The organism is Streptomyces sp. NPDC057010 (assembly GCF_042673805.1).
Lineage (GTDB): Bacteria > Actinomycetota > Actinomycetes > Streptomycetales > Streptomycetaceae > Streptomyces.
The window spans coordinates 1-57,491 of sequence record NZ_JBHUSC010000045.1; the positions used below are offsets into that span (position 1 = coordinate 1).

Consider the following 57,491-nt stretch of genomic DNA (forward strand, 5'->3'; position numbering starts at 1 on the left):
GGCCCGCACCCCGGAGAGGGTGCGGGCCGAGCCCGTATGCGCCGCGGGCGCGTACTCGTACTGCCTACTGCTGCTGCCCTACTGCGCGGCGTTCAGGATCGCGCGCGCCAGCTGCGCGGTCTCGGTCGGCGTCTTGCCGACCTTCACGCCCGCGGCCTCCAGGGCTTCCTTCTTGGCCTGTGCGGTGCCAGAAGAACCGGAGACGATGGCGCCCGCGTGGCCCATGGTCTTGCCCTCGGGGGCGGTGAAGCCCGCGACGTAGCCGACGACCGGCTTGGTGACGTTCTTCGCGATGAAGTCCGCCGCACGCTCCTCGGCGTCGCCGCCGATCTCGCCGATCATGACGATGAGCTCGGTCTCCGGGTCGGCCTCGAAGGCCTCCAGGGCGTCGATGTGCGTGGTGCCGATGACCGGGTCGCCACCGATGCCGACGGCGGAGGTGAAGCCGATGTCGCGCAGCTCGTACATCATCTGGTAGGTCAGCGTGCCGGACTTGGACACGAGACCGATCTTGCCGGGCTTGGTGATGTCGCCCGGGATGATGCCGGCGTTGGACTGGCCGGGGGTGATCAGACCCGGGCAGTTCGGGCCGATGATGCGGGTCTTCTTGCCCTTGGCGGTCGCGTACGCCCAGAAGGCGGCGGAGTCGTGCACCGCGATGCCCTCGGTGATGACGACGGCCAGCGGGATCTCGGCGTCGATGGCCTCGACGACGGCGGCCTTGGCGAAGGCCGGCGGGACGAAGAGGACGGAGACGTTGGCGCCCGTCTTCTCCATCGCCTCGGCGACCGAGCCGAAGACCGGGACCTCGGTGCCGTCGAAGTCGACGGTGGTGCCGGCCTTGCGCGGGTTCACGCCGCCGACGATGTTGGTGCCGTCAGCCAGCATCAGCTTGGTGTGCTTCATGCCCGTGGCACCGGTCATGCCCTGGACGATGACCTTGCTGTCCTTGTTGAGGAAGATAGCCATGTGAGTCTGTGACCTCTGCCCTTACTTCGCAGCCGCGAGCTCGGCGGCCTTGTCGGCCGCGCCGTCCATGGTGTCCACGCGCTGAACCAGCGGGTGGTTGGCGTCCGAGAGGATCTTGCGACCCAGCTCGGCGTTGTTGCCGTCGAGACGGACGACGAGCGGCTTGGTGACCGCCTCGCCCTTCTCCTCCAGCAGGGCCAGCGCCTGGACGATGCCGTTGGCGACCTCGTCGCACGCGGTGATGCCACCGAAGACGTTGACGAAGACGGACTTGACGTCCGGGTCGCCGAGGATGATCTCGAGACCGTTGGCCATGACGGCGGCGGAGGCGCCACCGCCGATGTCCAGGAAGTTGGCGGGCTTGACGCCGCCGTGGTTCTCGCCGGCGTAGGCGACGACGTCGAGGGTGCTCATGACGAGACCCGCGCCGTTGCCGATGATGCCGACCTCACCGTCGAGCTTCACGTAGTTGAGGTTCTTCGCCTTGGCGGCGGCCTCGAGCGGGTTCGCGGCCGCGTGGTCCACGAACTCCTCGTGACCCGGCTGGCGGAACTCGGCGTTCTCGTCGAGCGAGACCTTGCCGTCGAGGGCGATGACGTCGCCGGAGGCGACCTTCGCGAGCGGGTTGACCTCGACGAGGAGCGCGTCCTCGGCGATGAAGGTCTTCCACAGGGTCACGAGGACCTCGGCGACCTTCTCGGCGACCTCGGCCGGGAACGCCGCCTGGGCGACGATCTCGCGGGCCTTCTCGATGGTCACGCCCTCGTTGGCGTTCACCGGGACCTTGGCGAGCTTCTCGGGGGTCTCCTCCGCGACCTGCTCGATGTCCATGCCGCCCGCGACCGAGGCCATGGCCAGGAAGGTGCGGTTGGTGCGGTCGAGGAGGTAGGAGACGTAGTACTCCTCGAGGATCTCCGGAGCGGTCTCGGCGATCATCACCTTGTGGACCGTGTGGCCCTTGATGTCCATGCCGAGGATGTCCGTCGCCCGGGCGACTGCCTCGTCCGGGGTGGCGGCCAGCTTCACGCCGCCGGCCTTGCCGCGGCCGCCGACCTTCACCTGCGCCTTGACGACCGACTTGCCGCCCAGCCGCTCGGTGGCCTCGCGAGCCGCCTCAGGCGTGTCGATGACTTCACCGGCCAGCACCGGTACACCGTGCTTGGCGAAGAGGTCCCTCGCCTGGTACTCGAACAGGTCCACGCGCGTCCGTCCCTTGTCTTTTTAAAGATTCGCAGTGATTCGCGGTTGTCTGCAATCTGCGTGGGCGTGCCGCGAGGGCAACGTGACGGCGCTGTCACAAGGAAGGCGCACACGGTGACCGTGGACGCGGCATGTCCGTCCCGCAGGTTATCCCCGTGGGCCGTAGGTCCCTAAATCGCAGATCACACCTGAGCGGTGATACCTGTCACAGATCGCCTCACGGTTGAACTGGAACTTCGTGCGATCCACCCATTCCCCCCGGCCGGCCGGGGGCCCGGTCAGGGCACCGGCAGGGGGCGCTTCTCCAGGGCCGCGGCCATCACCTCCGGGAACAGGTCGGGGGTGCAGGCGAAGGCCGGGGCCCCAAGGGCCGCAAGGGCGGCGGCGTGCTCGCGGTCGTAGGCCGGGGCGCCCTCGTCGGACAGGGCGAGCAGCGTGACGAACTCGACGCCCGCGGCCTTCATGGCGGCCACCCGCTTGAGCATCTCGTTGCGTATGCCGCCCTCGTAGAGATCACTGATCAGGACGACGACGGTGTCGGCGGGGCGGGTGATCTTCGACTGGCAGTAGGCGAGGGCCCGGTTGATGTCGGTGCCGCCGCCCAGCTGGGTGCCGAAGAGGACGTCGACGGGGTCGTCGAGCTGGTCGGTGAGGTCGACGACGGCGGTGTCGAAGACGACGAGGCGGGTCGCGATCGAACGCATCGAGGCCAGCACCGCCCCGAACACGGAGGCGTAGACGACGGAGGCCGCCATCGACCCCGACTGGTCGATGCAGAGGATCACCTCCTTCTTCACCGATTGCGCCGCACGGCCGTACCCGATCAGCCGCTCGGGAACGACGGTGCGGTACTCGGGCAGGTAGTTCTTGAGATTGGCCCGTATGGTCCGGTTCCAGTCGATGTCGTGGTGGCGGGGGCGGCTGACCCGGGCGGACCGGTCGAGGGCGCCGGTGAGGGTCGCCCGCGTGCGCGCCGCGAGCTTCTTCTCCAGCTGCTCGACCACCTTGCGCACCACGGCCCGCGCCGTTTCCTTCGTGGTGTCGGGCATGGCCTTGTTCAGCGACAACAAGGTCCCGACGAGGTGCACATCCGGTTCGACGGCCTCCAGCATCTCCGGCTCCAGCAGCAGGGTGGACAGGCCGAGCCGCTCGATCGCGTCGCGCTGCATGACCTGGACCACCGAGCTGGGGAAGTACGTACGGATGTCCCCGAGCCAGCGGGCCACGTGCGGGGCGGAGCCGCCGAGCCCGGCCGACCGCGCGCCCTTGCGGGAGCCGCCGCCGGTCTCGCCGCCCCCTCCGTACAGCGCGGCGAGCGCCCCGTCCATGGCCGCGTCCCGCCCGCTCAGCACACACCCGGTCCCCTCGGCCTCACCCCCGCCGAGCACCATCCGCCACCGCCGCAACCGCTCGCCTCCGGCGGTGTCGGCGGCGGCGGCCCCGGCTCCGCCCCCCGCCCCGCCCGCCCGGCTCCCGGCCCCGCCGCGCCCCGCCTGGTTCTCCGTACCGCTCATCGCCCGTCCCCTGTCCCCTGCATTCGTCGTCTCCGTCGGCCACCACCGACCACTTCCATGCCCAGCCACACCCGGCTGCCGGCCCAATCCCGCCCCGCCGGCGTTTGAGGCCCGCGGTTCCGGGGCGGAGCCCCGGCCTTGAGCCGCACCTGCCGACTCAGGCCGGCCAAATCCAGCCCCGCCGGCGTTTGAGGCGCGGGGTCCGGGGCGGAGCCCCGGCAGCGGGGCCGCGCGGTTCAGGCCGCCGCGCCCCCACCGGCAGGCGAGAGCAGCATGCGGACCAGGTCCACCACCGCATCCGCCCGCGCAGCGTCCAGCTCCGGGGCGAACCCCGCGGGAGCCGAACCCGCGGCGGCCGCCGCAGCCGGTCCGCCGGGGCCCCGCCGGACGAGCTCCCCCAGCGTCCGCTTCACCCCCGGCTCGTACGCCCCGAACGTCCGCCGCAGCAACGGCAGTACGTCGGTGAAGGCCCGCTCCGGCACCCCCACCAGCCAGGCGTCGATCAGCCCGAGCAGCCGGTCGTCGTGGACCAGCAAGGTCCCGCCGCCCGAACCGCCGCCCGCGAAGCCCTCGATCCAGCCCGCCGCGTCGGCCGGCGAGGCCGCCGGGGACAGGGCGAGCCCCATCAGCCGCGCCGTCTCCTCGGCCGGGAGCCGCCCCTCGTCGAGCAGGAGCCGGGCCGCGCGGCCGCGTATCAGCCCCGGCACGGTGTCCCGGCCCGCCAGCGTCCGCAGCACCGCCGACCAGCGGTCCCGCAGCCCCTCGTCGGTGTCGGCCAGCAGCCCGACCGCCCCGTGCACCCCGTCCACGTGGCCCCGCAGCTCCGCCGCCGCATCGGCGTCGAGCCCGGCGGCGCACGCGGGCGGCAGCGCCACGCATATCCGCTCGGCGAGCCCGGCCGCCACCGTGCCGAGCGCCGCCGCGTCGGTGCCCCGGACGTCCCCGTACCGCAGTGAACGGGCCAGCGCCGGCAGGGCCTTGGCGAGCCGCGCCACATCGGTGTCCAGCGCGGCCCGGTCCGCGAGCGCCCGCAGCACGGCGGGCAGCGCCTCGGACAGCCCGGCCAGCAGGCACCGCTCGGCCAGCGCCGTGACCTCGCCCAGCTCCTCGGCGCCCGCGGCATCCGCCTCGGCCCTGGCGGTGGCCGCCGCCAGGACGGTGGTGCCCCAGATCCCGGCCTCGGCCACCCGCACCGACAGCTCCGGCTCCCAGCAGAGCCGCCACGTCTCCCGGAAGGTGCCCGTACTGCTCCGGGAGGCCGTGGGCGTGCCCCAGCCGATGCCGAGCAGCCGCAGCCGGTGCAGCAGCAGGGACTTGGCGGCGTCCGTCTCCTTGCGCAGGTCGAGTTCCAGCTCGCGCTCCCGCGCCTCCGGCTTGAGCCGCAGCGAGCGCTGCTGCCGGGTCAGGTCGCGCTGGAGCGGTACGACGGGGGCGGTGTCCGGGACCTCCCCGAGCACGTCCCCGACGACGAGGCGGTCCTCTATCAGCGCGAGCGGTATGTCGGAGCCGTCGCACATCACCGCCCGGACCGCTTCCAGGGTCTCCGTGAGCCCTGCCAGCGGCCGACCGCGCATCGCCGCCAGGGTCTCGGCCAGCCGGACCGCCTCGATGACGTGCGCCGAGGAGACCTGCCGGTCCTCTTCCCGCAGCAGCCCGGCGACCTTGGTCAGCCACCGCTCCACGGGCCGGTCCCGGGCCGAGAAGAGGTGGGCGTACCAGCCGGGCGAGGTGATGCCCGCGCCGTATCCGCCGGCCCGGGCGAGCCTGCGGTGGGTCCAGGGCACCCAGGTGGTCTCCACCTTGACCTTGGGCAGGCCGGTGAGCAGCGCCTTGTCGGCGGCCGCGGTGGTCTTCGCCCGCAGCGCCGGGACGTGCCAGGCCCCGCAGACCACGGCGTACGCGTCCCCGAACTCCCGGCGGGCGGCCCGCATCCGCTGCCGCATGTACGCCTCGCGGACCAGGTCACGGGCGTGGCCGCCGTCCCCGTAGGTCTCGCGCAGGGCGCCCATGGCCTCGCCGAGCGCCTCGAACGCGCCGAGCGGATCCCGTCGCGGGCCGTCGGCGCCCCGGTGTTCGACCACGTCCTCCCACCAGCGCTCGGGGTCGTCGTACCCGGCGGTCTCGGCCAGCACCGCGAGCGGGTCCAGCCGGACCGCTTCGGGCTCGCCCTCCTCCGGCCGGCCCGCTTCGGCCGCCAGCGAGTGCGCCGCCGGCAGGTCGATGAAGCGGACGGGGACGTCCCGCGCCTGGGCCCAGCGGATCGCGACCCATTCGGGGGAGAACCCGGCCAGCGGCCAGAACGCGGCCCTGCCCGGATCGTCCGCGGCGTGCGCGAGGAGTGCGACGGGCGGCCGCATCCCCGGTTCGGCGGCGAGCGGCAGCAGGGCGTCCCCCTCGGGCGGGCCCTCGATCAGCACCGCCTCCGGCCGGGCCGCGTCGAGGGCCGCCCGGACGGCGCGGGCGGAGCCGGGCCCGTGGTGCCGTACGCCCAGCAGCAGCGGCCCCTGCACGGCCGTGCTCATACGGTCACCTCCCGGCAGGCGCGGTAGAAGTCCTTCCAGCCGTCCCGCTCGCGGACCACGGCCTCCAGGTACTCCTGCCAGACGACCTTGTCGGCGGCCGGGTCGCGGACGACGGCGCCGAGGATTCCGGCGGCCACGTCGGAGGGGCGCAGCACGCCGTCCCCGAAGTGGGCGGCGAGGGCCAGGCCGCCGGTGACGACGGAGATGGCCTCGGCGGTGGAGAGGGTGCCGCTGGGCGACTTCACCTTCGTACGGCCGTCGTCGGTGACTCCGTCGCGCAGCTCGCGGAAGACGGTGACGACGCGGCGGATCTCTTCGAGGCCTTCGGGCGCGGCCGGCAGGTCGAGGGAGCGGCCCATCTGGTCGACGCGGCGGGCGACGATGTCGACCTCGGCGTCGGCCGTGGCGGGCAGCGGCAGGACCACGGTGTTGAAGCGGCGGCGCAGGGCGCTGGAGAGCTCGTTGACGCCGCGGTCGCGGTCGTTGGCGGTGGCGATGAGGTTGAAGCCGCGCACGGCCTGCACCTCTTCGCCGAGTTCGGGTATCGGGAGCGTCTTCTCGGACAGGACGGTGATGAGGGTGTCCTGGACGTCGGCGGGGATGCGGGTGAGTTCCTCGACGCGGGCGGTCATGCCGTCGGCCATGGCCCGCATGACGGGGCTGGGGACGAGGGCTTCGCGGCTGGGGCCGTGGGCGAGGAGCCGGGCGTAGTTCCAGCCGTAGCGGATGGCTTCCTCGGGGGTGCCGGCGGTGCCCTGGACGAGGAGGGTGGAGTCTCCGCTGACGGCGGCGGCGAGGTGTTCGGACACCCAGGTCTTGGCGGTGCCGGGGACGCCGAGCAGGAGCAGGGCGCGGTCGGTGGCCAGGGTGGTGACGGCGACTTCGACGATGCGGCGCGGCCCCACGTACTTGGGTGTGATGACGGTGCCGTCGGGCAGTTCGCCGCCGAGCAGGTAGGTGGCGACGGCCCACGGGGAGAGCTTCCAGCGGGTCGGGCGGGGCCGGTCGTCGGCGGCTTCCAGGGCTTTCAGTTCGTGCGCGAAGGCGTCTTCGGCGTGCGGCCGCAGCGCCTGGGCGCCCGTGGTGTTCTCGGTCGTGGTCATGGTCCCCCTCCAATGCTCGGCAGCCGCTCCCGACTGCTGGAATCCACGGTGCACCACGCCACTGACAACGACCCTTGCCCGCAGCGTTGTTGCAGGTCAGAGCGATTGTCAGTGGGGGTCCGTACGGTGGTTCACATGACTGAGCAGGGGGTCCGCTGGACGGCGGAACAGGTACTGGCTCTGGCTCCTGACGATGCCTCACGCAAGGCGGGAGGCAGACTTGGCGGGGCGGGGCCGTGGTCGCAGATCGGAGGTTCCGCTTCCGGTTCGCTGTGGGGGTTGTGCAAGGGCAGCGGCAGGACGCCGTACCGGACGGTCGTGGATCTGGCCGGGCCGGCGTACAAGTGCTCCTGTCCGAGCCGGAAGTTCCCGTGCAAGCACGCGCTGGGGCTGCTGCTGCTCTGGTCCGCGGAGGGGGTGGGCGAGCCCGGGGAGGCGCCGGAGTGGGCCGCGCAGTGGCTGGCGGACCGGGCGGCGAAGGCCGCGCGACCGGCGGCCGGCGCGGGCAGGCCGGCGGATGAGGAGGGGGCGCGGCGCCGGGCCGAGCGGCGGGCGGCCCGGATCGGCGCGGGCGTCACCGAGCTGGAGCAGCGGCTGTCCGATCTGCTGCGCGGCGGCCTCGCCGGCCAGGAACAGGCGGGATACGCCGCCTGGGAGGAGACGGCCGCCCGGATGGTCGACGCCCAGGCGCCCGGACTGGCCGGGCGGGTAAGGGAGTTGGGGACGATACCCAGTTGCGGCCCCGGCTGGCCCGCCCGGATGCTGGAGGAGGCGGCGCTGCTCCACCTGCTGGACCGGGCCTGGCTGGGGGTGGCCGCGCTGCCGGACCAACTGGCTGCGACGGTGCGCAGCCGCGTGGGACTGCCGGCCTCCGGGGAGGGGGAGGCCGTACGGGACCGCTGGCTGGTGCTGGCGCAGAACGACTCGGTGTCGCCGGACGGGCGGCTCACCACCCGCCGGATATGGCTGCGCGGGCTGGCGGGGGGCCGGCCGGCGCTGGTGCTGGACTTCGGACCGCCCGGGCGGCCGCCGGGGCTGGCGCTGCCGGTGGGACTGGTGCTGGAGGCGGAAGTCCGCTTCCGGCCCGGGTCGGCGGGGCTGCGGGCGGATCTCGGGGAGAGGTATGCGGCGGCCGCGCCGTGTGCGGAGGTTCCGGCCGGGGTGAGTACGGGGGCGGCCCTGGAGGCCTATGGGGCGGCCCTGCGGGAGGACCCGTGGCTGGAGTCCTGGCCGGTGGTGCTGGGTCCGGTGATCCCGATACCGGGAGAGCTCGGCTGGCAGCTGGCGGATGCGGAGGGCACCTCCGCCCTGCCGGTGCCCCTCACCGGGGCCGGGAGCCGTTCCCGGCCGGGGCTGTGGCAGCTGGCCGCGTTGTCGGGCGGGGGCCCGGTGACGGTGTTCGGTGAGTGCGGCCATCGCGGCTTCACCCCTCTGACGGCCTGGCAGCCGGGCTCTCCCGAGCCGGTGGCGCTGGCCTGACGGGGCGCCGGAAACAAGGAACCGCCGAGGGAATCACGAAGGAATCGCAGGGGGCCTGGGGGCCCGTATGCCGTCCACGAGGACGGCGGGGAGGGAGCCACGCGGCGCGGGGCGCCGTATGGGGAGTCGGGGAGCACACGAGGAGCCGGGGGGCTTTTGTGAACGACAACCACGCCAGCTGAACGCAGCAGAGCGGCACATCGACAGCTCCGGTCCCGCGGAGGGGGCGGGACCGGAGCGCGGTAACCAGGGAGGGGAGAGGGGCCTGATGGGCATGGGTGACGAGGTGTACGGGGAGTGGGAGGAGCTGGTCGGTGCCGCGCTGCTGGGCACCGGGCGGCGGCAGGGCAGCCCGGAGGCCCTGCTGGACGCGGCCGCCGTGCAGACCGTACGGCGGCGGGCCGGGTTGCGGCCGGCCGAGGCGGGGCCGCGCCCGGAGCCCGCACCGGTGGATCCGCGTCCGGCGCCGCCGGTGGCGGCCCGGCGGCGGCTCGCGCAGCTGCTGGCCGGCCGCACCGGTGCGGGCAGCGGCAGCGGGCGGCGCGGGTCGGCCCCGGATGTGACGGAGCTGTTGCCGCAGTGGCTGGCCGCGGCCGGGCGGTACGGCTACCGCGCGCCGTCCGCGCTCGTGCCGGCGCTGCTGGACGCGGCCCGGGCCCGTACGGATCTGCGGCCGCAGGCGCTGGCCCTGGCCGGGGCGCGGGGGATGTGGCTGGCGCGGCTGAATCCGGACTGGCGGTTCGCCCTGCGCGGCGGGGCGGGCGGGGCCGGGCAGCTGCCTGAGGTCACCGACCGGGCCGGGGTGGAACGGCTGTGGCAGGAGGGGCTGTTCGCGGAGCGGGTGGCACTGCTGGGTGCCGTACGGGCCCACGAGCCGGCGGCCGCGACGCGGCTGCTGGCGACGACCTGGGCGACCGAGCGGGCCGAGGACCGCTTGATGTTCCTCGATTCGCTGCGGGTGGGGCTGTCGGAGGGGGACGAGCCGTTCCTGGAGGCGGCGCTGGGCGACCGCAGTCGCAATGTCCGCGCGACGGCGGCCGAGCTGCTGTCCGCGCTGCCCCGATCGGCGCTGGCCGGGCGGATGGCGCAGCGGGCCCTGGCCTGCGTGGGTCCCGAGGGGGTGACCCCGCCGGCCGAGTGCGACGCGGGGATGCTGCGGGACGGGGTGGTCAAGCGGCCGCCCGCCGGCCGCGGGGAACGGGCCTGGTGGCTCGGCCAGTTGGTGGAGGCGGCGCCGCTGTCCTGCTGGCGGGAGCGGTTCGGGGGGATGGGGCCCGCGGAGCTGGTGGCGCTGCCGGTCGCCGAGGGCGAGGTCTGGCGCGAGGAGCTCCACGCGGCGTGGTGCCGGGCGGCGGTGCGGCAGCGGGACGCGGAGTGGTCCCGGGCCCTGCTCGGCCCGGCCTCCGCACCCCCCGCGGCCGGCCCGGGGACGGCCTCGCTCGCGGAGCGGGCGAAGCTGCTGGAGACTCTGCCCGATGCGGAACGGGCGGAGTGGGTCGCGGAGTTCATACGGGCCCACGGGCTGTCGGAGGCGTTCCAGCTGCTCGGGGTGTGCGTGGTGCCGTGGGCGGGTGCGCTGGGGAGGGCCGTCGTGGACGCGCTGGAGGCGGCGCGGGAGGCGGGCAGCTACCCGTGGAGCTTCAGCGGGGTGATGGGGCTGGCGGAGCGCTGCCTGGATCCTGCGGAGGCGGGGCGGCTGTCGGCGCTGACCGCGGGGGCGGAGGATCCGGCGGCGGACGTGTCGCCGGGGGCCGCGGCGTACTGGGCGGAGGCGTTCGAGCGGCTGGTGGCCACGCTTCGCTTGCGCGAGGCCATGCTTTCGGAACTGGCGCCGGCGTAACCGCTGCGGGGCGCCGGGTCGCGTGGGGGCCTACCGCTGCGCGGAGCGGTCCCCTACCCGCCCTTCCACCGTTCCCCGGGCTCCGCCCGGACCCGGTCCTCAAACGCCGGACGGGCTGGAACACCCTGGGGCTCCGCCCCAGACCCCGCTCCTCAAACGCCGGAGGGGCTGGATGTATCCAGCCCCGGCGGCGGGGCTACTGGCGGACGTGGGTGCGGACCCAGTCCACGATCGACGTCGTCGTCGCGCCCGGGGTGAAGATCTCGGCCACGCCCTTCTCCTTCAGGGGGGCGATGTCGTCCTCCGGGATGATGCCGCCGCCGAAGACCTTGATGTCCTCCGCGTCGCGCTCCTTGAGGAGTTCGATGACGCGCACGAACAGCGTGTTGTGGGCGCCGGACAGGATCGACAGGCCGATCGCGTCGGCGTCCTCCTGGATGGCGGTGTCCACGATCTGCTCGGGCGTCTGGTGGAGGCCGGTGTAGATGACCTCCATGCCCGCGTCCCGCAGGGCGCGCGCGATCACCTTGGCGCCGCGGTCGTGGCCGTCGAGACCCGGCTTGGCCACCACCACACGGATCGGACCGGTCACACCCATCGCACTGCCTCCCGAGTGAACGAACGTTAAGTACAGCATCGCGCACGCCACCGTTTCACGGTCAACCAGGAGGGGGAAATCACACGTGGGACGGCATTGCGCCACCGTGCCGCCAGCCGCACGGCACGGTGGCGCGACCGGCCGCAGTCCCAAGAGGCTCAGGGGAGGCCGTCGATGGGGCTGTCCATACCCTTGTCCGGCGCCGCGCTGAGGGCGGGGGCGCTCGAGGTGGTCGTGCTCGGGGGGCACCTCCTCCTCTATCCCACCGGGGTGTGCCAGGAGAGGGCCGGCGCCAAGCCGCCCTCGGCCCGGCCGCCCGTGCTGCTGCTCCACGGCTTCTCCGACAACCGTTCCGTCTTCGTCCTGCTGCGCCGCGCCCTCGGCGCGGACGGCCGCCGGCACGTGGAGGCGTACAACTACTCGCCCTTCACCCGCGACCTGCGCGTCACCGCCCGCCACCTCGCCCGGCGCGTCGAGGAACTCTGCGCACGCACCGGGCAGGAGCGGGTGGATCTGGTGGGGCACAGCCTCGGCGGGCTGGTCGGCCGGTACTACGTCCAGCGCCTGGGCGGCGACGCCCGCGTCCGCACGCTCGTCACGCTCGGCACCCCGCATTCCGGCACGCTGGTCGCCCCCTTCATGGACGCGCACCCGCTGGTGCGGCAGATGCGGCCCGACTCCGAGGTGCTGGCCGAGCTGGCCGCGCCCGCGCCCGGCTGCACGACGCGATGCGTGGCGTTCTGGAGCGAGTTCGACATCGTGATGGCCCCCGTCGGGACGGCCCGGATCGAGCATCCGGATCTACGCGTGGAGAACGTGCAGGTCACAGGCATCGGGCATCTCGCCCTCCCCGCGCACCCCACCGTGATCGCGGCGGTCCGGCGCGCGCTCGACGGCCCGGGCCCGACCGCGGCGGAGCGCCCGGGAGCCGCGTTCGTCGCATAGACACCGGACCACTGAAAGTCGAACGAATTTCGAACTCAAGGCCAAGGCTGCGTCTTTCGGCGACCGAAAGGCGGCCGAATGCCCGGTTCCCGCGATGCGGAAACCCGCCGAAGATTGTCGTTGCGAGTAACCGCCGGGTACAGTCACGCCACTGCTCTCCTCCGGTGAACCTCTGATTCCGCTGGTTCCCCGGCCACCCAGGCCCCCACTGCCGAGGCGAAAGAGAAGTTGGTGAACGACCGCCCCTCGCCGGGCCAGTATCCGGATCCCGGGTATGACGGCCTTGCCACCACCACTTTCGCTGGTGACTCGACCTACGTTTCCTATGAAACGCAGGGCCAGGGGGTCAACTACGCCGCATACGGCTCGTATGAGACCGGCGCGTACGACACCACCGCGTGGACCTCGCAGGACACGTACCTCTCCACGATCCCGGCCCAGGCCAATGTCTGGAACACGCCGGACACGGACTACTCCGGCTACGCGCAGTACCAGCAGCCCCAGCAGCCCTCCTTCGGCTACGACACCTCCGCCGAACAGACCGGGCACTGGGCGATGCCGGGCTACCAGACCCTCACGGGCAGCGAGACCGGCGCCTACGACGCCACCGCCTGGAACACCGTCGCCCCCGAGGTCGTCGAAACCCCGGCCCAGCAGCCCGAGACCGGCTACGCGAACGAGTACGGGTACGGGTACGAGCAGGGCTACGAGTACGCGTACCAGCAGCCGCAGCAGGACTACGCGTACGGGACCTACGCCTACGAAGCCCCGGCCGCGGACGCCGACGCCGACGCGTACGCCGAGACCGCCGTCTTCGAAGACACCCCCGCCTTCGAAGACATGGCCGTGTCCGAGAACGAGGCCGGGAGCGAAGCCGGGTACGAGGCCGAGGACACGGACGCGGACGACGTCGACGTGCCCGAGGTGCACGACCTCCCCACCCAGGCGATGCCCGTGACCCCGGCTCCGCGCGCCGCGCGCCGCACCGCCCCCAAGGGGAACGCGAAGAGCGGCGCCAAGGCCGGCAACAGCCGTCGCCGCACCCCGGCGAAGCGTTCCGCCCTGCTGACCGTGGCCGTGCCCTCCGCCTGCGTGATGGGTGTCGCGGGTGTCGCCGCCGCCTCCGTCGGCGGACTCACCGGCACGGACAAGCCCGCCGAGGGCACCACCACGATGGCCGCGCCCGACCCGGCCTCGGTGAAGCCGGTCGCGGCGAACAACAAGCTCGACACCCAACTGGCCGCGCTCAGCGCCGACGCGGGCGACTTCGCGGACCGCGCGAGCCGTACGCAGGAGCGCATCGACCTGCGCCAGCGCCAGGAAGACGAGAAGAAGAAGAAGGAGGCGGAGGCCGCGGCCAAGGAGGCGGCCCGCCCCAAGTTCGCGATCCCCGTCGAACAGCACGGCCTCAGCGCCAGCTTCGGTCAGGCCGGCGGCATGTGGATGTCCGTGCATACCGGCATCGACTTCCCGGTCTCCTACGGAACCCCGGTCATGGCCGCCACCGACGGCACCGTGCGCACGCAGTACAACAGCGCCTACGGGAACATGGCCATAGTGACCTCGCCCGACGGCACCGAGACCTGGTACTGCCACCTCAGCAGCACCAAGATCCGGTCCGGCAAGGTCAAGGCCGGCGACGTCATCGCCTACTCCGGCAACTCCGGCAACTCCACCGGCCCGCACCTCCACTTCGAGGTACGGCCCGGCGGCGGGTCCGCGATCGACCCCCTGCCGTGGCTCCGCAGCCACGGGCTGGACCCGACCTGATCCAGCCCGGCGAGGGCGCTGCCCCCGGCGCCTACAGCTTCTGGACCGGCGCGTAGCGCAGGAGCAGCCGCTTCGGCTTGTCGTCCCCGAAGTCGATGGTGGCCTGCGCGTCGGCGCCCGCGCCCTTGACCTCCATGACGGTGCCGAGCCCGAACTGGTCGTGCGTGACCCGGTCCCCGACCGCCAGGGCGATCACCGGCTTGTCGGTGGCCCGGCGCGTCGCGAAGCCGGACGGGCCCGACTTCGTGCGCGACGAGGACAGGAACGACTCGGGCGAGGTGCCGAACGTGGCCTTGCCGCCGCCCGAACCCGAAGACCCGTAGCCGGAGCTCCGCATCGGACCGGCCGGCTTCTGGGCCGCGCCCGTGCGCTTCCACTTCAGGTACTGGTCCGGGATCTCCTCCAGGAACCGCGACGGCGGGTTGTAGGAGGGCGTGCCCCATGCGCTGCGCATCGAGGAGCGGGTCAGGTAGAGCCGCTCGCGCGCCCGCGTGATGCCGACGTAGGCGAGGCGGCGCTCCTCCTCCAGCTCCTTGGTCTGGCCCAGCGCCCGCATGTGCGGGAAGACCCCGTCCTCCATGCCGGTCAGGAAGACCACCGGGAACTCCAGGCCCTTGGCGGTGTGCAGGGTCATCAGGGTGATGACGCCGGAGCCGTCCTCGTCCTCGTCGGGGATCTGGTCGGAGTCGGCGACGAGCGCGACCTGCTCCAGGAACTCGGCCAGGGTGCCGGATCCGGGCGCCGGGGCGCCGGTCTCGGCCGCCTCGGCGGCCGCCGTCTCCCGGGCCTGCTCGAACTCCAGCGCAACGGCCGCCAGTTCCTGGAGGTTCTCGATGCGCGTCTCGTCCTGCGGGTCGGTCGAGGCCTGGAGTTCGGCGAGGTAGCCGGTGCGCTCCAGGACCGCCTCCAGGACCACCGCCGGGCCCGCGCCCGATTCGGCGATCGTGCGCAGCTCCTCCATCAGCGCGTTGAACCGCTTCACCGCGTTCGTGGAGCGCGCGGCCATGCCGAAGGCCTCGTCCACGCGCCGCAGCGCCTGCGGGAAGGTGATCTTCTCGCGCATCGCGAGGGCGTCGATCATCGCCTCGGCGCGCTCGCCGATGCCGCGCTTGGGCGTGTTCAGGATCCGGCGGAGCGGGACGTTGTCCTCCGGGTTGGCGAGGACGCGCAGGTACGCGAGGACGTCGCGGACCTCCTTGCGCTCGTAGAAGCGGACGCCGCCGACGACCTTGTAGGGCAGTCCGACGCGGATGAAGATCTCCTCGAAGACACGCGACTGCGCGTTGGTCCGGTAGAAGATCGCGACGTCGCCCGCCTTGGCGTCGCCCGCGTCCGTCAGCCGGTCGATCTCGTCGGCGACGAACTGCGCCTCGTCGTGCTCGGTGTCGGCGACGTAGCCGGTGATGACGGCGCCGGTGCCGGCCTCGGTCCACAGGTTCTTGGCGCGGCGGTTCTCGTTGCGCTCGATGACGGCGTTGGCCGCGGAGAGGATCGTCTGGGTGGAGCGGTAGTTCTGCTCCAGCAGGATCGTCGTCGCGTCCTTGTAGTCCTCCTCGAACTGGAGGATGTTGCGGATGGTCGCGCCGCGGAAGGCGTAGATCGACTGGTCGGCGTCACCCACCACGCACAGCTCGGCCGGGGGCAGGTCCGGGTAGCCGGTGCCGACCAGCTCGCGCACGAGCGTGTACTGGGCGTGGTTGGTGTCCTGGTACTCGTCGACGAGGACGTGCCGGAAGCGGCGGCGGTAGTGCTCGGCCACGTCCGGGAACGCCTGGAGCAGGTGGACCGTGGTCATGATGATGTCGTCGAAGTCGAGCGCGTTGGCCTCGCGCAGCCGCCCCTGGTACATGGCGTAGGCCTGGGCGAGGGTCTTCTCGAAGCCGTCGGCGGCCTGGTCGGCGAAGGCCTCTTCGTCGACCAGCTCGTTCTTCAGGTTGGAGATCTTGGCGTTGAAGGCCTTGGGCGGGAACTTCTTCGGGTCCAGGTCCAGGTCGCGGCAGACGAGCGCCATCAGGCGCTTCGAGTCGGCGGCGTCGTAGATCGAGAACGAGGACGTGAAGCCGAGCCGCTTGGACTCGCGGCGCAGGATGCGGACGCACGCGCTGTGGAAGGTGGAGACCCACATGGCGTTGGCGCGCGGGCCGACCAGGCCCTCGACGCGCTCCTTCATCTCGCCGGCGGCCTTGTTGGTGAAGGTGATCGCCAGGATCTGGCCGGGGTGGACGTTCCGCGCGGACAGCAGGTGTCCGATGCGGTGGGTCAGTACCCGGGTCTTGCCGGAGCCGGCGCCCGCCACGATGAGCAGCGGGGAGCCCGCGTGCACCACGGCCGCGCGCTGCTGCTCGTTCAGCCCGTCGAGGAGCGTCGCCGGGTCGATGACGGGCCGGGGGGCGCCGTCCCGGTAGTACGCGTCCCCGGACATGGGCACGTCGAACCGGCCGCCGAAGAGATCGTCCGCGCCCGGCTCCGGGGCGGCGTGATCCTCGGGCGGCGGGGGGACCTCGTCGGAGGGGGTGAGGTCCGCCAGGAAACTGTCGTCAAAGAGGCTGCTCATCGCATTCCGAGTCTAGGGGGCCGGACCGACAGCCGGTTCCGAGCCCGGAAAATCGCCCTCCCGGAACCCGTCGCCCAGCACGATCCCCAGCAGGCCCGGGAAGCGCTGCTCCAGGTCGTCGCGGCGCAGCACGAGGTAGAGCTTGCGGCCCTGGGGGCGCTGGCAGATCACTCCGCTCTCGCGCAGCGTCTTGAGGTGGTGCGTGACGCTCGACCTGGGCAGGTCGGGCACCACCTCACCGCAGAACGCCTCCTCGCCCGAGGCCAGCCTGCGGACGATCTCCAGCCGGACGGGGTGCCCGAGCGCCGCCAGGACCTCGACCAGCTCGAGGCGGTCGGCGGCGGGGTGGGTGAGCTCAGCAGCGGCAGCCATGGATCCAACTGTACGCAGATCTCGTACGGACCATTGCCGGACCGTACGAAGATCTCGTACAGTTCAGATCAATCGTACGAGAACTTCGTACGGTCGATCGGTCATCCATACATCCACGCATCCATGCATCCACGCCACGTGAGGACACGCACCCATGCCCGACACCCTGCTCGACGACGCCTCCCTGGCCGCCTCCCTCGAAGGCGGCTTCACCAGCCACCACGCCGACGTCAACGGCACCCGCCTGCACTACGTGGAGGGCGGCAGCGGCGAACCGCTCGTCCTCCTCGGCGGCTGGCCGCAGACCTGGTGGCAGTGGCACAAGGTGATGCCCGCCCTGGCCCGCCGCTACCGGGTGATCGCCGTGGACCTGCGCGGCATGGGCAGCTCCGACAAACCGCAGGAGGGCTACGACAAGAAGACGATGGCCGCCGACATACGGGCCCTGCTCACCCACCTCGGCCTGGAGCGGGCCCACATCGCCGGCCACGACATCGGCGCGATGGTCGCCTACGCCTTCGCCGCCAACCACCCGGAGGCCATCGGCCGCGCCGCCCTCCTCGACGTCTCGCACCCCGAGGAGTCGTGGATGCGGATGCCCCTGATCCCGGAGCCCGGGACGCCGCGCCACCTGTGGTGGTTCGCCTTCAACCAGGTGCACGGCCTGCCCGAGCAGCTGCTCGCCGGCCGCTCCCGCCTCCTGCTGGACTGGCTGTTCGGCGCCGGGACCGCCGACCCCGCCTCCGTCGACGCGCACGCGCGCGCCGTGTACGCCCGCGCCTACGACACCCCGGAGGCGATCCGGGCCGGCAACGACTGGTACCGCACCTTCGTCCAGGACATCGCGGACCTCGCCGGATACGCCCCGGTGACCGCCCCGCTGCTCGCCCTCGGCGGCGAGTACAGCAACCACGACGTCCTCGCCGAAGCCGTCCCGGCGCTCGGCACCGACACCCGCGTGGTCCGCGTCGACGGCAGCGGCCACTACCTCCCGGAGGAGCAGCCGGAGTTCGTCACGGCGGAGCTGACCCGCTTCTTCGGCTGATTACGGGGGCGGTTCCGAGGGCGGTCCCCCGCCCCCGCCCGGGCGGAATCCGCGCACGGCCACCCCGTACGCTCGAAGCCATGACCGTCCTCATCAACGCCTTCGTCGGCCTCCACATCATCGGCATCGCCTCGCTCCTCGGCGGCTTCCTGACCCAGATGAAGGCGATGGGCGCCGGCACCGCCCGCTTCGTGCCCGCCATGCTGCACGGCGCGCTCACCATGCTCGTCACCGGCGTCCTGCTCGTCGGTTTCCGCGAGATGGACGGCACTGCCGTCAACAACATAAAGATCGGCGTGAAGCTCGCGATCCTCTTCGTGATCCTCGCCCTCGTCTACGTCAAGCGCGACGAGGAGCAGGTGGAGAAGGCCCTGTTCGGCGCGGTCGGCGGACTGACCGTGATCAATATCTTCATCGCCGTCCTCTGGCACTGATCCGCATCGGTCCCGAGCAGCCATCCCCGGTCGTATCAGGCCACTTACGATCATCCCGTCATCTGCCCGTTACCTCCGGGTCTAGCGTCCTCCTCCAAGCACCGACGGAGGAAGGACGTGAGGCCCTCGTGGCCAGTCATCGAAAGCCCAGGCAGCGCCCGCTCGCAGGCGGCACGGTACGCACCGCCGCCACCACCCTCGCCCTCGCGGGCGCTGCCACCGCCACCGCCTTCGAAGGCACCTCGCATGCCGACCCCGGCCTCTCTCCCTCGCAGGTCGAGTCGGAGGTGGACCGGCTCTACGAGGAGGCCGAGGCCGCGACCGAGCGGTACAACGGGGCGAAGCAGAAGGCCGACGAGGCCGAGCGGGCACTGGACGACCTGCGCGACGAGACCGCCCGCAAGACCGATCAGCTCAACAGCGCCCGCGGCGCGCTCGGTTCGATGGCCGCCACCCAGTACCGCAGCGGCGGCGGCCTCGGCACCGCGGTCACCCTCGTGACCGCCGCCGATCCGCAGGAGTACCTCTCCCAGGCCTCCTTCATCACCCGTGCCGGGGACCGCAACGCCGCCGGCATCAGCACCGTGCGCCGCCGGCTCGACGAGGTCGGCAAGCTGCGCGAGCAGGCCTCCGGACGGCTCGCAGACCTCCGCACGCGGCGCGACGAACTGGCCGAGCGCAAGGCCGAGATCGAGGGCAAGCTCAGCACCGCGAAGCGGCTGCTGGCCCGGCTCACCGCCGAGGAGCGTGCCGCGTACGAGGCCAGGTCGGCCGGCGCCGCGCCCGCCGCGGCCCCGCAGTCCACTCCCCCGCGACCGGCCGACAGCTCCCGCGCCGCCCGTGCGGTGGCCTTCGCGCACGGCGCGATCGGGAAGCCGTACGTCTGGGGTGCCACGGGCCCGGGATCCTTCGACTGCTCCGGCCTGACCCAGGCGGCCTGGCGCGCGGCCGGGGTCTCGCTCCCGCGCACCACCTACACCCAGATCAACGCCGGCCGGCGCGTCTCCCGCGACCAACTGGCCCCCGGCGACCTGGTGTTCTTCTACTCCGGGGTCACCCACGTCGGCATGTACATCGGTAACGGCCAGATGATCCACGCCCCGCGCCCGGGCTCCACGGTCCGCGTGGCCCCGATCGACTCGATGCCCTGGGCCGGCGCGTCCCGCCCGGCGTAGGCACTGGCCGACGAGCTGGAGCAGCGGCCCCAGTGATCGCACTCCGGCTCCGGCTTCGGGGTGCAGGCCTTCACCAGCCAGAAGATCAGAATCCCGATGAGCACCAGGATCCCCGCGGCGACCCATCCGCGCCGACGCCCCGGCAGGGAACGTATGCGGCTCGGCAGGGAACCTCCGGTCGCGGACGGGCGCCCGGACGGCGCGTCCACGGGCCGGGGCGGAGCCGGGGGTGCGGGGGGAGACGGGCGTGCGGGGGGAGCCTGGGGTGCGGGGGGAGCCGATCGCATGGGGAACGCCCGCCCGGACTGGACCGTGAAGCCCTCCTCGTCGCCGAGGAACCGCCGGTAGACGGGGAGCGCCGTCTCACGACAGGTGTTCAGATCGTCCGGATCCGGTGCGGCGACCCGGTCCTCCTCGCAGACGAAGCCGTACAACAACTGGAGCGGACGGCCGAACTCGTCCCGCGGCGCCTGGTCCACGGAGTCGTTTCCCGGCTCGGCGATGTCGACCGCGGTCACCTGGTGCGTCGTGTGCACGACCGTCAGGCGGCGTCCGGCCCCGGTGACCACCGGTACGACCTTCACCTGCTCCGCCACCATGCCCGGCGCCACGGAATCGTCGAGGACTCCGTAGTCGCCCTCGGCGACGAGGAAGTCGGGCGCGAGCAGGGTCCGGTAGCCGAGGTACCGCCCGCGGGCGACGAGGAACGGCCAGGCCGGCCGGCCGTGTGAGGGGCCGTCCATGTCAGGACAACCTGGAGTGCGGCAACTGGTCCTCCAGGACCGCTACTTTCCGGCGCATGTCCTCGAGGACCCGGCGCCGCGCGACGCAGAACTGCTGATGGTTCTGCTGGGCCTGGCTCAGGTTCTGCCTGAGGCGCGTCTGCGTCGCCGCGTACCCTCCGCTCGCCGAGTCGAGGAACATGCTCAGCACGGCGTTGCCGGTCAGTACCGCCGCCGAGGGGCCGAAGGCGGCGAGCAGGGCCTTGCCGGCCGCCCGGCCGGCGAAGGTGAGCAGGGAGGCGACCGCATCGATCGGGTCCAGTTGGCTGCGCCGGCGTACCTCGGCGTGGAAGGCCGCACGGGTCTCCTCGTCGAGTCGGCGCTCCACCTGGTCGAACAGGTCGGGAACGACGGCCGACAACGGGACGTCGACGCGGGTGGGATGCACCTTCCCCTCGGGGATCTTGACGATCCTCCCGGTGGAGTCGACGGTCGCGAATCCCGGGCCGACCGCACTGACGGGGATGAGACGGACGGCCCGTACGGTGCTGTGGATCTTCACCAACGACCGGAAGTGATCGTTCGAGGTCAGCAGGTCCTGTACGAGTTCCAGCCGGACCTTCTCATCGGGGTGCAGATCGGCGAGCAGGTCCCACTTGGTGATGACGAAGCTGATGGGACATTCCGCCTCGATCATGATCGGCACCAGGGCGTTGAGCGTCTGCTCGAGACGGACCTGCCCCTGGGGCGCACCGTCCAGGTGCTGCCGGACGTGGTTGCCGTCGATGATTCCGATCATCGCGTCGGCCTGCCGGATGTCCTCGTACAGCTCCGCCTGCACCGTCGATCCGGGCGCCTGGGGCTCCGTCAGGAGTTCCCCCGCGTATTCCAGGTACTTCAGGTGGAGCATCGGCCGTGGCCGGACGCCGACGGCGACGTGGCTCTTCACCGTGAACGTGAAGTTCCGCGCCTCCCCCTTCGCCGTTCCGGGTGGCCAGCCCGCGTCCGCCGCGGTATCCGCCATCTGGCTGTACCACTGGTTGAGTTGCATCACGTCGTCCGGCGGAGCCTTGAGGAAGTAGCTCTGGCCCGCCGTCGACTTCAGCCGGTGGTACATGCTGGCCAGCAGCAGCGTCTTGCCGGAGCCCTGCAGTCCCAGGGCCACGACCTGGAACGTCGGAGTGTCCTCCTCGATTTCCAGCTCCGGACCGCGGTCCCTGCGCTTGTCCCACATCCTGTACACGACCAGGAGCAGGACCAGGACCAGAAGGACGATCAATATGCCGAAAGCACCCATGGCTCTCCGTCCCGGCAGCCGGAAAGACGGCCACCGCATCAACGGGAAGTGGGACCGCCGGGCGCACGTCACGGGCCTGTGGCTGGGGATGGGAGAGGGGCAGGGACAGCGCCCGAAGGCCTCATGCATCCCAGTGCTTCACGTCCCCAAGGGGCACCGCTCTCTTCTTCCATGGTCCCCGCTCACCGCTGGCCCGGCCACTCGGGCGGGCGAGCCGCGCGCGGCCGCTACGGCGTCTTGACCACGCCGCTGAGCCACTGGAAGGTCTGCGGCAGCTGCTTCGACCACGAGTCCAGGTTGTGGCCGCCGGTCACCTTCTCCGCGTGCACCACGGTCGGGCTCTGCGCGATCGCCTTGAGGTCCATGCCGGACAGGTAGCCGTCCTGCTCGGCCCCCGACATCCACAGGGAAACCGCGGGCGGTGCGGGAGCGGCCTTGAGCACGGCCTTCAGGTTGTGCGTGCGGCGCAGCTCCGGGTCCTGCGCGACCAGCGACGACGGCTCCTGGCCCGGGTCGTTGTAGCCGGACAGGGAGACGGCCGCGCCGTAGCGGTCGGGGTGGGAGATCGCCAGCTTGGCGGAGCAGTACGCGCCCGCCGAGTACCCGGCGACGCCCCAGGTGCGGGCCTCCTCCGAGACCCGGAAGTTGTCGGTGACCATCTTGCGGACGTCGACGCTGAACCAGCTGTCGGCGTTGACCTTGCCGGGGAGGTTGGCGCAGCCGGTGTCGGCGTTGCCCAGCAGCATGGCGCGCGGCGAGACCAGGATGAACGGCTTCACCTTGCCGCTCTTCATCAGCGGCTCCAGCACGTCGTGCGCCTTGAGCCCCTGGAACCAGGACTTGCCCGTCCCGGGTATGCCCGGGATCAGCTCGACCACCGGGAACTTCTTGTCCTTGAAGGCCGGGTCGTCGTACTGAGGCGGCAGCCACACCATGACGTCGCCCTTGACCCCGGAGATCTTCCCGTCGAGCTCGGTCTTCCGGACCCGGCCGCCGAGGCCGTCGACCGGCTGGAACTCCTGCTTCACCTTCGGCTCGGCCTTGACCTCCGAGGCCTTCTTCCCGCCGAGCCCGTCAGGCCCCAGGTCGGGGGCGGCGGTGACGTACTTGCCGGTGCCGAACAGGTCCCCCCAGGAGGCGTAGAAGTTCATGTCCCGGTTGACCGCGACGAACACCACCGCGACGGCGGTGACCTGCGCGAAGACCACCATCAGCCCGCGGGTCGCGACGCGCACGACGGCGGGGCCGCGCACCTTGCTCCACACCACCAGCGGCAGGACGACGGCGATCGCGGCCAGCACGGCCACCGTCGCGAAAAAGGGGGTCCCCGTCAGGCTCATCACGCCACCCAAGAGGGCGGCGCGACGCCGTCCGGTTGCCCCTCCCCCCTGCGTCGTGGATCACACCCTTTCCTACCGGGCGGTCACACCAGACGGCGCGCCGTGGCCCAGCGGGTCAGCTCGTGGCGGTTGGAGAGCTGCAGCTTCCTGAGCACCGCCGAAACGTGCGACTCGACGGTCTTCACCGAGATGAAGAGCTGCTTGGCGATCTCCTTGTACGCGTACCCGCGCGCGATCAGCCGCAGCACCTCGCGCTCGCGCTGCGTGAGGCGGTCCAGGTCCTCGTCGACCGGCGGCGCGTCCGTCGAGGCGAAGGCGTCGAGCACGAAGCCCGCGAGGCGCGGCGAGAAGACCGCGTCCCCGTCCTGCACCCGGAAGACCGAGTCCACCAGGTCGGTGCCGGTGATGGTCTTGGTGACGTAGCCGCGCGCGCCGCCGCGGATGACCCCGATGACGTCCTCGGCCGCGTCCGACACCGACAGGGCCAGGAACCGTACGGGGTGCTCGGCCGCCGCCATCAGCGGGGCGCAGCGGCGCAGCACCTCGACCCCGCCGCCGCCGGGCAGGTGCACGTCGAGCAGGACCACCTCGGGCCGGGTGGCGGTGATGACGGTGACGGCCTGGTCCACGTCCGCGGCCTCGCCGACGACCTCGACGCCGGTCCGCGCGGTGTCGCCGATCTCGGCCTGTACGCCGGTGCGGAACATCCGGTGGTCGTCGACGAGCACCACCCGGACCCGCCGGGCCTCGGTCGCGTGCTCGTTCGTACCGGCTTCTTCGGTCATGCTGCGTTCGCCGCCCTCTCCATCTCCAGTTCGACCACCGTGCCCCCGTCGGGCGCGGACCGCAGCACCGCGGTCCCGCCGTTGCGCTGCATCCGGCCGATGATCGATTCTCGTACGCCCATGCGGTCGTCCGGTACCGCTTCGATGTCGAAGCCCGGTCCCCGGTCCCGTACGGACACGAACACGGTCTGCCCCTCCACCTCCGCGTACACCTGCACGGCCCCGCCCTCGCCACCGTACTTGGCGGCGTTGACCATCGCCTCGCGCGCGGCCTGGACCTGGGCCGCGAGCCGCTCGTCGAGCGAGCAGTCGCCGACGAGGACGACCTCGATGGGGACGCCGTGGTGGTCCTCCACTTCGGCGGCGGTCTTCTTCACGGCCTCCGCGAGGGTGGCCGGCTCCTCGGCCTCGTCCTTGCCGGTGCCCTCGGGCTTGTACAGCCAGTTCCGCAGCTCCCGCTCCTGCGCCCGGGCGAGCCGCCGGACCTCCCCGACGTCCTCCGCGTTGCGCTGGATCAGGGTGAGGGTGTGCAGGACGGAGTCGTGCACGTGGGCGGCGACCTCGGCGCGCTCCTGGGCGCGGATGCGCATCAGGCGTTCCTCGGAGAGGTCCTGGGTCATGCGGATCAGCCAGGGTCCGGCGAGGAGTGCGATGCCGACGAGGACGGCGAGGGTGGCGGTCAGGACGTTGCCGAGCTGGGCGGCGGAGCCCCGTACGACGATGAAGACGGTGAGTCCGACGCCGACCAGGGCGACGCCGGCGAGGGCCCGGGCGGTCTGGAAGAGGCGCCCGTGCCGTCCGGCGGCCTCGTTCCAGTGGGCGCGCCGCGCGTTGTCGGCCTGCCGCCATACGAGGACCACACCGGCCCCGACCAGCAGCGTCGGCCACACGTACCGGCCGGAGGCGCCGCCGAGCTGGACCTTGGAGATGAAGATGCCGGCGCCGATGAACAGGGCGATCAGCGCGGTGATCTGCCCCCGGTCGGGCTTGCGCAGGCGGCGGCTGCCGTCGGCGAGGGTCTCGAAAAAGGAGCGGTGCCCGGTGCGGCCGCCGACGCCCAGCGGTACGAAGACCCAGAAGGCGGCGTAGAGCAGGATGCCGAGGCCGTCGCCCCACATGAACAACAGGAGGAAGGCGAGCCGGACCCAGACGACGGGCAGCCCGAGGTGTCCGGCGAGGCCGCGGGCCACACCGCCGAGCATCCGGCCGTCGGCACTGCGGTAGAGCTTGCGGTGCGGCGCTTCCTCGGGTTCCGGTGCAAGGGGGGTGCGGGTGGCGGCTACGGACGGCATGCCATTGATGGTCACACGCCGGGTGGCGGCCGGGCATCAGGGCATCCCCCCAGTTCTGTCGGGGGGATATCAGGGTTGTGCCAGGGTAGGGCCGGATGCCGCGGGCCTCGGCGGCCCGTCACCATGGACCCATGACCGAAGTACACGACGCCCCGCCGGAGCACCCGGGGGTCCCTGCCCCTCCGGATGCCCGTCCGCCCCTGCGCCGCAGCAAACGCGACAAGTTGCTCGCGGGCGTGTGCGGGGGCCTGGGCCGGTACTTCGACCTGGATCCGATGATCTTCCGGATCGTCCTCGGCGTCCTCGCGGTCACCGGTGGCGTCGGCCTGATCTTCTACGGCTTCGCGTGGCTGCTGCTCCCCGTCGAGGGCGAGGACGACAGCGAGGCGAAGAAGATGCTGACCGGCCGGATCGAGGGCGCGACCCTCGCGGCGGTGTTCGCGGCGCTGGTGGGCTGCGCGCTGTTCCTGTCGATGCTGGACAACGGCGGCCTCGCGGTCTTCTCGGTCCTGGTCATCCTGGCGCTGGGCGGGGCCTCGTACTGGTCGCAGCGGCGCCGGCACGCCTACCCGCCGGAGGCGGAGGCCCCCGCCGCGCACTCCCCCGCCCCGCCGGAGACGAAGGCTCCGCCGACCCCGGGCGGACCGTCCTGGTGGCGGGACCCGCTGGTCAAGGACGGCACCACCGGCCCGGTCGGCACCACGGGCTACCTGTGGGGCCCGGACGACGACGCCGAGGCGGTGGCGGAGCCGGCCGCGGCCGGAGCCGCGCGGAAGCCCGCCGTCCCGCCCCGCCCGCGCGGCGGCATCGGCGGCCGGGTCTTCGTCCTGGCGCTGCTCGCCGGGGCCGGCTCCGCCGCCTCCGTGTGGGAGGGCGGCACCCTCAGCCACGCGCTCCAGATCGGGTTCGCCGCCGCCCTGGCCGTGTTCGGTCTGGGCCTCGCGGTCAGTTCGGTCAAGGGCCGTACCGGCTTCGGCACGGTACTGCTGGGGCTCGTGACCGCGGGGCTGCTGGCGGGGGCCTCGGTGCTCCCCCGGGACATCGGCACGGACTGGCGGAAGGTCGAGTGGCGCCCGGCCGCGGTGGCCGACGTGAAGCCCGTCTACGACGCGGGCACCGGGTTCGCGACCCTGGACCTGAGCCGCCTGGACGTACCGAAGGGCACGACCGTGGCGGTCCGCGCCTCCCTCGACGCGGGACGGCTCAAGGTGGTCGTGCCCCGCGAGGTGACGGCCGTCGCCGACGTCTCGATCCGGCTGGGCGACATCCACATGCCCGGGGAGACGAGCCAGGACGTGCGGATCCGCAACGGCGGCGAACACCAGGAGGCGACGCTGCCGCCCGCCGCCGGCACCGAGGCGGGCGGAACGATCGAGCTGCACCTCAGCGCGGGTGTGGGACAGGTGGAGGTGGCCCGTGCGGCGTCATGAGTTCCAGCCGGGACGGCTGATCGCGGGGCTGGCCCTGATCATTGCGGGCGTGCTCTACCTGCTCGACGCGACGGGCCGCGCCGATCTGCCGTGGTTCCTGGTCATCCCGCTGACGGTGGGCGGGCTCTGCCTGGCCGCCCTGACGGGGATGATCACCTACGCCCTGCGGCGGGACCGGCGCGACCGGATCAGCGAGTCCAGCGACGGGTAGCCGGCCCCGGCGAGGATCAGCGGGGTCCAGGCCACCATGTAGATCAGGTCGTTGCCGTAGTAGTACGGGGTCACCGCCCACGACACGGTGAGCCACAGGCTGAGCGAGATCAGCGCTCCGCCGGCGGCCGCGACGCGGGTCAGCAGACCGGCCAGGACTCCGAGGCCGACCAGGATCTCCCCGATGGCGAGGAACACGGCGAAGCCGACGGGGGCCTTGAGGGCGAGGTCCACCAGGGCCGGGACCGCGGAGGTGTCGCGCACCCCGCGCATCAGGTCGCCGATGGATCCGTCACCGGTGGCGGAGAGGAACGCGGAGTCGGTCAGCTTGTCGATGCCCGCGTACACGAAGGTCACGCCGAGGAAGATCCGCAGCGGCAGCAGGGCGTGGCGGACCGCCTGCTCCTTGATCGGGGAGTCGCTCAATCGGGTTGCGTCAGGAACATCGGTTCGGGTCACGCGACATGTGTACCCCCATCACTCGGCCACGTCGATGGTGCACCGGTTGGATTCCACTCCTGCGGCGGTCACCACCTGGATCTCGATGCGGCCGGGTTCCACTTCCGCCGGGACCGGCACCGTCAGGACCGTGTCCGAGGGGTTGGTGAACCCTCCGGCGACGGGGACCAGCGGCACGTGGACGTGGACCGCCCCGATCCGCACCACCAGCCGGGCCAGCATCTCCGGCGTCTGCGCCCCGGGCGGCACGAAGCCCACCCCGCGGATCTCGATGTCGTCCCCGGGGCGGACGGCCGCGTCCAGGTCCCCGGGCTCCCGTCTGCGCACCACCGACAGCACCAGCGGACGGGTGCCCTCGGCGTACTTGGCGGCCAGGTAGACGGCGGCCGACAGCGCCACCAGCAGGGCCAGCGCCCACGGCAGCTGCGGGAGCCGCTCCGGGAAGCGGGCCAGCGACACCGCCGCGTAGGCCAGCACCACCGTGGAGACCAGTACGTACTGGGCGTCCGGGAAGCTGCCGCGGCCCGCGTCGTCCGTGAGCAGGTCCACTCCGCGCGGCCGGTCCGCCGGCAGCTTCTGCAACCGCTGGCCCATGATCCGTACGGAGACCACCCGGCGCACCAGCACGGCCACCGCCGAGGTCAGCGAGACCACCGCGAGCAGCGGCAGCGCCCGGTCCAGGGCGAAACCCGCGTACAGGGCCTGCCGCTCCGGCCCGGGCGCCGAGGCCGCCAGCCGCAGCGCGGGCAGCAGCGCGGCGAACGCCGTCAGCACCACCCAGGCGCTCGGCACGGCCTTCGAGGTGGACAGCCGGTTGTCCTCGCCGACCAGCGGGGCCAGCAGCCCGCCGCGCACCGACTGGGCGCGGGCCGCGACGGTGAGCAGCCCGGCCAGCACCAGGGCCGCCAGCAGCCCGGCGGTGCGGGCGGTGGACCAGCCGGTGCCGAGCGCGGTGCCGACCTGGACGAGCAGCAGGACGCCGGCGGCGATCCACACGGCGAGGACGGCCCGCCGGGAGAACAGGTACAGCCAGGAGTTCCCGGCCTCCCGGCCCCGGTCGGCGACGGCGCGGGCCGACAGGGTCAGTTCGTCGGAGACCCATTGGCGCGACGCCCCCAGCGAGTGGGCCACGGCGGCCGGCACCCCCTGCCCGGAGGCGAACTCGTCCCGCTTCTCGAGGAACCCGGCGAGGGCCCGGCGGTGGCCCTCGCGGGCGCAGTCGTCGCAGACGCAGGCGGCGGTGTGGACACCTCTGGACGTCTCAGACATCTCTTGGACAGCCACGTGCGTGCCGCCTCTCTGAACTACGGTGCAATGCCAGCGAATTGTGCACCACTGCGGCAGTGTTCCGGATTGCGCACGATGTCAGAGCAGGTGATTAACCGTTCATGATGTTGACGCCACCGTTTCCCTGACGGGTTGGTAGCTCACCCAGGCGGCCAGATCGGACCCGAACCGCTCGCGGGTCGCGACCGCGTGGCGGTGGTCGATGGGCACCGGCTTCCCGGCCGCCCGCGCGATCAGCTGCACCCGCGCCGCCCGCTCCGCCTCCAGGAACCACCAGACGGCGGCGTCCACGGAGTCCCCGACCGTCAGCAGCCCGCGGTTGCGCAGGATCAGCGCCTTGTACGGGCCCAGCGCGCGGGCGATGCGGTCCGCGTCGGCGTCCCCGTCCGCGGTGAATTCGTCCAGCAGCGCATGGTCCTCGTAGAAGGCGCAGGCCTCCTGGGTGATCGGGGCCAGCAGCTCGCCCAGGCAGGCCAGGGCGCGGCCGTACGGGCCCTGCGCGCGGACCACGGCCACCACCTCGGGGCGCGCCCGGTGGACCGCCGCGTGCACGGCGAAGGCCAGCTCGTTGACCCGGCGCTGCCCGCGGACCACCCGCCCGTCCCCGTCGACCAGCAGCAGGTCGTCGGGGTCGAGGCCGGCGGGGGCCCGCCCGAAGGGGTTCACCCAGTAGCAGTCCTCGAACTCGGGGTCCCGCGCGGTGACCTGCCCGCCCACCCCGTCCCCGTACCCCAGCCGCCCCAGCAGCCTCAGGGCCTCGGCCAGCCGGGCCTTGCGGTGGGCGCGCGCCGCCTCGACGGTGTCGTGCACGGGCGGCATCTCGAAGCCGAGCCGCTCCACGGGGACGGGTACGGGCTGCTCCGGCATGGGCCCTCCTTCGACGGCTCGGGTCGCGGCGCAAGGTACCGGGGACCCGGCCAAGTGGCCAGAGGAACGGCGAAGCCGCCGCTCCGGAGGGAACGGCGGCTTCGCCGGGGGCGACCGGTGGGGACTACTCCCACTCGATGGTGCCCGGGGGCTTGCTCGTGCAGTCCAGGACCACGCGGTTCACGTCCGGCACCTCGTTGGTGATGCGGGTGGAGATCCGGGCGAGCACCTCGTACGGCATGCGCGTCCAGTCCGCGGTCATCGCGTCCTCGGAGGAGACGGGGCGCAGCACGATCGGGTGGCCGTAGGTGCGGCCATCGCCCTGGACGCCGACGCTGCGGACGTCCGCGAGCAGGACGACCGGGCACTGCCAGATCTCGCGGTCCAGGCCGGCCGCGGTGAGCTCGTGGCGGGCGATGGCGTCGGCCTCGCGCAGCAGGTCCAGGCGGTCCTTGGTGACCTCGCCGACGATGCGGATGCCGAGGCCGGGGCCGGGGAAGGGCTGGCGCTGGACGATCTCCTCGGGCAGGCCGAGCTCCTGGCCGACCATCCGGACCTCGTCCTTGAACAGCTGGCGCAGCGGCTCGACGAGCTCGAACTCGATGTCCTCGGGGAGGCCGCCCACGTTGTGGTGGGACTTGATGTTGGCGGTGCCGGTGCCGCCGCCGGACTCGACGACGTCCGGGTACAGGGTGCCCTGGACCAGGAAGGCCACCTCCGGGCCGCCCTCGGCCTCGTCGATGATCTCGGACTGGGCCTGCTCGAAGACGCGGATGAACTCGCGGCCGATGATCTTGCGCTTGGTCTCCGGGTCGGAGACCCCGGCGAGCGCGTTCAGGAAGCGCTCCTGGGCGTCGACGACCTTCAGCTGCACGCCGGTCGCGGCGACGAAGTCCTTCTCGACCTGCTCGGTCTCGCCCTTGCGCATCAGGCCGTGGTCGACGTACACGCAGGTCAGCTGCGAGCCGATGGCCTTCTGCACGAGGGCCGCGGCGACGGCGGAGTCCACGCCGCCGGAGAGGCCGCAGATGGCGCGCTTGTCGCCGACCTGCTCGCGGATGGCCGCGATCTGCTCCTCGACGATGTTGCCGGTGGTCCAGGTGGGCTCCAGGCCGGCGCCGCGGTAGAGGAAGTGCTCCAGGACCTGCTGGCCGTGCGTGGAGTGCATCACCTCGGGGTGGTACTGCACGCCGTACAGCTTCTGCGCGTCGTTCTCGAAGGCCGCGACCGGGACGACGTTCGTCGACGCGGTGACGGTGAAGCCCTCGGGGGCGGCCGAGCAGGCGTCGCCGTGGGACATCCACACCGACTGGTGCTCGGGGGTGCCCTCGAAGAGGGTGGAGCCGGCCTTGGAGACCGACAGCGGCGTACGGCCGTACTCGCGCGCGCCGGTGTTGTCGACGGTGCCGCCGAGGGTGGTCGCCATCAGCTGGAAGCCGTAGCACATGCCGAAGACGGGGACACCGGCCTCGAAGAGGGCGCGGGCGTCGTCGAGGCGCGGGGCGCCCTCCTCGTATACGGAGGACGGGCCGCCGGAGAGGATGATCGCCTTGGGGTCCTTGGCCAGCATCTCGGCCACCGGCATCGTGCTGGGGACGATCTCGCTGTAGACCCGTGCCTCGCGGACGCGGCGGGCGATGAGCTGGGCGTACTGGGCGCCGAAGTCGACGACGAGGACCGTGTCCGGGGCGCTGTCGTGGGCGGCGGAGGGTGCTTCTGGCACGGGACGGCCTTCCGGCGGAAGAGGGTTTGTTTTGTCGATTCTAACGGGGGACGGCACCACCCATTCGTCTCACCATCCGAACCCGGTTGGCCCGGAGCAGGGCGGAGGGTAATAATCCGTTCCATGCGCAAGCAGCTGAGCTTCCTCTTTACCTATGGCACCGGCCGGTCCGGTCGCCATGGGTCCTCGTGATGCTCGCTTGAGCCGCTGACTTCCCAGAGCGCCCCGGTCCGACAGGACCGGGGCGCTCTCGCGTTCCCGCTCCTGTGGGCCACGACCCCCAAGGAGAACCGTCATGACCACGACCGCCACCACCCCCGAGCAGCTGATCGTCGACTCCCGTGACCGCATCGACGCCCTCGACGACCGCATCATCGGTCTGATCCAGGAGCGGATGGCCGTCTCGACCGTCATCCAGGAGGCCCGGATCTCCTCGGGCGGCCGCAGGGTGCACCTCTCACGGGAGATGGAGGTGCTCTCCCACTGGAGCGACGCCCTCGGCAAGCCCGGCACGGCCCTGGCGATGACCCTGCTGGAGCTGTGCCGCGGCCGCGTCTGAGCCCCTTGAGCGGGTGTTCGTCACTCGTCCGGAGCGTGACCGCCCCGGGCACCCTTCGTTGGTGAGGATGTCCGCGCCAGCCAGGTGCGGGACCGCAACACCACGCGTGGCTCCGCAGGAGCGATGAGACGTGCGCACCGTGGAGCGTGCGTCGTGGGACCTCGCTCCCTCGCGTGACCGGACGGCAGGGGACAGCAGGCCGGTCACCCATGAAAAGACGGCCGGACCGGGGGACGCCCCGGGCCGGCCGTTCTTCTGTGTGCTGTGCGGGGTTCCTACGGGGTCACGCGCGCCCGGTGGCCCGGCGGCGGAACACCAGGAACAGCGCTCCACCGGCGGCGACGAGGACCGCGCCGGCGAGCAGGACCGGACCGGCGGTGACGCCGGTGCTGGCGAGACCGCCCTGCGCCGTGGTCCCGGTGCCGGTGCCGGTGCTCGCGGTGGGGCTCGGCGTGGCCGACGGGGTCGTCGAGCCGGACGGGGTCGGGGTCGGGGTGCCGGTGGTCGGGCTCGGGGTCGGCGTGGTGCCGCCGTCCTTGCCGTTGATCACGAAGGCGGCCTTGTTGTTGGCGTGGTTCGGGTCCCAGTCCTGCGGCTTGGTGCCGGACGGGGTCCACTGGCCCACCGAGACGGAGCCCGTGGCGTCGGCCACGACCTGCTCGATCTTCAGCTCGAACGGGTAGGAGACCTTCTCCGTCTCGCCCACGATGTGGGTGGTCCCGCAGAAGTAGCGCGGGGCTCCCGGGTTCTGCTCGCGGTAGCTGCCGTCGGCGTTGACGCCCTGGCACTGCGCCGGCACCTTCGTCACCTTGGCGCCCTGCGGGATCACGATGTCCGTCCGGGCGACGTCCTCACCCGAGCGCAGGTAGGCGACCCACGCCGGCCCCTTGTTGTCGAAGCCGAAGTCGGCCTTCACCGTGTCGCCGGCCTTGCCCTTGAGGGACACGGAGCGCGCCGCGAAGTCGGCCGTGTTCTTCGTCTGGAAGTCGAACTCGTGCTGGTTGTCCGACGGGTCGATGTCCGCGGACCGCAGGCCGGCGGCCTTGGACTGCCGCTCCACGACGGTCAGCAGCTTGCCCGTGCTCGGGCGGTCCAGCTTCTGGGTGGTCTTCGGCTGGGCGCCGGCGGCGTGCACCGCGTAGGTCATCCCGTCGATGAAGGCGTGCGGGGCGGCCTTGAGGGTCAGCGCGCCGGTGACCTCGTAGACCGTCCCCGGCTTGTACTCGCCGTCGAGGATGCACACCGTGGTGCTCCAGCCCGCGTTCCACGGCTGTCCCGCGCCGTCGTTCTGGCTGTAGGTGCAGTTGTCGTACCGCTCGACCAGCCCGATGCCGTGGGTGGTGTTCATCTCCAGCGCCACGCCGTCGACGGACTCCGTGCCGGCGTTGCTGAAGACGATCGGCAGCGGCTGCGTCTCGCCGGGGACGAGCTTCGCCTTGAGGGCGGCCTCCTCCAGCACCAGGTCCGGGCCGCCGACCTTGACCTTGGTGGTGGCGGGCTTGAAGGTGGCGCCCTCCGCCTTGCCGGTCATCGTCAGGTCGGCGACCGTGCCGACCTTGCTGTCCTTGGCGGCGGTGAGGTCCAGGGACACGACGTTGCTGCCGTGCGTCCAGATCGCCCAGTCCTTGCAGGTCACCGTCGTGGCGGCGAGGGTGCAGCCGGGCGACTGCTCCTTGTCGAGCGCGACGTCGGCGACGCCCTTGAGCGGGCTCAGGTCAATCGTGAAGGTGCTCTGGCGGTCGAAGACGTTGCCCGTCTCGTTCTCGACGCGGAACTCGACCGAGGTCTTCTGCGGCTTTTGGCCGTTCTGCCCGGGGTGCGGGCGCAGGCCGATCTCCGCCGGGCTGGTGAGCGTGAAGACGGGATCCGCGGCGTTGGCGGGGGCGGCGGCGAGGCCCACGGCCGCCAGGCCGACTGCCGCCAGCAGGGAGATGCGCTTTCTCATGCACCCCTTGACCACCGGCCCCGAGCCTCGGTTGCACGCTTCGCCACGTGATGGACGACACAGACCGGCTCCCGGGATTCCGGTACAACCATCGGGGCGAAACACCTGTCACGTATGTACCGCGGTGGGCACTGCGCTCGGAGGGGGAGCGCAGTGCCCACCGCCGTCATCCGCGGGTCACCCTTCGGTTCCGGTACTCCTCGGCGGAATCTCCGGAACCGCCAGGAACGGCAGCCGCAGCGCGCCGAAGGCCTCCTTCGGAACGGCCGGACTGGCCGGTTCCACCGCCGCGAGGCGTACGTAGGCGGCGCCCTGCTCCGGACGCGGGTCCTGCTCGCCCCGGTTCGGCCAGTACGACATCGCCCGCTCCGCCTGCGCCGTGATCGTCAGCGACGGGTTGACCCCGAGGTTCGCGGAGACGGCCGCGCCGTCCACCACCGAGATGCCCGGGTACCCGTAGAGCCGGTGGTACGGGTCCACCACGCCCTCCTCGGGCGAGGCGCCGATGGGGCAGCCGCCGAGGAAGTGGGCGGTCAGCGGGGTGCCCATCAGCTCGCCGATGTTGCTGCCCGGGAAACCGTTGATCTCCTCGGCCAGCAGGGTCGCGGCCTGCGTGGCCTCCGCGATCTGGACCGGGTTGGGAGCTCCGTGGCCCTGGCGGGCCGTGAGCAGGCCCTTCCCCATCCCGCCGGGCTTGCGGTAGGTGGTCAGCGAGTTGTCCAGCGACTGCATGACCAGCCCGATGATGGTCCGCTCCGACCAGCGCCGGTTGGAGAGGGAGCGCAGCAGCTGGACCGGGTGCCTGGCGGTGCGGGCGAACCAGGCGCGGACCCGGTGCCTGTCGTAGGGCACCTGGAGGACCGTCATGAACCCCATGGCGTTGGAGCCCTTGCCGTAGCGGACCGGCTCGATGTGGGTGTCGGCGTTGGGGTGCACCGAGGAGGTGATCGCCACGCCCCGGGTGAAGTCCGCCCGCCGCTCCCTGCCGTGCCGCTTGCGGTAGCGCCGGTCGTCGGTCTGCGCGCCGACCAGGCCCTCCGAGTTGGTCCGGGTGAGATCACCGAGCCGGTCCGAGAGGCGGGGGAGCTCGCCGCGGTCCTTCATCGTGTGCAGCAGGGTCTGGGTGCCGTACGTGCCCGCGGCGACGACCACGTACCGGGCGCGCAGCACCTTCGCCGTGCCCTTGGCGCGGCTGCGGCGCTGGTCGGTGGGGACGGTGCGGACCCGGTAGCCGCCCTCGGGGTGCTCGGAGAGGGCGGTGACCGTGGTCATGGGGTGGATGACGGCGCCCGCGCGCTCGGCGAGGTGCAGGTAGTTCTCGTTGAGGGTGTTCTTCGCGCCGTGCCGGCAGCCGGTCATGCACTCGCCGCACTCGGTGCACGCCTTGCGGGCGGGGCCGGCGCCGCCGAAGTACGGGTCGGCGACCTCGCCGCCGGGCCGGACCTTCGCCTGCCCCTCGGCGTCCTCTCCGTCTCCGAAGAAGACGCCGACCGGGGCCATGTGGAAGGAGTCCCCGACGCCCATCTTCTCGGCGGCCGCCTTGAGGTGGACGTCGGAGGGGGTCATCGTCGGGTTCAGCCGCACCCCCAGCATCCGTTTGGCCTGGTCGTAGTACGGGGCGAGTTCCTCGCGCCAGTCCGTGATGGAGGCCCACTGCCGGTCCTCGAAGAAGGGGGTGGGCGGCACGTAGAGCGTGTTGGCGTAGTTGAGCGAGCCGCCGCCCACGCCGGCGCCCGCGAGCACCATCACGTTGCCGAGCAGGTGGATCCGCTGGATCCCGTACAGCCCGAGGGCCGGGGCCCACAGGTAGTTGCGCAGGTCCCAGCTGTTCTTCGGCAGGCCCTCGCGGGTGAAACGGCGCCCTGCCTCCAGGACGCCGACCCGGTAGCCCTTCTCGGTCAGGCGCAGCGCCGAGACCGACCCTCCGAAGCCCGATCCGATGACGATGACGTCGTAGTCGTACGGCTCAGACACGGTGCTGCCCCTTTAGCGGAATCGGAGGATCAACGGAGTCGCAGCGCCTTCATGACCTTGAGGCTGCGCGTCATGAACGCCGCGTACTTCTCGTCGTCCATGCCGAGCGAGGGCGCCATCGGGAGCAGCCGCTGGTGGGCGACGGTCTGGGCCTCGGTGTACTTGAGGATGCCCTCGGAGCCGTGGCGGCGGCCGAGGCCGGAGTCCTTCATGCCGCCCATGGGTGCCTGGGCGCTGCCGTAGGCGGGGGCGTAGCCCTCGTTGATGTTGACGGTGCCGGTGCGCAGGCGGGCGGCGACGGCGTGGCCGCGGCGGGAGTCCTTGGTCCAGACGCTGGAGTTGAGGCCGTAGGCGGTGGCGTTGGCCTCGGCGATGGCCTGGTCCTCGTCGGTGAAGCGGTAGACGGAGACGACGGGGCCGAAGGTCTCCTCGCCGCACACCGCCATGGGTGCCTCGACGCCGTCGAGGATGGTGGGCTCGTAGAAGAGGGGGCCGATGTCGGGGCGGGCGGTGCCGCCGGCGACGAGGGTGGCGCCCTTGGCGACGGCCTCGTCCACGTGCCTCTGTACGGTCTCCAGCTGGCGCTCGCCGACCAGGGAGCCCATGTCGGCGCCGTAGGCGAGGGAGCTGCCCAGCCGCATGGCCTTGGTGCGGGCGGCGAACCGCTCGACGAAGGCGTCGGCGATCGAGGCGTGGACGTAGAGCCGCTCGATGGAGACGCACAGCTGGCCGGCGGAGGAGAAGCAGGCGCGGACGGCGCCCGCGGCCGCCTTCTCGATGTCGGCGTCGTGCAGGACGAGCATGGCGTTCTTGCCGCCGAGTTCGAGGGAGACCCCGACGAGGCGGTCGGCCGCGCCCCGGGCGACCTCGCGGCCGGTACGGGTGGAGCCGGTGAAGGAGACGTAGTCGGCGTGCCGGACCACCTCGGGGCCGACGACGGGGCCTTCGCCGAGGACGATCTGGAAGACCTCGGCGGGCAGCCCGGCCTCGATCAGCAGGTCACGGGCCCACAGGGCGGTCAGCGCGGTCTCGGTGTCGGGCTTCATGACGAGCGCGTTGCCGGACACGAAGGCGGGCAGGGCGTCGCCGACCGACAGCTCCAGGGGGTAGTTCCAGGGCGCGATCTGGCCGACGACGCCGCGCGGCTGGCGCAGTTCGGTGACCTTGGTGAGGGTGGGCATGGCACCCGTGTGGCCCTTGGGGCGCAGGTACGAGGGGGCCTTCCTGCCGTAGTGGCGGGCGGCGACGGCGACCGCCTGGACCTCCTCGTGGGCGTGCAGGCGGGCCTTGCCGGTCTCCAGCTGGATGAGGTCGAGGACCTCGGCCTGCCGGGCCAGGACCAGGTCGTGGAAGCGCAGCAGCACCGCCGCCCGCTTGCGTACGGGGACGGCGGCCCAGGCGGGCTGCGCGGCGCGGGCCCGCTCGAAGGCCTCGGCGACGTCCTCGGGGGTGGCCTCGGGCAGCTCCGCCAGCCGGTCTCCGGTGAAGGGGGTGTGGTTGGCGGTGCGGCCGGAGCCGATGACTCCGCGGGTGAGGCGGGCGACGAGATCGGGGGTCACCACGTCGGCGGCGGTGCGGGCACCTGCCGGGGCCGGGGCTACCGGGTTGGTGGGCTGCGGTGCGGTCCGGAGGGGGGCGTCGGGGGCCTGCGAGTCCGTCATGGCGGTGAGCGTATTGCGCCCGCGAGCCTTTGGGTACCCGTGGGTAACCCGATTTTGCCATTTCCGCCAGTGATTGCTGGCGGGATGGCGGAATCAGGCCGGAAGGAATCAGGGCCGCGGGGCGGGCGGCTCCCAGCCGCTGAGGACGATGTCGAACTGCCGGCGGGTCGTGTTCCAGTCGGCTGCGGGGCCCGACATGTAGATGGCGTACTCGGTGCCGTCCGGGGCGAAGTACATCTGCTCGATGGCCCGGCGCGGTCCGGGGTGGTTCTGCTTCTCGGTCCACGTGAAATCCCACAGCGCGGCCCGCACGGTGTCCCGGAAGGAGTTCTGGTTCAGCAGCTGCTTCTTGTAGTCCGTCCGCTTCGACACCTGCTTCTCCAGGTCGAGCAGGTGCATGTACGGGTTGTCGTAGTCCGGCTTGGGGTCGGCGGCGATCCGGATCAAGTGCTTCCCGTTGTCCGGGGTGTAGTCGATCTGATCGCCGTTCATCTGGCGCGTCCAGCCCTCCGGGACGAACAGGGTGAAGCCCGTCGGGTCGGTCACCTCCGTCCAGCCGGCGGGGACGGTCTCGTCCTCGGCGTCGCCCGCCTTCCCGTCGGCGGTGCTCACAGACTTGTCGGAACCGCCGCCCCCGTCGCCGTCGCCGGTGAACTTGAGCACGCCGAACACGCCGCCGCCGCCGATCAGCGCCGCCACCAGGGCGACGACCGCGGCGCGTCTGATCCAGCCGTTCCCGGAGGCGGGGACGGGCTCGGCCGCCGGGGGCTCCGGCAGCGCGGCCGTCGGGGCCGTCGGGGCCGCCGTGGCGGGCTCCTCGGGCAGCTCCTGCGCCGATCCGAGTTCCTCGGGGGTGACCGCGCGCGTCGGTACGTACGCCTGCGCCGCCTTCGGCTCCCGGCCCTCCATCGCCTCGATCAGCATCCGCTCGGCCTCCTCGGCCGAGGGCCGCTCCGCCGGGTCCTTGTGCAGCAGGGCGGTGATGACCGGCCCCAGCGCCCCGGACTGCTTCAGCGCCGGCGGCTCGTCGTTGACCACGGCCTGGAGGCTGGAGATCGGCGAGGTGCGGCGGAACGGCGAGCGCGCCTCGACCGCCGTGTACAGGGTGGCGCCGAGGGACCACAGGTCGGAGGCCGTGCCCGGGGTCCCGCCGGTGACCCGCTCGGGGGCCAGGTAGTCGATGGAGCCGACGATCTCGCCGGTGCGCGTGATGGACGAGTCGCCCTCGATCGCGGCGATCCCGAAGTCCGTGAGCAGCACCCGGCAGTCCTTGGCGAGCAGCACGTTGCCCGGCTTCACGTCCCGGTGCAGTACGCCGACCGCGTGCGCGGCGCGCAGCGCCCCCAGCACGTGCAGCCCGATCCTGGCCGCCTCGCGCGGCTCGATCCGGCCGGCCGCCTTGGCGGCCTCGGCGAGGGACGGGCCGTCGATGTACTCCATGACGATCCACGGCCGGTCGTCGTGTTCCAGCACGTCGTGGACGGTGACGACCGCCGGGTGCTGGATCCGGGCCGCGGCCCGGGCCTCCTTCTGGGTCCGGGCGTGCATGACGTCCCGGTCGGCCTGGGCCACGTAGAGACCCGCCGTCAGTTCCTTGACGGCGACGGTCCTGTGGAGCAGCTCGTCATGCGCGCGCCACACCTTGCCCATGCCGCCGCGGCCGATCGGCTCGACGAGCCGGTACCGGCCCGCCAGCACGGCGCCCCCACCTGTCTGCTGTTCCACGAAACCCCGCCGCTCTCTGCACTCCAGGCCGCCAGATTACGGAGCCCGCGGGCACTGCAGGAACCGGACGGGCCCCGAATGGCAGCACTGTGACGCAATCGCCGTACTGATCCGTCGTCAGTACGGTCTCAGCCACCGGACTTGTAACTCGCCGTGGCCTTTTCGAAGACCTCGGTGACCTTGCCCTGCTCGTCCTCCGGCCCGGTCACCAGGACGACGTGGTAGCTGCCGCCGAGCGCCACGACGAAGTTGCGGGCGAAGACGTTGCGGCCGGTTCCGTCGATCCACGTGTACCGGCCCGTGACGCGCAGCTGCTGGCCGACCTTCGTGGACTTGATGTCGCCGACGGTGGACCAGGTGGAGGTCCGGTACGGCGTCAGCTCCGGCTCCTTGTCCTTCTGGTAGGCCGCCGGGTCCGGATTGCCCTGGACCTTGTCCCGGCCGGGGACGACGGTCAGGACGAACTGGCCGTCGGTGTAGCGGACCTGGCCCGACTCGTTGATGCCGCGGCGCTCCCACCCTTCGGGGACGGCGATCTCGAAGTGCTCCGGGTCCTGCTGGGTGGTGTAGCCGGCCGGGGCGGGAGCTGCGGTCTGGGGCGCCGGGTTGGCCTCGGGGGTTGCGGAGGGCGAAGGGCTCGGCCGTGCGGGTGACGGCGACGCGGAACTGCTCCCGGCGGGGGTGTTCTTCGCCCCCTCCTCCCGCCCGGCGGAACGGGGCATGAACAGCAGCGCGTACGCCACCGCACCCGCGAGCAGGACCAGGATGCCGACGAGCAGGGTCCGCCCGAGGGCACGGGGCCTGCGCGGCGCCGCGGGGTTGCGGTGCCGCCCGTGGAGGTCGCCGCGACGGCGTACGACGGGCAGCCGGGCGGGGTCGGGCTCCGGCAGCGGGGCCGCCTCCGGCTCGGGAGCGGACCGTACGAGCGAACGCAGCCAGCCGCGGAGCTCCTCGAAGTCGGGGCGCTCCGTCGGGTCCTGACGCAGCAGCGACTCCACGACCGGGCGCAGCGCACCGCACTCCTCCGCGAAGGCGGGAGGCTCCGCGCACACCATCTCGACGAGCTCGGCGACGCTGTCCTCGGGGTACGGGGCGTGCCCCTGGACGGCGCGGTAGAGCAGCGCGCCGAGCGCCCACAGGTCGGTGGCGGGCCCGACGGGCGGCGCCAGCTGCCAGTTGCCCTGCACGGGCCCGGCCTGCTCGGGGGCCCACCGCTCGGTGACGGCCCCGACCACGGCCATCCGCGTCTGCCGCGCCCGCTCGGCCGCCAACGCACCGGGCTGCGCCGGCGCGTGCCGCACGACGGTCACCTCATCGGCCTGCCGGTACCCCTGCGGCAACACCAACTCCGCCGGCAGCGCGGCCCGCCCGCCGATCTCCTCCGGCCACTCCTGCCCCGTGCCCTCCGGTGCCGCCGGGTCCGGGTGCGTGCCGGGGTGCCCCCGCAGGGCGCCGAACGGTGCCCCGCGCTCACCCTCCGGCCCCTGGTCACGTTCGGCGCCCGAGGAGGTACCCCGGCGCGCGGCCGGCCCCGGCCCTTCCGCGCTGCCCACGGGCGGCTGTTCCGGATCCGGTTCGGGCCCCGAGAGGGCCGGGCGGCGCGGGGTGGCGCCGTGCCAGGTGGCGGGGGCTCCGGTCTCCGGGGCGCCGTACGGGTACGAGTACCCCTGCGGCAGGGACGAGCCCGCGGGCCGCGGCTCCGGCACCACGATGGGATCGGAACCGGCCTTCCTCTGCTCGGTGACCTTGGCGGCGGCCGCTTGGGCTCCGGCCCGGTAGGCCGCGATGGCCCCGGCCCGCGCGGCGGCCTTCAGGTCGGCCCGTACCTCCGCCCGGCCGGGGGTGATGTGATCGCCGTACCGCGGCCCGGTGTCGTACCCGGGGGCCACCAACGGCGCGTACGCAGGCGAAGACGAGGACGAAGCCGAGGGTGAAGCCGAGCCGTCCCACTCGGCGGGGCCCCCCGCAGGGGAAAAGGAGTCCCGCCCCGGCAGCGGGTCGTAGCCGCACAGGGCCTCCTCCGCCGCGCCGGCCGCGAGGCCGGTCAGCACGACGCGCCCGTCCTCGCACACCAGAACCGTCCGCACCGTGATGTTCCGGTGCGTCCACCCGTGCGCGTGCAGCACCCGCAGCGCGGTCAGCACGTCCGAGGCCACCTCCGCGGCCCGGTACGGGCTCAACGGCTCATCGGCGATCAGCGCCGCCAGCGGCCTCGCCGGGACCAGTTCGCTCACTATCCAGAGCGACCCGTCCTCGGCGAACACGTCGAAGACCTGGTCCAGCCGCGGATGGTCGGGGACGGCGGCCGCCGCCTGCGCCGCCTCGATGGCGCGCCGCACGGCCGGCAGGTCCGCCGGGTCGCGGCGCCCCGCCGAGGGGACGGCCCGCGGGCCGTCGAGCAGCTCCGCGTCCACGACCTCCGGCAACGGCACCTGCCGTACCAGCACTTCCTGCCCGCTCCGCGTGTCGAAGGCGCGGGTCTCGATCAGCTCGTACTCGTCCGACGGCGGCAGCGGCAGGCGGTACCGGTGGGCCAGGATCCGGCCCGCGTACTCCTCCACATCGCCTCCCCCGAGTGCTGGGGGCACCCCCGTGGCCCCGCTGACACGATACGTCGCCGGGGGCGCCCGCGTCCCGAGGTCAGCCGAGCGGCTGGAAGGTCTCGAAGGCGGTGTTGCGCATCTGCGTGCACTCCGGGCCGTCCCACTGGTCGGCGGGGCAGCTGATCATGATGGCGTAGCCGTGGGTGGCGTCCATCTTGAAACCGCGGTTGAGCACCCGCATCCGGACGCCGCCGTGGTCGCGCTCGAACTCCCAGTCGGCGACGGTGGGGTAGTTCCGGTAGCTCGCCAGGTCGATCCTGAGCAGCTTGTAGTTCGTGCTGCTGGCCGCGGTACCCGGGTTCGATTCGATCCAGGCCTTGCGCGCGTCGTCCTTCGGGCTGTCGTTGTAGTCGACCTGGATCCGGGGGAAGCCGCCGTCGCGGCTGTATATGCCACCCGAGTTCTTGCCTGCTATGCCCGTCTTGTGGAAACCCTCGGGCATCGCCATCGAGAAGTGGAACCCAGGGTCCGTCACCAGGGCGTATCCGGTGGGGAGTCCGCTGCCCGAGCCGCCGGGCGCCGCGCCCTGCCCCTGGCTCGCGCTGCCGCCGCCACTGGCGTTGGTGGGCGTCTGCTGTCCCTGCCCGGCGCCCGGTTCGCCGGCCTTCGGGGAGGACTGCGGCGAGGACGACGCGTTGCCCGCCTGAGCGCCGCCCGGGGACTTGCTCGCGGAGGCGCCCGGCGTGGGCTTGCCGCCGTTCTTGCCCTCGTCCTTGCGGCCGCCGGTGTCGTCGCCGCTCATGGCGTAGGCGATCAGCGAGCCGACCGCCGCCAGCACCACGACCACGGCGGCTATCGCCAGCGCGATGGTGCGGCGCGGCATGACATCGGTGAGCGGCGCCGCCACCGGTGCGGCCTTGGGCTTGGGGGCCGGTGCGGCCGGCGCCTCCGCGGCGGAGGCGGTCGTCGTGGCCGCGGCGCCCGCCGCCGCCTTGCGGGCCGACTTCAGCGCGGCGCGGGCGCGTTCGCGCTGCTCGCGCTCCCGCCGCTCGCGTTCCCTCTTCGCCGCCTTCTCGGCGGCCTTCTCCGCGGCGGCCTTGTCGGCGGCCTCCTTGGCGTCCGCGAGCGAGATCTGCCGGGTCGCCTCGGCGGCCTGGGCCGGCTCGGGGGCCGGCGCGGGCTCGGGAGCGTTGAGCACGGCCGTGAGCATGGCCCGCGCACGGTCGTCGTCGAGACGGTGGGCCGGGTCCTTGGCGAGCAGGCCGTAGATGACCTCGGTCAGCGGGCCGCCGTTCTTGGGCGGGTCCACCGGCTCGGTCATCACGGCGGTGAGGGTGGCGAGCGCGGAGCCCTTGTCGTACGGGGGCACGCCTTCGACGGCGGCGTACAGCAGACCGCCGAGCGACCACATGTCGGCGGGCGGGCCGGGCTTGTAGCCGCGGGCGCGCTCGGGGGAGATGTAGGAGGGGGCGCCGACGAGCATGCCGGTGGAGGTGACGGAGGGGTCGCCCTCGACCTGGGCGATGCCGAAGTCGGTGAGGACGACGCGGCCGTTGGTGGCGATGAGCACGTTGGACGGCTTGACGTCCCGGTGCAGAATGCCCTGGCCGTGCGCGGCGCGCAGCACGTCGAGCACGGCGAGGCCGACCTCGGCTGCGCGGTGCGGGGTGAGGGGGCCGTTCTCCCGTATGAACTCGGCGAGCGAGGGCCCCTCGATGAGCTCCATGACGATCCACGGCCGGGCGTCCTCGTCCACGACGTCGTAGACGGTGACGGCACCCCCGCTCCGGATCCGGGCAATGGCCTTGGCCTCGCGGAGCGTACGGGTGATGAGCCGACGCTTCTCATCGTCATCGACCCCGGTGCTGAACCGGAGCTCCTTGACGGCGACGGTCCGCCCCAGCGTCTCGTCCTGGGCCCGCCAGACGGTCCCCATCCCGCCCTTGCCGAGCACGGCCCCCAGCCGATACCGCCCGGCCAGCAACCGCCCCTGATCCTTCGCGGGCGCAGCCTCGTCCGCCTTGCCGTCCGCAGCCCCGCCCTTGTCCCCCTTCGCGGGCGCAGCCGCACCCTTGGCCAGATCGGCCTTCCCCGCAGCGGGCTTCGCGTCCTCAGGGTCGGCGGGCACTGCCCCGGCCTTGGCCGACTTCGCGGGCGCACCCGCACCCTTGGCCAGATCGGCCTTCGCCGCGACGGGCTTCGCGTCCTCCGGGTCGGCGGGCACAGCCCCGGCCTTGGCCGGCTTCGGCTTCTCGCCCGCGGGCTCGGCCTTGGCCAGGTCCGGCTTGGCGTCAGCAGTGCCGGCCTTCTCCGCCTTCGCGGGCGCAGCCGCACCCTTGGCCAGATCCGCCTTGGAGGGCTCAGGCTTCGCGTCCTCCGGGTCGGCGGGCACAGCCCCGGCCTTGGCCGGCTTCGGCTTCTCGCCCGCGGGCTCGGCCTTGGCCAGATCCGCTTTGGCGGGCTCAGGCTTCGCCGCAGCGGGCACGGGCTTCGCGACCGCAGGCTCGGCCTTGGCCGACTTCGGCTCGGCCTCCGCGACCGGCTCCGCCCCGGCGGCATCCGACTCAGTGGCCGCAGGCTCGGGCTTGGGCTCGGCGGCCGCAGCCCCCGCCTCGGCGGGGTCCGGCACGGGCGCCGGCTCCACACCGTCTGGCTGCGCCGCAGGCGTCTCCGGCTTCGACATGCGTCCCCTCTGCGATCGTGCCGCTGCTCCGCCTGCCCCAGCGGCCGAGCTGCCCGGCGGCCGGGGTCCGCGGTAACCCGCCCCGGCAGAACCTTCATTGTCCCTCACTCCGCAACGGACGGGCGCCCCGGGTCCGCGGTTCCCCCTTCCGCATCCCGGAGTTACAACGGAACGATGTCGGGCGCCCCCAGCCGCGCCGCGTCCGCCGTCTGGTCGTCCGGCTGGCGCTGCGATTCCCGCTCCGCCTGCACCCTCTTCTCGTAGTGCTGAACCTCCTTCTCGATCTGCTCCTTGTCCCACCCCAGCACCGGCGCCATCAACTCCGCGCACTCCCGCGCCGACCGCGTCCCCCGGTCGAAGGTCTCGATCGAGATCCGCGTCCGCCGCGTCAGCACGTCGTCCAGGTGCCGCGCCCCCTCGTGCGAGGCGGCGTACACGATCTCCGCCCGCAGGTAGTCCTCCGCCCCGGCCACCGGCTCGCCCAGCCCCGGATCGGCGGCGACCAGGTCGAGCAGTTCCTCCGTCAGCGACCCGTACCGGTTCAACAGGTGTTCCACCCGCACCACATGAAGGCCCGTCCGGGCCGCGATCCTGGCCCGCCCGTTCCACAGCGCCCGGTACCCCTCCGCCCCCACCAGCGGCACGTCCTCCGTCACGCACTCCGCCACCCGCTGGTCCAGCCCGTGCACCGCCTCGTCGACCGCGTCCTTCGCCATGACCCGGTACGTCGTGTACTTGCCGCCCGCGACCACCACCAGCCCCGGCACCGGGTGCGCCACCGTGTGCTCGCGCGACAGCTTGCTCGTCGCATCCGACTCCCCGGCCAGCAGCGGCCGCAGGCCCGCGTACACCCCCTGGACGTCGTCGCGCGTCAGCGGCACCGCCAGCACCGAGTTCACGTGCTCCAGCAGGTAGTCGATGTCCGCGCTCGACGCCGCCGGGTGCGCCTTGTCCAGGTCCCAGTCGGTGTCCGTGGTCCCCACGATCCAGTGCCGCCCCCACGGGATGACGAACAGCACCGACTTCTCGGTCCGCAGGATCAGCCCGGTGCTCGAATGGATGCGGTCCTTCGGCACGACCAGGTGGATGCCCTTCGACGCCCGGACGTGGAACTGACCGCGCTCCCCGATCAGCGCCTGCGTGTCGTCCGTCCACACCCCCGTCGCGTTCACGACCTGCTTCGCACGGATCTCGTACTCGCCGCCACCCTCCACGTCCTGCACCAGCGCACCGACCACCCGTTCGCCCTCGCGCAGGAATCCCACGACCCTCGCCCGATTGGCGCAGTGCGCCCCGTACGCCGCGGCCGTCCGCACCAGCGTGGCCACGTACCGCGCGTCGTCCATCTGGGCGTCGTAGTACTGCAGGGCTCCGACGAGCGCGTCCTTGCGCAGGGCCGGCGCCACCCGCAGCGCCCGCTTGCGCGAGAGGTGCCGGTGGACCGGCAGACCCCGCCCGTGCCCGCTGGAGACCGACATCGCGTCGTACAGCGCGACGCCCGAGCCCGCATACAGCCGCTCCCAGCCCTTGTGCTGCAAGGGGTACAGGAACGGCACCGGCTTCACCAGGTGCGGGGCGAGGCGCTCCAGGAGCAGCCCGCGCTCCTTGAGCGCCTCCCGTACGAGGGCGAAGTCGAGCATCTCCAGGTACCTGAGCCCGCCGTGGATGAGCTTGCTCGACCGGCTCGACGTGCCGGACGCCCAGTCCCGCGCCTCCACCAGCCCCGTCGACAGGCCCCTGGTCACCGCGTCGAGCGCGGTGCCCGCGCCGACCACGCCCGCGCCGACCACCAGCAGGTCCAGTTCCCGCTCGGCCATCCGGGCGAGGGCCTCGGCGCGCTGCGCCGGCCCCAGTGTCGCTGTCCTCACGGCTGCCTCCCGTTGGTGCGGGTGATCCCGCTCACATGCCCCGTTTTCATGATTCTGACCGTCCGCACCCTCATCGGCCACCGCCTGTGGACAACACAAAGGTGGCCACCACTCCAGAATGCGACATATCTGTCATATATACGCCTAACCTGACATTGCGCCAGCTTCTCTGGGCCATTCCCGTCCACAGGACTTGCGCGCGCATCCCCCTCATGTCAGGGAAGGGACGGCACCCCCATGCCCGCAGACCTCGCCGTCATCGGACTCGGCCATCTCGGCCTCCCCCTCGCCCAGGCGGCCGTCGCCGCCGGGATCGAGACGGTCGGCTACGACAGCGGTCCGGTCACGGACTCCACCCTCACCGCCGCCGAGATCCGCCGCATGTCGGCGGCCGGCTTCCGGGTCACCACCAATCCCGCCGAGCTCGGCCGGGTCCGCACCGCCGTCATCTGCGCCCCCACCCAGCTCGGCGCCGATCGCGCACTCGACCTGTCCGCCGTCGGCGAGGCCGGCCGCGCGCTCGCCGCGCGCCTGCGCCCCCACACCACCGTCATCCTCGAATCCGCCGCCCACCCGGGCGTCACCGAGGACTACCTCCGCCCCATCCTCGAAGAGGGCTCCGGACTCCGGGCGGGCCGGGACTTCCACCTGGCCTACTCCCCCAGCCGCCACGACCCCGGCAACCGCACGCACGGCATCTCCAACACCCCCAAGGTGATCGGCGGCCTGACCCCCGCCTGCACGGAGTCCGCCCACGCCTTCTACGCCCGCCTGACCGAGAAGGTGGTCCGCGCCCGCGGCCTGCGCGAGGCCGAGACCGTCCAGCTCCTCGAAACCAACTACCGGCACGTCAACATCGCCCTCATGAACGAGATGGCGGTGCTCTGCCACGACCTCGGCGTGGACCTCTGGGACGTCATCCGCTGCGCCGAGACCAAGCCGTACGGCTTCCAGGCCTTCCGCCCCGGCCCCGGCGTCGGCGGCCACGGCGTCCCCCTCGACCCCAACTACCTCCCCCACACCACCCGCACCCCCGGCCACCCCCTGCGCATGGTGGGCCTGGCTCAGGAGATCAACAACCGGATGCCGCAGTACGTCATCCAGCGCTCCGCCACCCTCCTCAACGAGCACGGCAAGTCCGCCCGCGGCGCCCGCGTCCTCCTCCTCGGCGTCACCTACAAGCCCGACCTCGCCGACCAGGAGGGCTCCCCCGCCCGCGAGATCGCCAGCCGCCTCCTCGACCTGGGCGCGCTGATCAGCTACCACGACCCGTTCATCACCGGCTGGCGGGTCAGGGACCAGCCGGTGCCCCGTGCGGAATCGTTGTACGAGGCCGCCGCCAACGCCGATCTGACGATCCTGCTGCAGCACCACCGCACGTACGACCTCCAAGGACTCGCGGTCAAAGCCCAGTTGCTCCTCGACACCCGCGGCGCCAGCCCGGCGGGCGCCGCGCACCGGCTGTGAGTGCCCGGAAATTCCCCCTCACGGATGTCGTAAGCGGCTGCTAGCCTGCGGCGTCACTTCCTTATCTCGCACATACGTCCCCCAGGACACGTGTGCCCGCGATTCCCTGGGGGGGATCTCCGCATGAGCCAGAACTTCCAGCCGCCCGCGCCCGACTCCTACACCGAGGCGCCCGCCCCGGCCCCGGCCCGCACGGGCAACATCGGCCTCGGCATCGCCGCGGCCGTCGTCGCCGCCGTGGTCTCGGCTGTCGCGTACGGCTACATCATGAAGGCCCTCGACAGCGAGAAGGCCTACGCAGCGGTCGCCGTCGGCGCGCTCGTCGGTTTCGCCGCCGGCAAGCTCGGGGGCCGCAACCCGATCCTCCCGGTGATCTCCGCCGTGCTGTCGATCGCTGCCGTCTACCTCGGCCAGCTCACCTTCATCGCGCTCGTGATCGCCGACCTCGGCCACATCGGCGTGGGCGAGGCCATCAGCAAGGCCGGCATCGGCGGGCTGAACGATGTCTGGAAGGAAGGCGCGGACGTGCTGACCTACGTCTTCCTCGGCCTCGGCGGCTTCATCGCCATCGGTGCGGCCAAGAAGGGCTCCGAGTGACGAACGGCTGACGCCCCTCACGCCGGAGGGCCGGCACCCCGCTCGGGGTGCCGGCCCTCCGGCGTACGCACGCGAAGCGGATCAGCGGCTGTGCTGCGAGTCCGCGACCGTGACCTCGACCCGCTGGAACTCCTTGAGCTCGCTGTAGCCGGTGGTGGCCATCGAGCGGCGCAGCGCGCCGAAGATGTTCATCGAGCCGTCCGGGGAGTGCGACGGGCCGGTCAGGATCTCCTCGGTGGTGCCGACCGTACCGAGGTCGACCTTCTTGCCGCGCGGCACGTCCTCGTGGACGGCCTCCATGCCCCAGTGGTTGCCCTTGCCGGGCGCGTCGGTGGCGCGGGCCAGCGGGGAGCCCATCATCACGGCGTCGGCGCCGCAGGCGACGGCCTTCGGGATGTCGCCGGACCAGCCCACGCCGCCGTCGGCGATGACGTGCACGTAGCGGCCGCCGGACTCGTCCATGTAGTCGCGGCGGGCCGCGGCCACGTCCGCGACGGCGGTGGCCATCGGGACCTGGATGCCGAGCACGTTGCGCGTGGTGTGCGCGGCGCCGCCGCCGAAGCCGACGAGGACACCGGCCGCGCCGGTGCGCATCAGGTGCAGGGCCGCCGTGTAGGTGGCGCAGCCGCCGACGATGACCGGGACGTCGAGCTCGTAGATGAACTGCTTGAGGTTCAGCGGCTCGGCGGCGCCGGAGACGTGCTCCGCCGACACGGTGGTGCCGCGGATCACGAAGATGTCCACGCCCGCGTCCACGACGGCCTTGGAGAACTCGGCGGTGCGCTGCGGGGAGAGCGCGGCGGCGGTGACGACGCCCGAATCGCGCACCTCCTTGATGCGCTGCCGGATCAGGTCCGCCTGGATCGGCGCGGAGTAGATCTCCTGGAGGCGGCGGGTGGCCGCGGCCTCGTCCAGCTCCGTGATCTCGTCGAGCAGCGGCTGCGGGTCCTCGTAGCGGGTCCACAGGCCTTCGAGGTTCAGCACGCCGAGGCCGCCGAGCTCGCCGATGCGGATCGCGGTCTGCGGGGAGACGACCGAGTCCATGGGGGCGGCCAGGAAGGGGAGCTCGAAGCGGTACGCGTCGATCTGCCAGGCGATCGAGACCTCCTTCGGGTCCCGGGTACGCCGGCTCGGGACGATGGCGATGTCGTCGAACGCGTACGCCCTGCGGCCGCGCTTGCCGCGCCCGATCTCGATCTCAGTCACGTGTGGTGGCCTTTCCTCTGGGTCTGCCCGTCCAGTATCCCCGAACCCCGGGGGCCCGCGTTCCGGTGACCGCTGTACGGACGTACCCACGGGGCATGCCGAAGGGGCGGGCCCGGAGGGGCCCGCCCCTTCGGCGGTGTTCCGATCAGCCCTTGCGGCTGTAGTTGGGAGCTTCGACGGTCATCTGGATGTCGTGCGGGTGGCTCTCCTTGAGGCCCGCCGAGGTGATGCGGACGAAGCGGCCACGGTCCTGCAGCTCGGGAACGGTGCGGCCGCCGACGTAGAACATCGACTGGCGCAGACCGCCGACGAGCTGGTGCACGACCGCCGAGAGCGGCCCGCGGTAGGGCACCTGGCCCTCGATGCCCTCGGGGATGAGCTTGTCGTCGCCGCCCACGCCCTCCTGGAAGTAGCGGTCCTTGGAGAAGGACTTGCGGTCGCCGCGGGACTGCATCGCGCCGAGCGAGCCCATGCCGCGGTACGACTTGAACTGCTTGCCGTTGATGAAGAGCAGCTCGCCCGGGGACTCCTCGCAGCCCGCGAGCAGCGAGCCGAGCATCACCGTGTCGGCGCCCGCGACCAGGGCCTTCGCGATGTCGCCCGAGTACTGCAGGCCGCCGTCGCCGATGACCGGGACGCCCGCGGCCTTGGCGGCCAGCGAGGCCTCGTAGATCGCGGTGACCTGCGGGACGCCGATGCCGGCGACGACGCGCGTGGTGCAGATGGAGCCGGGGCCGACGCCGACCTTGATGCCGTCGCAGCCGGCGTCGATCAGCGACTGGGCGCCGTCGCGGGTGGCGACGTTGCCGCCGATGACGTCCACGGAGGAGTTCGACTTGATCTTGGCGACCATGTCGCCGACCAGCCGGGAGTGACCGTGGGCGGTGTCGACGACGATGAAGTCGGCGCCCGCCTCGATCAGGGCCTGGGCGCGCTCGTACGCGTCGCCGGCGACGCCGACGGCGGCACCGACCAGCAGGCGGCCGTCCTTGTCCTTGGCGGCGTTCGGGTACTTCTCGGCCTTGACGAAGTCCTTGACCGTGATGAGGCCCTTGAGGATGCCCGCCTCGTCGACCAGCGGAAGCTTCTCGATCTTGTGGCGGCGCAGCAGCTCCATGGCGTCGACGCCGGAGATGCCGACCTTGCCGGTGACCAGCGGCATCGGGGTCATGACCTCGCGCACCTGGCGGCTGCGGTCCGACTCGAAGGCCATGTCGCGGTTGGTGACGATGCCCAGCAGCTTGCCGGCCGGGTCGGTGACAGGGACGCCGGAGATGCGGAACTTCGCGCACAGCTCGTCGGCCTCGCGCAGCGTCGCGTCCGGGTGAACCGTGATCGGGTCGGTGACCATGCCGGACTCGGAGCGCTTGACCAGGTCGACCTGGTTGGCCTGGTCGGCGATGGAGAGGTTGCGGTGCAGGACGCCGACGCCGCCCTGGCGGGCCATCGCGATGGCCATGCGGGCCTCGGTGACCTTGTCCATGGCCGCGGACAGCAGCGGGACGTTCACCCGCACGTTGCGCGAGATGAGCGAAGAGGTGTCGATCTCGTCCGGAGCCATGTCCGACGCGCCCGGCAGCAGCAGCACGTCGTCGTAGGTCAGTCCGAGCGTGGCGAATTTGTCGGGCACTCCGTCGGCAGTCATGACACCTTCCAAATGGTCTTGCTCAGCGCGGATGTCCATGCTAACGGGATCCCGCCGCGTCTCATTCCACGATGAAGATCGACGGCAATTTTCGTAGCTTGTTACAAGTTTCGCAGCGGGATTTACTGCTCCGCGAGCGCCCGCAGCCGGCTGAGCGCCCGGTGCTGGGCCACCCGCACGGCTCCGGGGGACATCCCGAGCATCTGCCCGGTCTCCTCGGCGGTCAGCCCGACGGCCACCCGCAGGACGAGGAGCTCGCGCTGGTTCTCCGGGAGGTTGGCCAGCAGCTTCTTGGCCCAGGCGGCGTCGCTGCTGAGCAGCGCCCGCTCCTCCGGTCCCAGCGAGTCGTCCGGCCGCTCCGGCATCTCGTCGGAGGGCACGGCCGTACTGCCCGGGTGCCGCATGGCGGCCCGCTGGAGGTCGGCGACCTTGTGCGCGGCGATGGCGAAGACGAAGGCCTCGAAGGGCCGGCCCGTGTCCCGGTAGCGCGGCAGCGCCATCAGGACGGCGACGCAGACCTCCTGCGCCAGGTCCTCCACGAAGTGGCGGGCGTCACCGGGAAGCCGCGAGAGCCGGGTGCGGCAGTAGCGGATCGCGAGCGGGTGGACGAAGGCGAGCAGGTCGTGCGTGGCCTGCTCGTCGCCTTCCACGGCCCGGCGTACGAGCGCGCTGACGGCCCCGGCACTGCCGCCTTTGGCGGCGCCGGTGGGGCCTGTGGCCGCGGGGGACCCCAGGGCTTCGTCGTCACGCATCGATCCATGGTGCCTTGGCGCCGGAGCTTCCGTGGCACCGTGGCCGTTTTCGTGCATCGAAGCGTTATGAGCGGGTGCGCCTGAAGTCATCGCTTGCGCCCTCCCCTCCCGCTCGGCCGAATAGTCCTCGAGGACTCCCACACTCCAAGAATGCGGCACACCCTCAAGGATGCGGCATCGCGCACGAAGCGACACGTCCCCCGGATTGTGCCCCGCCAATCCCCGGGTGCGCACCGGATACGGCGGGGCGAGGAATCAGCGGACCAGGCCCCAGCGGAAGCCGAGGGCGACGGCGTGCGCCCGGTCCGAGGCGCCGAGCTTCTTGAACAGCCGGCGGGCGTGCGTCTTGACCGTGTCCTCGGAGAGGAAGAGCTCGCGCCCGATCTCCGCGTTGGACCGGCCGTGGCTCATGCCCTCCAGCACCTGGATCTCACGCGCGGTGAGCGTGGGAGCGGCGCCCATCTCGGCGGAGCGGAGCCGGCGCGGGGCCAGTCGCCAGGTCGGGTCGGCCAGGGCCTGGGTGACCGTGGCCCGCAGTTCGGCGCGCGAGGCGTCCTTGTGCAGATAGCCCCGGGCGCCGGCGGCGACCGCGAGGGCCACGCCGTCCAGGTCCTCGGCGACCGTGAGCATGATGATGCGGGCCCCGGGGTCGGCAGAGAGCAGGCGGCGGACCGTCTCCACACCGCCGAGCCCGGGCATCCGTACATCCATCAGAATCAGGTCGGAGCGGTCGGCGCCCCAGCGGCGGAGGACTTCCTCGCCGTTGGCAGCCGTCGTCACACGCTCGACGCCGGGCACGGTGGCAACCGCGCGACGGAGCGCCTCTCGGGCAAGCGGGGAGTCGTCGCAGACGAGGACGGATGTCATGACCGCCCTCCGCAGCTGCTGATGCGCGTCACCTTGAGCCTCCAGGCTGGTACGTATCGTCACCTGTGCGGTCGATGCCCCCGGACACCTGTCCGAGAACTTCTTGGTTCAACCGCCTTCGCACTCTCAACGATGGTCACTCGAAAGAGTTACGGGTCGGACGGACACCTTCGGCACTCTACGTGAGGAAGCGAACACGGCGCAGGCGCCACAAGCCATCTGTCCTCCATCTGGAGCTATGCCCTATTTGGCGGCTTTCCTTCCGTTTGGCACGTGTCTGAGGCTAGATTCCCAATGAGTCATATTTACATCTACTCCGACAGTAGGTGTGGAGACCCTTGGAGACATGGACCGTATCCGCCTCAGTACCGGCACCAAGAGGGACTACCAATGGCAGATTTCTCCCGCCTCCCCGGACCGAACGCCGACCTCTGGGACTGGCAGCTGCTCGCAGCCTGCCGCGGGGTCGACAGCTCCCTCTTCTTCCACCCGGAGGGCGAGCGGGGCGCGGCCAGGAGCGCGCGCGAGGCCTCGGCTAAAGAGGTCTGCATGCGATGCCCGGTGCGTTCGGAATGCGCCGCGCACGCACTCGCCGTCCGCGAGCCCTACGGGGTGTGGGGTGGCCTCACCGAGGACGAGCGCGAGGAGCTGATGGGCCGTGCACGTCACCGCCTGATCCCCGCGTCGAGTGCGATCGGGCCGATCGCGCCGCACTGACCGGAACACGACGAAACGCCTGAAGGAACGTTTCTTCGAATTCGTTGGACCCTCCTACGCCTCCGGGCGTGTCGCCGTCACGCCCGCGACGTCACGCGTTCGGCCGTACGGAAGACCATCCGTACGGTCAGCGCGTGGCGGCGCGCTCCAGCTCGGCCAGGGTCGCGGCCACGGCCGGGACCCTGGCCAGGTCGGGCAGGGTCAGCGCCACGACCTCCCGCTCGACGGCCGGCTCCACCACGAGCGTGCTCACGCCCTTGGCCCGTACGGACTCCACCGCGAGCTCCGGCAGCACCGCCACGCCCAGCCCGGCCCCCACCAGGCCGACCACGGCCGGGTAGTCGTCGGTGGCGAAGTCGATGCGCGGGGTGAAGCCCGCGGTCTCGCACACCTCCACCAGGTGGCGGCGGCAGCGCGGACAGCCCGCGATCCAGGGCTCGTCGGCGAGTTCGGCCATGCCCACGCGCTCGGCGCCGGCCAGCCGGTGCCCCTCGGGGACCAGCCCGACGAGCTGGTCGGTGAGCAGCGGCCGCACCACCAGGTCCTCCCACTCCGCGGCCGAGCCGGAGGCGCCGCCGTAGCGGAAGGCCAGCGCCAGGTCGCAGTCGCCCTCGCGCAGCATCTCCACCGAGCGCGGCGGTTCGGCCTCGACCAGCGAGATACGGGTGCCCGGGTGCTCGGCGCGCATCGCGGCGAGGGCGGTGGGCACCAGGGTGGAGCTGCCGCTGGGGAAGGACACCAGCCGCACCCGGCCCGCGCGCAGCCCGGCGATGGCCGCGACCTCCTCCTCGGCGGCCGTCAGTCCGGCCAGGATCCCCGCGGCGTGCCGGACGAGGGCCTCGCCGGCCTGGGTCAGCCGCATCTCGCGGCCGGTGCGGATGAGCAGCGGGGTGCCGGCCGACTGCTCCAGGGCCTTCATCTGCTGGGAGACGGCGGGCTGGGTGCAGCCGAGCTCGCGGGCGGCCGCGGAGAAGGAGCCGGTCCCGGCGACGGCGCGCAGAATCCGGAGATGACGTGCTTCGATCACCCTTCAAGCATAAGCCCTTCTTTGATCACCGGGCGAATAATCCAGTGACACTTTGGGGATGCGTGGCTAGCGTGGTGCCATGGGAACCGTGCATCTCATCTCCGTGAACCTCGGCCGCGCCACGGCGGTCGACTACACCGACGCGGAAGGCGGGGTGACCGGCCACGGAAAGCGCCCCGTTCCCGGCCCGGTCCGCGTCTTCGCCCCCGGCCCCAAGGCCACCGGCCTCGGCAGCGGCCTGGAGGGCGACGCCGTCTGCGACCGCCGCCACCACGGCGGCGACCACCAGGCCGTCTACGCGTACGCCCGCGAGGACCTGGACTGGTGGGCGGAGGAGCTGGGCCGCGAACTGCCCGGCGGGATCTTCGGCGAGAACTTCACCACCTCGGGCATCGACCTGAACACCGCGCGCCTCGGCGACCGCTGGCGGGTCGGCGCGGAGCTGGTCCTCGAAGTGGCCTCGGCCCGCATCCCCTGCCAGACCTTCCGGGGGGCCCTCGGCGAGCGCGCCTGGGTCAAGCGGTTCACCCGGGCGGGCCGGCCGGGCGCGTACCTGCGGGTGATCGAGGAGGGGCGGGTCTCGCCCGGCGACCCCATCGAGGTCGTCCACCGCCCGGACCACGACGTGACGGTGGAGCTGTGGTTCCGCGCCTTCACCACCGACCGCACCCTGCTGCCGCGCACCCTGGCGGCGGGGGCGGCGATGGAGCCGGAAGCGCACGAGACCGTGCGGCGCCACCTGGAGAAGTACGGGGCCGGGGCCGGGGCGGAGTAGAACGCCCACGCGGGGCGGCTAGGTTGCGCCTATGACGACTGCGTTGATTACGGGATCCACGGCGGGCATCGGCGCCGCCTTCGCCCGGCGGCTCGCCGCCCAGGGCCACAACCTGGTACTGGTGGCACGCGACACCAAGCGGCTCGGCGAGCAGGCCACCGAACTGCACGACCGGCACGGCATCGAGGCCGAGGTCCTGGCCGCAGACCTCTCCACGGAGGAGGGCATCACGGCCGTCGAGGAGCGCCTCGGCGACCGTACGCACCCGGTGGACCTGCTGGTCAACAATGCCGGCTTCGGCAACAAGGGCCGCTATCTCGAAGTGGCGATGGCCGACGAGCTGGCCATGTTGAAGGTGCACATCGAGGCGGTCCTGCGGCTCACCTCGGCCGCCACCGGGTCGATGCGCTCGCGCGGCCGCGGCGGCGTGATCAACGTGGCCTCGGTGGCCGCGTTCGTACCCCGCGGTACGTACGGGGCCAGCAAGGCCTGGGTCGTGCAGTTCACCCAGGGCGCGGCGAGGGACCTGTCGGGATCCGGGGTTCGGCTGATGGCACTGTGCCCCGGCTTCGTCCGTACGGAGTTCCACGAGCGCGCCGGCATGGGCACGGACAACATCCCCGGCTGGATGTGGCTCGACGCCGACAAGCTGGTGGCGACCGCCCTGACCGACCTGGCGCGGGGCAAGACGGTCTCGATCCCGGACCCCCGGTACAAGGCGCTGATGGGCGTCGTGAAGCTGACGCCGCGCGGGCTGCTGGGCGGGGTGTCCTCGCGCACGGGCCGCAAGTACGGGCCGCAGTAACGCCCCGCCCGATCCGCCGGATGGGCGAAATCTCCCTAAAATGGACATGTCCCATCCAGCCCGGGAGACGCCATGACATTCGTACAGATAATCGATTACAAGACCAGTCGGCAGGACGACCTCAACCAGCTGCTCGACCGGTATGTCTCGCAGAGCCAGGGCAAGCGCACCGTCACCCACAGCATCGTGGGCAAGGACCGCGAGAACGACAACCACTACGTGGACGTGGTCGAATTCCCCTCGTACGAAGAGGCCATGAAGAACTCTCACCTCCCGGAAACGGACAAGATGTTCCAGGAGATGGTGGCCCTCTGTGACGGCATGCCCAGCTTCACCAACCTGGACGTCGTCCGGGACGAGCACCTCAACACGATGCTCGTGAACCGGATGTACGACGAGATCGCGATGAAGGGCGACATGTCCGTCATCCCGGAGGTCTTCGCCGAGGACTACCGCGACCACGACATCAGCAACCCCGAGGACAAGATCGGGCCCGCGGGCATCCGCGAGGACGTGGAGACGTGGCGGGGCGGCTTCGACTTCACCTTCACCAAGGACGCCCAGATGGCACAGGACGACTACGTCACCACCCTGTGGACCTGGAAGGGCAAGCACAAGGGCGAGTTCATGGGCATCGCCCCCACCGGCAAGACCTGCACGATGACCGGCACGACGGTCTTCCGATGTCAGGACGGCATGATCAAGGAAGGCTGGTGGCACTACGACGCCATGGGCCTGATGCGCCAACTGGGCGCCATGTAGGGCGCACACACGGGAAGGCCCCGTTCCGCAGATGCGGAACGGGGCCTTCCTTGGCGTGGGGCGCGATCAGTGGCTGTGGCCGTGGCCGTGACCGGCGTCGGCCTCTTCCTCCGCCGGCTTCTCGACGACCAGGGTCTCGGTCGTGAGCAGCAGGGAGGCGATGGAAGCGGCGTTCTCCAGCGCGGAGCGGGTGACCTTCACCGGGTCGATGACGCCGGCCTTGACCAGGTCGCCGTACTCGCCGGTGGCGGCGTTGAAGCCCTGGCCCTTCTCGAGCTCGGCGACCTTCGAGGTGATGACGTAGCCCTCGAGGCCGGCGTTCTCCGCGATCCAGCGCAGCGGCTCGACGGCGGCACGGCGCACGACCGAGACACCGGTGGCCTCGTCGCCGGACAGGCCGAGGTTGCCCTCGAGGACCTTGACGGCGTGGACGAGCGCGGAGCCACCGCCGGAGACGATGCCCTCCTCGACCGCGGCGCGGGTCGCCGAGATGGCGTCCTCGAGGCGGTGCTTCTTCTCCTTCAGCTCCACCTCGGTGGCGGCGCCGACCTTGATGACGCAGACGCCGCCGGCGAGCTTCGCCAGGCGCTCCTGCAGCTTCTCGCGGTCCCAGTCGGAGTCCGTGGACTCGATCTCGGCCTTGATCTGGTTGACGCGGCCGAGGACCTCGTCGGAGCTGCCGGCACCGTCGACGATGGTGGTGTCGTCCTTGGAGATGGTCACGCGGCGCGCGGAACCGAGGACGTCCAGACCGGCCTGGTCGAGCTTGAGGCCGACCTCCTCGGCGATGACGGTGGCACCGGTGAGGGTGGCCATGTCCTGCAGCATCGCCTTGCGACGGTCACCGAAGCCCGGGGCCTTGACGGCGACCGCGTTGAAGGTGCCGCGGATCTTGTTGACGACGAGGGTGGAGAGCGCCTCGCCCTCGACGTCCTCGGCGATGATCAGCAGCGGCTTCGAGCCACCCGCCTGGATGACCTT

General features: G+C 72.1%; 45 protein-coding genes (1 of these 45 running past the window's edge). 16 read left to right on the forward strand and 29 right to left on the reverse strand.

The features are described 5' to 3' along the window. Positions 1-78 precede the first annotated feature (78 nt). The 5 genes from sucD to ACFTXQ_RS28365 form a co-directional block, all read right to left on the reverse strand. Entirely contained in the window at positions 79-969 is an 891-nt protein-coding gene (gene sucD, locus ACFTXQ_RS28345) for a succinate--CoA ligase subunit alpha (protein WP_382645761.1), read from the reverse strand. Positions 970-990: 21 nt separating this feature from the next. Next, positions 991-2,169 carry an ADP-forming succinate--CoA ligase subunit beta gene (gene sucC, locus ACFTXQ_RS28350; RefSeq protein ID WP_382645764.1) on the reverse strand — a complete coding sequence of 393 codons (1,179 nt, stop codon included), beginning with the start codon at positions 2,167-2,169 and terminating at the stop codon, positions 991-993. Positions 2,170-2,447: 278 nt separating this feature from the next. Beyond that, positions 2,448-3,683: a VWA domain-containing protein gene (locus ACFTXQ_RS28355; RefSeq protein ID WP_382645767.1), complete on the reverse strand. Its 1,236-nt coding sequence runs from the start codon at positions 3,681-3,683 to the stop codon at positions 2,448-2,450. A gap of 236 nt (positions 3,684-3,919) precedes the next feature. Then, complete coding sequence (locus ACFTXQ_RS28360) at positions 3,920-6,205, reverse strand: DUF5682 family protein (protein ID WP_382645770.1); 2,286 nt, start codon at positions 6,203-6,205, stop codon at positions 3,920-3,922. Continuing rightward, positions 6,202-7,308 (reverse strand): AAA family ATPase, encoded by a 1,107-nt coding sequence (locus ACFTXQ_RS28365; RefSeq protein ID WP_382645773.1) that lies wholly within the window; start codon positions 7,306-7,308, stop codon positions 6,202-6,204. Before ACFTXQ_RS28365 ends, ACFTXQ_RS28360 begins: the two co-directional genes overlap by 4 nt. A 135-nt stretch (positions 7,309-7,443) precedes the next feature. Between ACFTXQ_RS28365 and ACFTXQ_RS28370 the strand changes: the two genes are divergently transcribed. Next, positions 7,444-8,787 carry an SWIM zinc finger family protein gene (locus tag ACFTXQ_RS28370; RefSeq protein ID WP_382645775.1) on the forward strand — a complete coding sequence of 448 codons (1,344 nt, stop codon included), beginning with the start codon at positions 7,444-7,446 and terminating at the stop codon, positions 8,785-8,787. Positions 8,788-9,055: 268 nt separating this feature from the next. Beyond that, positions 9,056-10,627, forward strand: a complete 1,572-nt coding sequence (locus ACFTXQ_RS28375) for a DUF5691 domain-containing protein (RefSeq protein ID WP_382645777.1) — start codon at positions 9,056-9,058, stop codon at positions 10,625-10,627. Positions 10,628-10,823: 196 nt separating this feature from the next. Here ACFTXQ_RS28375 and ACFTXQ_RS28380 read toward each other — a convergent pair whose 3' ends face one another. Beyond that, positions 10,824-11,225, reverse strand: a complete 402-nt coding sequence (locus ACFTXQ_RS28380) for a cobalamin B12-binding domain-containing protein (RefSeq protein WP_382645780.1) — start codon at positions 11,223-11,225, stop codon at positions 10,824-10,826. Between the two features lie 174 nt (positions 11,226-11,399). On the opposite strand from ACFTXQ_RS28380, the gene ACFTXQ_RS28385 reads away from it, so the two are divergent. Together ACFTXQ_RS28385 and ACFTXQ_RS28390 are read left to right on the forward strand one after the other, a co-directional pair. Continuing rightward, positions 11,400-12,170: an esterase/lipase family protein gene (locus ACFTXQ_RS28385; protein WP_382645783.1), complete on the forward strand. Its 771-nt coding sequence runs from the start codon at positions 11,400-11,402 to the stop codon at positions 12,168-12,170. Positions 12,171-12,401: 231 nt separating this feature from the next. After that, positions 12,402-13,940 (forward strand): M23 family metallopeptidase, encoded by a 1,539-nt coding sequence (locus ACFTXQ_RS28390; protein WP_382645785.1) that lies wholly within the window; start codon positions 12,402-12,404, stop codon positions 13,938-13,940. A 31-nt stretch (positions 13,941-13,971) separates the two neighbouring features. Here ACFTXQ_RS28390 and pcrA read toward each other — a convergent pair whose 3' ends face one another. Together pcrA and ACFTXQ_RS28400 are read right to left on the reverse strand one after the other, a co-directional pair. Next, on the reverse strand, positions 13,972-16,494 hold the full coding sequence (gene pcrA / locus ACFTXQ_RS28395) for a DNA helicase PcrA (protein WP_382645788.1): 2,523 nt from the start codon (positions 16,492-16,494) through the stop codon (positions 13,972-13,974). Positions 16,495-16,506: 12 nt separating this feature from the next. After that, positions 16,507-16,866 carry an ArsR/SmtB family transcription factor gene (locus tag ACFTXQ_RS28400; RefSeq protein ID WP_382645791.1) on the reverse strand — a complete coding sequence of 120 codons (360 nt, stop codon included), beginning with the start codon at positions 16,864-16,866 and terminating at the stop codon, positions 16,507-16,509. Positions 16,867-17,020: 154 nt separating this feature from the next. Between ACFTXQ_RS28400 and ACFTXQ_RS28405 the strand changes: the two genes are divergently transcribed. The 3 genes from ACFTXQ_RS28405 (at position 17,021) to ACFTXQ_RS28415 (ending at position 19,520) form a co-directional block, all read left to right on the forward strand. Continuing rightward, entirely contained in the window at positions 17,021-17,911 is an 891-nt protein-coding gene (locus tag ACFTXQ_RS28405) for an alpha/beta fold hydrolase (protein WP_382645794.1), read from the forward strand. Positions 17,912-17,991: 80 nt separating this feature from the next. Beyond that, positions 17,992-18,345 (forward strand): hypothetical protein, encoded by a 354-nt coding sequence (locus ACFTXQ_RS28410; RefSeq protein WP_382645797.1) that lies wholly within the window; start codon positions 17,992-17,994, stop codon positions 18,343-18,345. Between the two features lie 128 nt (positions 18,346-18,473). Beyond that, positions 18,474-19,520 (forward strand): NlpC/P60 family protein, encoded by a 1,047-nt coding sequence (locus ACFTXQ_RS28415; protein WP_382645800.1) that lies wholly within the window; start codon positions 18,474-18,476, stop codon positions 19,518-19,520. Between the two features lie 744 nt (positions 19,521-20,264). On the opposite strand, the gene ACFTXQ_RS28420 is transcribed toward ACFTXQ_RS28415, so the two are convergent. The 4 genes from ACFTXQ_RS28420 to ACFTXQ_RS28435 form a co-directional block, all read right to left on the reverse strand. Then, positions 20,265-21,521: a hypothetical protein gene (locus ACFTXQ_RS28420; RefSeq protein ID WP_382645803.1), complete on the reverse strand. Its 1,257-nt coding sequence runs from the start codon at positions 21,519-21,521 to the stop codon at positions 20,265-20,267. Positions 21,522-21,766: 245 nt separating this feature from the next. Then, a complete protein-coding gene (locus ACFTXQ_RS28425; protein ID WP_382645805.1) occupies positions 21,767-22,879 on the reverse strand; it encodes an alpha/beta hydrolase in 1,113 nt (370 codons plus the stop codon). A gap of 83 nt (positions 22,880-22,962) precedes the next feature. Then, entirely contained in the window at positions 22,963-23,664 is a 702-nt protein-coding gene (locus ACFTXQ_RS28430) for a LuxR C-terminal-related transcriptional regulator (protein WP_382645808.1), read from the reverse strand. Continuing rightward, positions 23,661-24,956, reverse strand: a complete 1,296-nt coding sequence (locus tag ACFTXQ_RS28435) for a PspC domain-containing protein (protein WP_382645811.1) — start codon at positions 24,954-24,956, stop codon at positions 23,661-23,663. Before ACFTXQ_RS28435 ends, ACFTXQ_RS28430 begins: the two co-directional genes overlap by 4 nt. Before the next feature lie 131 nt (positions 24,957-25,087). Between ACFTXQ_RS28435 and ACFTXQ_RS28440 the strand changes: the two genes are divergently transcribed. Both ACFTXQ_RS28440 and ACFTXQ_RS28445 read left to right on the forward strand, forming a co-directional pair. Further along, complete coding sequence (locus ACFTXQ_RS28440; protein ID WP_382645814.1) at positions 25,088-26,386, forward strand: PspC domain-containing protein; 1,299 nt, start codon at positions 25,088-25,090, stop codon at positions 26,384-26,386. After that, a complete protein-coding gene (locus ACFTXQ_RS28445; RefSeq protein WP_382645816.1) occupies positions 26,373-26,597 on the forward strand; it encodes a hypothetical protein in 225 nt (74 codons plus the stop codon). Before ACFTXQ_RS28440 ends, ACFTXQ_RS28445 begins: the two co-directional genes overlap by 14 nt. Here the strand turns inward: ACFTXQ_RS28445 and ACFTXQ_RS28450 are convergent. The 4 genes from ACFTXQ_RS28450 to guaA form a co-directional block, all read right to left on the reverse strand. Further along, on the reverse strand, positions 26,543-27,055 hold the full coding sequence (locus tag ACFTXQ_RS28450; RefSeq protein WP_382645819.1) for a DoxX family protein: 513 nt from the start codon (positions 27,053-27,055) through the stop codon (positions 26,543-26,545). The genes ACFTXQ_RS28445 and ACFTXQ_RS28450 overlap by 55 nt on opposite strands. A gap of 18 nt (positions 27,056-27,073) precedes the next feature. After that, positions 27,074-28,339, reverse strand: a complete 1,266-nt coding sequence (locus ACFTXQ_RS28455; protein ID WP_382645822.1) for a hypothetical protein — start codon at positions 28,337-28,339, stop codon at positions 27,074-27,076. A gap of 102 nt (positions 28,340-28,441) precedes the next feature. Beyond that, positions 28,442-29,209, reverse strand: coding sequence for a class II aldolase/adducin family protein (locus tag ACFTXQ_RS28460; RefSeq protein WP_382645824.1), 768 nt, complete (start codon positions 29,207-29,209; stop codon positions 28,442-28,444). Positions 29,210-29,333: 124 nt separating this feature from the next. After that, positions 29,334-30,932 carry a glutamine-hydrolyzing GMP synthase gene (gene guaA, locus ACFTXQ_RS28465; RefSeq protein ID WP_382645827.1) on the reverse strand — a complete coding sequence of 533 codons (1,599 nt, stop codon included), beginning with the start codon at positions 30,930-30,932 and terminating at the stop codon, positions 29,334-29,336. A 295-nt stretch (positions 30,933-31,227) separates the two neighbouring features. Between guaA and ACFTXQ_RS28470 the strand changes: the two genes are divergently transcribed. Continuing rightward, positions 31,228-31,491: a chorismate mutase gene (locus tag ACFTXQ_RS28470; protein ID WP_382645830.1), complete on the forward strand. Its 264-nt coding sequence runs from the start codon at positions 31,228-31,230 to the stop codon at positions 31,489-31,491. A gap of 283 nt (positions 31,492-31,774) precedes the next feature. Here ACFTXQ_RS28470 and ACFTXQ_RS28475 read toward each other — a convergent pair whose 3' ends face one another. The 7 genes from ACFTXQ_RS28475 to ACFTXQ_RS28505 form a co-directional block, all read right to left on the reverse strand. Further along, positions 31,775-33,436, reverse strand: coding sequence for an LPXTG cell wall anchor domain-containing protein (locus tag ACFTXQ_RS28475; protein WP_382645833.1), 1,662 nt, complete (start codon positions 33,434-33,436; stop codon positions 31,775-31,777). A gap of 177 nt (positions 33,437-33,613) precedes the next feature. Beyond that, positions 33,614-35,410: a GMC oxidoreductase gene (locus ACFTXQ_RS28480; protein ID WP_382645836.1), complete on the reverse strand. Its 1,797-nt coding sequence runs from the start codon at positions 35,408-35,410 to the stop codon at positions 33,614-33,616. Between the two features lie 29 nt (positions 35,411-35,439). After that, the gene (locus ACFTXQ_RS28485) at positions 35,440-37,071 is read right to left on the reverse strand and encodes a succinic semialdehyde dehydrogenase (RefSeq protein WP_382645837.1); all 1,632 of its coding nucleotides are present in this window, start codon (positions 37,069-37,071) and stop codon (positions 35,440-35,442) included. A 108-nt stretch (positions 37,072-37,179) separates the two neighbouring features. Further along, a complete protein-coding gene (locus ACFTXQ_RS28490) occupies positions 37,180-38,796 on the reverse strand; it encodes a serine/threonine-protein kinase (protein WP_382645840.1) in 1,617 nt (538 codons plus the stop codon). Positions 38,797-38,924: 128 nt separating this feature from the next. After that, complete coding sequence (locus ACFTXQ_RS28495; protein WP_382645843.1) at positions 38,925-41,357, reverse strand: protein kinase; 2,433 nt, start codon at positions 41,355-41,357, stop codon at positions 38,925-38,927. A gap of 79 nt (positions 41,358-41,436) precedes the next feature. Beyond that, complete coding sequence (locus tag ACFTXQ_RS28500; protein WP_382645846.1) at positions 41,437-44,022, reverse strand: protein kinase; 2,586 nt, start codon at positions 44,020-44,022, stop codon at positions 41,437-41,439. Between the two features lie 161 nt (positions 44,023-44,183). Further along, on the reverse strand, positions 44,184-45,890 hold the full coding sequence (locus ACFTXQ_RS28505) for a glycerol-3-phosphate dehydrogenase/oxidase (RefSeq protein ID WP_382645849.1): 1,707 nt from the start codon (positions 45,888-45,890) through the stop codon (positions 44,184-44,186). 237 nt (positions 45,891-46,127) lie between these two features. On the opposite strand from ACFTXQ_RS28505, the gene ACFTXQ_RS28510 reads away from it, so the two are divergent. Together ACFTXQ_RS28510 and ACFTXQ_RS28515 are read left to right on the forward strand one after the other, a co-directional pair. Then, complete coding sequence (locus ACFTXQ_RS28510; RefSeq protein ID WP_382645851.1) at positions 46,128-47,357, forward strand: nucleotide sugar dehydrogenase; 1,230 nt, start codon at positions 46,128-46,130, stop codon at positions 47,355-47,357. Between the two features lie 123 nt (positions 47,358-47,480). Then, positions 47,481-47,954, forward strand: a complete 474-nt coding sequence (locus ACFTXQ_RS28515; RefSeq protein WP_382645854.1) for a hypothetical protein — start codon at positions 47,481-47,483, stop codon at positions 47,952-47,954. 81 nt (positions 47,955-48,035) lie between these two features. On the opposite strand, the gene ACFTXQ_RS28520 is transcribed toward ACFTXQ_RS28515, so the two are convergent. The 4 genes from ACFTXQ_RS28520 to ACFTXQ_RS28535 form a co-directional block, all read right to left on the reverse strand. Beyond that, on the reverse strand, positions 48,036-49,160 hold the full coding sequence (locus ACFTXQ_RS28520; RefSeq protein WP_382645856.1) for a GuaB3 family IMP dehydrogenase-related protein: 1,125 nt from the start codon (positions 49,158-49,160) through the stop codon (positions 48,036-48,038). A 145-nt stretch (positions 49,161-49,305) separates the two neighbouring features. Next, positions 49,306-50,805, reverse strand: a complete 1,500-nt coding sequence (gene guaB, locus ACFTXQ_RS28525; RefSeq protein ID WP_382645858.1) for an IMP dehydrogenase — start codon at positions 50,803-50,805, stop codon at positions 49,306-49,308. A 122-nt stretch (positions 50,806-50,927) separates the two neighbouring features. After that, positions 50,928-51,557: a sigma-70 family RNA polymerase sigma factor gene (locus tag ACFTXQ_RS28530; protein ID WP_266574431.1), complete on the reverse strand. Its 630-nt coding sequence runs from the start codon at positions 51,555-51,557 to the stop codon at positions 50,928-50,930. A gap of 255 nt (positions 51,558-51,812) precedes the next feature. Continuing rightward, positions 51,813-52,424: a response regulator transcription factor gene (locus ACFTXQ_RS28535; protein ID WP_003948568.1), complete on the reverse strand. Its 612-nt coding sequence runs from the start codon at positions 52,422-52,424 to the stop codon at positions 51,813-51,815. Positions 52,425-52,814: 390 nt separating this feature from the next. Between ACFTXQ_RS28535 and ACFTXQ_RS28540 the strand changes: the two genes are divergently transcribed. Further along, on the forward strand, positions 52,815-53,141 hold the full coding sequence (locus tag ACFTXQ_RS28540) for a WhiB family transcriptional regulator (RefSeq protein ID WP_030027725.1): 327 nt from the start codon (positions 52,815-52,817) through the stop codon (positions 53,139-53,141). A gap of 127 nt (positions 53,142-53,268) precedes the next feature. Here the strand turns inward: ACFTXQ_RS28540 and ACFTXQ_RS28545 are convergent, their stop codons facing one another. Beyond that, on the reverse strand, positions 53,269-54,168 hold the full coding sequence (locus ACFTXQ_RS28545) for a LysR family transcriptional regulator (RefSeq protein WP_382645861.1): 900 nt from the start codon (positions 54,166-54,168) through the stop codon (positions 53,269-53,271). Positions 54,169-54,256: 88 nt separating this feature from the next. On the opposite strand from ACFTXQ_RS28545, the gene ACFTXQ_RS28550 reads away from it, so the two are divergent. The 3 genes from ACFTXQ_RS28550 to ACFTXQ_RS28560 all read left to right on the forward strand — a co-directional run bounded on the left by ACFTXQ_RS28550 (position 54,257) and on the right by ACFTXQ_RS28560 (position 56,510). Then, positions 54,257-54,943, forward strand: a complete 687-nt coding sequence (locus ACFTXQ_RS28550) for an MOSC domain-containing protein (RefSeq protein WP_382645872.1) — start codon at positions 54,257-54,259, stop codon at positions 54,941-54,943. Positions 54,944-54,974: 31 nt separating this feature from the next. Next, positions 54,975-55,748, forward strand: coding sequence for an SDR family NAD(P)-dependent oxidoreductase (locus tag ACFTXQ_RS28555; RefSeq protein WP_382645864.1), 774 nt, complete (start codon positions 54,975-54,977; stop codon positions 55,746-55,748). A gap of 72 nt (positions 55,749-55,820) precedes the next feature. Continuing rightward, positions 55,821-56,510 (forward strand): ester cyclase, encoded by a 690-nt coding sequence (locus ACFTXQ_RS28560; protein WP_382645867.1) that lies wholly within the window; start codon positions 55,821-55,823, stop codon positions 56,508-56,510. 66 nt (positions 56,511-56,576) lie between these two features. Here ACFTXQ_RS28560 and groL read toward each other — a convergent pair whose 3' ends face one another. Then, positions 56,577-57,491: the 3' portion of a chaperonin GroEL gene (gene groL / locus ACFTXQ_RS28565; RefSeq protein WP_382645869.1), read on the reverse strand. It continues 708 nt past the right edge of the window; 915 of the gene's 1,623 nt are visible here — the last part of the coding sequence; its start codon lies off the right edge, out of view; its stop codon occupies positions 56,577-56,579.

Excerpts from the sequence above, each read along its gene's own strand:
- guaB (WP_382645858.1), bottom strand. The coding sequence starts at position 50,805 with ATGACTGCCGACGGAGTGCCCGACAAATTCGCCACGCTCGGACTGACC.
- ACFTXQ_RS28475 (WP_382645833.1), bottom strand. The coding sequence starts at position 33,436 with ATGAGAAAGCGCATCTCCCTGCTGGCGGCAGTCGGCCTGGCGGCCGTG.
- ACFTXQ_RS28470 (WP_382645830.1), top strand. The coding sequence starts at position 31,228 with ATGACCACGACCGCCACCACCCCCGAGCAGCTGATCGTCGACTCCCGT.
- ACFTXQ_RS28355 (WP_382645767.1), bottom strand. The coding sequence starts at position 3,683 with ATGAGCGGTACGGAGAACCAGGCGGGGCGCGGCGGGGCCGGGAGCCGG.
- ACFTXQ_RS28510 (WP_382645851.1), top strand. The coding sequence starts at position 46,128 with ATGCCCGCAGACCTCGCCGTCATCGGACTCGGCCATCTCGGCCTCCCC.
- ACFTXQ_RS28440 (WP_382645814.1), top strand. The coding sequence starts at position 25,088 with ATGACCGAAGTACACGACGCCCCGCCGGAGCACCCGGGGGTCCCTGCC.
- ACFTXQ_RS28555 (WP_382645864.1), top strand. The coding sequence starts at position 54,975 with ATGACGACTGCGTTGATTACGGGATCCACGGCGGGCATCGGCGCCGCC.
- ACFTXQ_RS28360 (WP_382645770.1), bottom strand. The coding sequence starts at position 6,205 with ATGAGCACGGCCGTGCAGGGGCCGCTGCTGCTGGGCGTACGGCACCAC.
- ACFTXQ_RS28375 (WP_382645777.1), top strand. The coding sequence starts at position 9,056 with ATGGGCATGGGTGACGAGGTGTACGGGGAGTGGGAGGAGCTGGTCGGT.
- ACFTXQ_RS28400 (WP_382645791.1), bottom strand. The coding sequence starts at position 16,866 with ATGGCTGCCGCTGCTGAGCTCACCCACCCCGCCGCCGACCGCCTCGAG.
- ACFTXQ_RS28560 (WP_382645867.1), top strand. The coding sequence starts at position 55,821 with ATGACATTCGTACAGATAATCGATTACAAGACCAGTCGGCAGGACGAC.
- ACFTXQ_RS28430 (WP_382645808.1), bottom strand. The coding sequence starts at position 23,664 with ATGACCGAAGAAGCCGGTACGAACGAGCACGCGACCGAGGCCCGGCGG.
- ACFTXQ_RS28385 (WP_382645783.1), top strand. The coding sequence starts at position 11,400 with ATGGGGCTGTCCATACCCTTGTCCGGCGCCGCGCTGAGGGCGGGGGCG.
- ACFTXQ_RS28500 (WP_382645846.1), bottom strand. The coding sequence starts at position 44,022 with ATGTCGAAGCCGGAGACGCCTGCGGCGCAGCCAGACGGTGTGGAGCCG.
- ACFTXQ_RS28410 (WP_382645797.1), top strand. The coding sequence starts at position 17,992 with ATGACCGTCCTCATCAACGCCTTCGTCGGCCTCCACATCATCGGCATC.
- sucD (WP_382645761.1), bottom strand. The coding sequence starts at position 969 with ATGGCTATCTTCCTCAACAAGGACAGCAAGGTCATCGTCCAGGGCATG.
- ACFTXQ_RS28485 (WP_382645837.1), bottom strand. The coding sequence starts at position 37,071 with ATGACGGACTCGCAGGCCCCCGACGCCCCCCTCCGGACCGCACCGCAG.
- ACFTXQ_RS28425 (WP_382645805.1), bottom strand. The coding sequence starts at position 22,879 with ATGAGCCTGACGGGGACCCCCTTTTTCGCGACGGTGGCCGTGCTGGCC.
- ACFTXQ_RS28405 (WP_382645794.1), top strand. The coding sequence starts at position 17,021 with ATGCCCGACACCCTGCTCGACGACGCCTCCCTGGCCGCCTCCCTCGAA.
- ACFTXQ_RS28370 (WP_382645775.1), top strand. The coding sequence starts at position 7,444 with ATGACTGAGCAGGGGGTCCGCTGGACGGCGGAACAGGTACTGGCTCTG.
- ACFTXQ_RS28530 (WP_266574431.1), bottom strand. The coding sequence starts at position 51,557 with ATGCGTGACGACGAAGCCCTGGGGTCCCCCGCGGCCACAGGCCCCACC.
- ACFTXQ_RS28460 (WP_382645824.1), bottom strand. The coding sequence starts at position 29,209 with ATGCCGGAGCAGCCCGTACCCGTCCCCGTGGAGCGGCTCGGCTTCGAG.
- ACFTXQ_RS28540 (WP_030027725.1), top strand. The coding sequence starts at position 52,815 with ATGGCAGATTTCTCCCGCCTCCCCGGACCGAACGCCGACCTCTGGGAC.
- pcrA (WP_382645788.1), bottom strand. The coding sequence starts at position 16,494 with ATGAGCAGCCTCTTTGACGACAGTTTCCTGGCGGACCTCACCCCCTCC.
- ACFTXQ_RS28515 (WP_382645854.1), top strand. The coding sequence starts at position 47,481 with ATGAGCCAGAACTTCCAGCCGCCCGCGCCCGACTCCTACACCGAGGCG.
- ACFTXQ_RS28365 (WP_382645773.1), bottom strand. The coding sequence starts at position 7,308 with ATGACCACGACCGAGAACACCACGGGCGCCCAGGCGCTGCGGCCGCAC.
- ACFTXQ_RS28435 (WP_382645811.1), bottom strand. The coding sequence starts at position 24,956 with ATGCCGTCCGTAGCCGCCACCCGCACCCCCCTTGCACCGGAACCCGAG.
- ACFTXQ_RS28535 (WP_003948568.1), bottom strand. The coding sequence starts at position 52,424 with ATGACATCCGTCCTCGTCTGCGACGACTCCCCGCTTGCCCGAGAGGCG.
- ACFTXQ_RS28380 (WP_382645780.1), bottom strand. The coding sequence starts at position 11,225 with ATGGGTGTGACCGGTCCGATCCGTGTGGTGGTGGCCAAGCCGGGTCTC.